The sequence below is a fragment of the Rickettsiales endosymbiont of Peranema trichophorum genome (genome assembly GCF_004210275.1).
Classification (GTDB): Bacteria; Pseudomonadota; Alphaproteobacteria; order Rickettsiales; family Midichloriaceae; genus RICK02.
This window is the reverse complement of record NZ_SCFA01000002.1, coordinates 1-42,157: the sequence shown is the minus strand read 5'-3', so window position 1 is coordinate 42,157 and position 42,157 is coordinate 1. Positions and strand designations below refer to the sequence as shown.

The 42,157-nt window shown below is 40.6% G+C and carries 41 protein-coding genes and 2 tRNA genes; 30 read left to right on the top strand and 13 right to left on the bottom strand.

Annotated elements, in window-relative coordinates:
- Positions 1-263: 263 nt before the first annotated feature.
- Positions 264-1,013, bottom strand: a complete 750-nt coding sequence (locus EDM53_RS00225; RefSeq protein ID WP_207215376.1) for a response regulator — start codon at positions 1,011-1,013, stop codon at positions 264-266.
- Between the two features lie 223 nt (positions 1,014-1,236).
- Here EDM53_RS00225 and EDM53_RS00220 point away from each other — a divergent pair, with 223 nt between their 5' ends.
- The 7 genes from EDM53_RS00220 (at position 1,237) to lspA (ending at position 7,607) form a co-directional block, all read left to right on the top strand.
- Positions 1,237-2,748 (top strand): YifB family Mg chelatase-like AAA ATPase, encoded by a 1,512-nt coding sequence (locus EDM53_RS00220; protein ID WP_130121273.1) that lies wholly within the window; start codon positions 1,237-1,239, stop codon positions 2,746-2,748.
- Between the two features lie 44 nt (positions 2,749-2,792).
- Positions 2,793-3,287: a DUF721 domain-containing protein gene (locus EDM53_RS00215; protein WP_130121271.1), complete on the top strand. Its 495-nt coding sequence runs from the start codon at positions 2,793-2,795 to the stop codon at positions 3,285-3,287.
- A 127-nt stretch (positions 3,288-3,414) separates the two neighbouring features.
- Positions 3,415-4,092: an ABC transporter ATP-binding protein gene (locus EDM53_RS00210; protein ID WP_130121269.1), complete on the top strand. Its 678-nt coding sequence runs from the start codon at positions 3,415-3,417 to the stop codon at positions 4,090-4,092.
- A gap of 23 nt (positions 4,093-4,115) precedes the next feature.
- A complete protein-coding gene (gene ruvB / locus EDM53_RS00205) occupies positions 4,116-5,123 on the top strand; it encodes a Holliday junction branch migration DNA helicase RuvB (RefSeq protein WP_130121267.1) in 1,008 nt (335 codons plus the stop codon).
- Positions 5,124-5,264: 141 nt separating this feature from the next.
- The gene (gene dapA, locus EDM53_RS00200) at positions 5,265-6,179 is read left to right on the top strand and encodes a 4-hydroxy-tetrahydrodipicolinate synthase (protein WP_130121265.1); all 915 of its coding nucleotides are present in this window, start codon (positions 5,265-5,267) and stop codon (positions 6,177-6,179) included.
- Positions 6,176-7,141 (top strand): AAA family ATPase, encoded by a 966-nt coding sequence (locus EDM53_RS00195; RefSeq protein WP_130121263.1) that lies wholly within the window; start codon positions 6,176-6,178, stop codon positions 7,139-7,141. The genes dapA and EDM53_RS00195 overlap by 4 nt, the downstream gene beginning before the upstream one ends.
- Positions 7,119-7,607, top strand: a complete 489-nt coding sequence (gene lspA, locus EDM53_RS00190; RefSeq protein WP_130121261.1) for a signal peptidase II — start codon at positions 7,119-7,121, stop codon at positions 7,605-7,607. Before EDM53_RS00195 ends, lspA begins: the two co-directional genes overlap by 23 nt.
- Here lspA and clpB read toward each other — a convergent pair.
- Positions 7,593-10,175, bottom strand: a complete 2,583-nt coding sequence (clpB, locus tag EDM53_RS00185) for an ATP-dependent chaperone ClpB (protein WP_130121259.1) — start codon at positions 10,173-10,175, stop codon at positions 7,593-7,595. The two genes, lspA and clpB, sit on opposite strands and share 15 nt — an antisense overlap.
- 106 nt (positions 10,176-10,281) lie before the next feature.
- A complete protein-coding gene (rsmD, locus tag EDM53_RS00180) occupies positions 10,282-10,854 on the bottom strand; it encodes a 16S rRNA (guanine(966)-N(2))-methyltransferase RsmD (protein ID WP_130121257.1) in 573 nt (190 codons plus the stop codon).
- A 125-nt stretch (positions 10,855-10,979) separates the two neighbouring features.
- Here rsmD and EDM53_RS00175 point away from each other — a divergent pair, with 125 nt between their 5' ends.
- From EDM53_RS00175 to EDM53_RS00165, 3 genes are read left to right on the top strand one after another with little or no spacing between them, the layout of a single operon-like run.
- A complete protein-coding gene (locus EDM53_RS00175; RefSeq protein WP_130121255.1) occupies positions 10,980-11,624 on the top strand; it encodes an alpha/beta hydrolase in 645 nt (214 codons plus the stop codon).
- Positions 11,625-11,629: 5 nt separating this feature from the next.
- Complete coding sequence (locus EDM53_RS00170) at positions 11,630-12,808, top strand: FtsW/RodA/SpoVE family cell cycle protein (protein WP_165379489.1); 1,179 nt, start codon at positions 11,630-11,632, stop codon at positions 12,806-12,808.
- Positions 12,809-12,852: 44 nt separating this feature from the next.
- Positions 12,853-13,800, top strand: a complete 948-nt coding sequence (locus tag EDM53_RS00165) for a tyrosine recombinase XerC (protein WP_130121251.1) — start codon at positions 12,853-12,855, stop codon at positions 13,798-13,800.
- Between the two features lie 19 nt (positions 13,801-13,819).
- Here EDM53_RS00165 and EDM53_RS00160 read toward each other — a convergent pair whose 3' ends face one another.
- Positions 13,820-15,151, bottom strand: coding sequence for a TolC family protein (locus EDM53_RS00160; protein ID WP_165379487.1), 1,332 nt, complete (start codon positions 15,149-15,151; stop codon positions 13,820-13,822).
- 2 nt (positions 15,152-15,153) lie between these two features.
- Positions 15,154-16,635, bottom strand: coding sequence for a UDP-N-acetylmuramate--L-alanine ligase (gene murC, locus EDM53_RS00155; protein ID WP_130121247.1), 1,482 nt, complete (start codon positions 16,633-16,635; stop codon positions 15,154-15,156).
- Positions 16,636-17,086: 451 nt separating this feature from the next.
- Here murC and EDM53_RS00150 point away from each other — a divergent pair, with 451 nt between their 5' ends.
- From EDM53_RS00150 to EDM53_RS00130, 5 genes are all read left to right on the top strand, one after another.
- A complete protein-coding gene (locus EDM53_RS00150) occupies positions 17,087-18,301 on the top strand; it encodes a pyridoxal phosphate-dependent aminotransferase (RefSeq protein WP_130121245.1) in 1,215 nt (404 codons plus the stop codon).
- Positions 18,302-18,487: 186 nt separating this feature from the next.
- Positions 18,488-18,847, top strand: a complete 360-nt coding sequence (locus EDM53_RS00145; RefSeq protein ID WP_130121243.1) for an HU family DNA-binding protein — start codon at positions 18,488-18,490, stop codon at positions 18,845-18,847.
- Complete coding sequence (locus EDM53_RS00140; protein ID WP_130121241.1) at positions 18,831-19,613, top strand: TatD family hydrolase; 783 nt, start codon at positions 18,831-18,833, stop codon at positions 19,611-19,613. Before EDM53_RS00145 ends, EDM53_RS00140 begins: the two co-directional genes overlap by 17 nt.
- 43 nt (positions 19,614-19,656) lie before the next feature.
- A complete protein-coding gene (locus EDM53_RS00135) occupies positions 19,657-21,147 on the top strand; it encodes a replicative DNA helicase (RefSeq protein ID WP_130121239.1) in 1,491 nt (496 codons plus the stop codon).
- A 32-nt stretch (positions 21,148-21,179) separates the two neighbouring features.
- Complete coding sequence (locus EDM53_RS00130) at positions 21,180-21,947, top strand: nucleotide exchange factor GrpE (protein ID WP_130121237.1); 768 nt, start codon at positions 21,180-21,182, stop codon at positions 21,945-21,947.
- Positions 21,948-21,958: 11 nt separating this feature from the next.
- Here EDM53_RS00130 and rlmB read toward each other — a convergent pair whose 3' ends face one another.
- The 3 genes from rlmB to EDM53_RS00115 form a co-directional block, all read right to left on the bottom strand.
- The gene (gene rlmB, locus EDM53_RS00125; RefSeq protein WP_130121235.1) at positions 21,959-22,756 is read right to left on the bottom strand and encodes a 23S rRNA (guanosine(2251)-2'-O)-methyltransferase RlmB; all 798 of its coding nucleotides are present in this window, start codon (positions 22,754-22,756) and stop codon (positions 21,959-21,961) included.
- 20 nt (positions 22,757-22,776) lie between these two features.
- On the bottom strand, positions 22,777-23,370 hold the full coding sequence (gene lptC / locus EDM53_RS00120) for an LPS export ABC transporter periplasmic protein LptC (protein ID WP_130121233.1): 594 nt from the start codon (positions 23,368-23,370) through the stop codon (positions 22,777-22,779).
- 106 nt (positions 23,371-23,476) lie between these two features.
- The gene (locus EDM53_RS00115) at positions 23,477-23,746 is read right to left on the bottom strand and encodes a hypothetical protein (protein WP_130121231.1); all 270 of its coding nucleotides are present in this window, start codon (positions 23,744-23,746) and stop codon (positions 23,477-23,479) included.
- A 127-nt stretch (positions 23,747-23,873) separates the two neighbouring features.
- On the opposite strand from EDM53_RS00115, the gene tpiA reads away from it, so the two are divergent.
- The 5 genes from tpiA to EDM53_RS00090 all read left to right on the top strand — a co-directional run bounded on the left by tpiA (position 23,874) and on the right by EDM53_RS00090 (position 28,933).
- Positions 23,874-24,596 carry a triose-phosphate isomerase gene (gene tpiA, locus EDM53_RS00110; RefSeq protein WP_130121229.1) on the top strand — a complete coding sequence of 241 codons (723 nt, stop codon included), beginning with the start codon at positions 23,874-23,876 and terminating at the stop codon, positions 24,594-24,596.
- Positions 24,597-24,718: 122 nt separating this feature from the next.
- Positions 24,719-25,183, top strand: coding sequence for a thioredoxin-dependent thiol peroxidase (gene bcp / locus EDM53_RS00105; RefSeq protein WP_130121227.1), 465 nt, complete (start codon positions 24,719-24,721; stop codon positions 25,181-25,183).
- 16 nt (positions 25,184-25,199) lie between these two features.
- Positions 25,200-25,559: a DUF2628 domain-containing protein gene (locus EDM53_RS00100; RefSeq protein ID WP_130121225.1), complete on the top strand. Its 360-nt coding sequence runs from the start codon at positions 25,200-25,202 to the stop codon at positions 25,557-25,559.
- 171 nt (positions 25,560-25,730) lie between these two features.
- On the top strand, positions 25,731-27,431 hold the full coding sequence (locus tag EDM53_RS00095; protein ID WP_130121223.1) for a type I secretion system permease/ATPase: 1,701 nt from the start codon (positions 25,731-25,733) through the stop codon (positions 27,429-27,431).
- A 2-nt stretch (positions 27,432-27,433) separates the two neighbouring features.
- Complete coding sequence (locus EDM53_RS00090; protein ID WP_130121221.1) at positions 27,434-28,933, top strand: HlyD family type I secretion periplasmic adaptor subunit; 1,500 nt, start codon at positions 27,434-27,436, stop codon at positions 28,931-28,933.
- 247 nt (positions 28,934-29,180) lie between these two features.
- Here EDM53_RS00090 and fdxA read toward each other — a convergent pair whose 3' ends face one another.
- The 4 genes from fdxA to EDM53_RS00070 all read right to left on the bottom strand — a co-directional run bounded on the left by fdxA (position 29,181) and on the right by EDM53_RS00070 (position 32,456).
- Positions 29,181-29,504, bottom strand: coding sequence for a ferredoxin FdxA (gene fdxA, locus EDM53_RS00085; RefSeq protein WP_130121219.1), 324 nt, complete (start codon positions 29,502-29,504; stop codon positions 29,181-29,183).
- A gap of 67 nt (positions 29,505-29,571) precedes the next feature.
- Positions 29,572-30,816, bottom strand: a complete 1,245-nt coding sequence (locus tag EDM53_RS00080) for a glutamate-5-semialdehyde dehydrogenase (RefSeq protein WP_130121217.1) — start codon at positions 30,814-30,816, stop codon at positions 29,572-29,574.
- Positions 30,817-30,832: 16 nt separating this feature from the next.
- Complete coding sequence (proB, locus tag EDM53_RS00075) at positions 30,833-31,666, bottom strand: glutamate 5-kinase (protein WP_165379484.1); 834 nt, start codon at positions 31,664-31,666, stop codon at positions 30,833-30,835.
- Entirely contained in the window at positions 31,650-32,456 is an 807-nt protein-coding gene (locus EDM53_RS00070; RefSeq protein ID WP_130121213.1) for a pyrroline-5-carboxylate reductase family protein, read from the bottom strand. The genes proB and EDM53_RS00070 overlap by 17 nt, the downstream gene beginning before the upstream one ends.
- A gap of 408 nt (positions 32,457-32,864) precedes the next feature.
- Between EDM53_RS00070 and EDM53_RS00065 the strand changes: the two genes are divergently transcribed.
- From EDM53_RS00065 to nusB, 3 genes are all read left to right on the top strand, one after another.
- Positions 32,865-32,955 (top strand) — tRNA-Leu (locus tag EDM53_RS00065).
- Between the two features lie 18 nt (positions 32,956-32,973).
- Entirely contained in the window at positions 32,974-33,450 is a 477-nt protein-coding gene (locus tag EDM53_RS00060) for a 6,7-dimethyl-8-ribityllumazine synthase (protein WP_130121211.1), read from the top strand.
- A 31-nt stretch (positions 33,451-33,481) separates the two neighbouring features.
- Complete coding sequence (gene nusB / locus EDM53_RS00055) at positions 33,482-33,907, top strand: transcription antitermination factor NusB (protein ID WP_130121209.1); 426 nt, start codon at positions 33,482-33,484, stop codon at positions 33,905-33,907.
- Between the two features lie 5 nt (positions 33,908-33,912).
- Here nusB and EDM53_RS00050 read toward each other — a convergent pair whose 3' ends face one another.
- Positions 33,913-34,905 carry a magnesium transporter CorA family protein gene (locus tag EDM53_RS00050; protein ID WP_130121207.1) on the bottom strand — a complete coding sequence of 331 codons (993 nt, stop codon included), beginning with the start codon at positions 34,903-34,905 and terminating at the stop codon, positions 33,913-33,915.
- Between the two features lie 191 nt (positions 34,906-35,096).
- Here EDM53_RS00050 and EDM53_RS00045 point away from each other — a divergent pair, with 191 nt between their 5' ends.
- The 7 genes from EDM53_RS00045 to EDM53_RS00015 all read left to right on the top strand — a co-directional run bounded on the left by EDM53_RS00045 (position 35,097) and on the right by EDM53_RS00015 (position 41,748).
- The gene (locus EDM53_RS00045; RefSeq protein WP_165379483.1) at positions 35,097-37,508 is read left to right on the top strand and encodes an ankyrin repeat domain-containing protein; all 2,412 of its coding nucleotides are present in this window, start codon (positions 35,097-35,099) and stop codon (positions 37,506-37,508) included.
- A gap of 155 nt (positions 37,509-37,663) precedes the next feature.
- A tRNA-Thr gene (locus EDM53_RS00040) sits at positions 37,664-37,738 on the top strand.
- A 198-nt stretch (positions 37,739-37,936) separates the two neighbouring features.
- The gene (gene rpsB / locus EDM53_RS00035) at positions 37,937-38,755 is read left to right on the top strand and encodes a 30S ribosomal protein S2 (protein ID WP_207215374.1); all 819 of its coding nucleotides are present in this window, start codon (positions 37,937-37,939) and stop codon (positions 38,753-38,755) included.
- Between the two features lie 46 nt (positions 38,756-38,801).
- A complete protein-coding gene (tsf, locus tag EDM53_RS00030; RefSeq protein WP_130121203.1) occupies positions 38,802-39,692 on the top strand; it encodes a translation elongation factor Ts in 891 nt (296 codons plus the stop codon).
- A gap of 4 nt (positions 39,693-39,696) precedes the next feature.
- Positions 39,697-40,407 (top strand): UMP kinase, encoded by a 711-nt coding sequence (gene pyrH / locus EDM53_RS00025; RefSeq protein ID WP_130121201.1) that lies wholly within the window; start codon positions 39,697-39,699, stop codon positions 40,405-40,407.
- Positions 40,408-40,414: 7 nt separating this feature from the next.
- Positions 40,415-40,978, top strand: a complete 564-nt coding sequence (gene frr, locus EDM53_RS00020) for a ribosome recycling factor (protein WP_130121199.1) — start codon at positions 40,415-40,417, stop codon at positions 40,976-40,978.
- A gap of 53 nt (positions 40,979-41,031) precedes the next feature.
- The gene (locus EDM53_RS00015; RefSeq protein ID WP_130121198.1) at positions 41,032-41,748 is read left to right on the top strand and encodes an HdaA/DnaA family protein; all 717 of its coding nucleotides are present in this window, start codon (positions 41,032-41,034) and stop codon (positions 41,746-41,748) included.
- The last annotated feature ends 409 nt before the right edge of the window (positions 41,749-42,157 follow it).

Here is a 42,157-nt window from a genome sequence, read left to right as displayed (position 1 = left end):
CAGTATACTCTCTTGTGTTCATGCTTAGTACAACCCATTGTATACTATTCCGAATACTTCCTCCAGATGTTTTATGCAGCTTCTTACCAGTCAATCAAAGAAGCATAATGCAGTAATAATGTATATGAATTATGATCTTCATCAGATACAACATCTATCGCTTGTTGCAATAGGTGTGGGAGACGCAATAAACAGATGGGGGAGAGAGGAAACCTTGGTATTTTAAAAGTTATACTACTATCCACACTTTCTGTATGTTGTGGTCATCGTTGTGCGTTGCCATCACCATTGGTTTGCGGGTCATCAACCTTCATGGTATATCCATACAATCTGACTGTTTGAATGACGTCTATACCGTCTGGGCTCTGACTCAGCAGTGTCTTACGTAATCTGGTCATGTGTACATCTACAGTCCGAGGACCAACGTAAAAGTCTGTTCCCCAAATCATATCCATGATGATTTCTCTTGATAAGACTCTGCCAGGGTGCTCCATCAGGATCTGCAAAAGCTTAAATTCTATTGGTGATAGTTTAACGACTTTGCCGCCTTCCCTTGTGACCGTACGGGATGATATGTTCATGACAATATCTTGGAACTGCATTTGTTTGCCTGAAAATGCTGGTCTGAGTCTTCTTAAGACGGCCTTGATTCTTGCAATTAATTCTGATTGAGTAAATGGCTTAGTCAGATAGTCATCTGCCCCAACATTAAGTCCAACGATTCTATCGTGATCCTCAGATTTCCCAGATACCATTATGATTGGAATATTTTGAGTATCCGCAGCTTCCCTAATGTGCATACAGACGTCAATACCAGACATTTTATCCATTAACATCCAGTCTAATATGATGAGATCTGGCTTGAAGTTTGTTGCCATGTATATAGCATCTGTTGGACTCGCGGTAACCTGTATATGATAACCTGCTTTTTGCAGGTTGTATTTGATGAGGTCTGATACCGTCTTTTCGTCCTCAACCAGTAATATGGAAGGGGTCAGCTCTTTTATTGTCATATGTGGTTACAAATCTATAGTTGTCACATTTCAATATACACTAAGTTTTCAATTTGATTAAGATAATTCTGAATTCAAAACCACGGGCAGCATCTTAAAGGTTGTTGATTGTTTGTATAACAGCCCTTATATCACACAAAACGGAAAAATCTAAGAAATTTGCTTGACATACCTCATCTAAATTGTTTCTTTGAACTTTGCTTATTTACCATTAAATAAAAAAGTGATCAGTAACGTAAAAACAGTATGCTTCTTGGGAGTGGAATGCAAGGAAGTAGATGTGCAGGTCCATATAGCCTCTGGTTTGCCCAGATTTAATATCGTTGGCCTTCCCGATAAATCTGTGGCTGAGTCCAAGGAAAGGGTAAGAGCTGTCTTTCATAGCATAGGCGTACAGTTTCCTATGAAGAGAATCACTATCAATCTATCTCCTGCAGACATTTTGAAAGAAGGAAGCCACTTTGATCTACCAATTGCAGTTGGTATGCTAATAGCGTTAGGGACGATTAAGAAAGAATTTGTAGAGCGATATTTGATTATGGGGGAACTATCGCTGGATGGTAGACTGAAGGGAGTCAGTGGAGTCTTACCAGCTGCAATATTTGCAAGGCACTCTAATCTAGGGCTGGTTTGTCCAGAATCTAACCGAGAGGAAGCTGCATGGTCTTCTAATGCCAATGTTCTTGCTATTTCCTCGTTAATGGCATTGTTAGATCACTACGGTGGTAAAAACAGATTACCACATCTATGTCCAAAGGTTTATAACACAACAAGGCTCAAATATCCTGATTTAAAAGATGTCAAGGGACAGAAAGTGGCAAAGAGGGCACTTGAAATTAGTGCAGCTGGAGGTCATAGTCTTCTGATGGTTGGTCCTCCAGGTTCTGGCAAATCGATGTTAGCTAAAAGATTGCCTGGAATACTACCGGAATTAACTTTAGATGATGTACTAGAGATTAGTACAATTGCTAGCATTGCGGGTTTACTGAACGATGAGAAAGGCGTCGTCTTGGAAAGGCCTTGTCGATCGCCACATTCCTCTGCTTCTGTTGCTGCTATGGTTGGTGGTGGACGGAACGCATTGCCTGGGGAGGTGACTTTGGCTCATAAAGGTGTGTTGTTTTTAGATGAGCTGCCTGAATTTTCCAGGGGTGTTTTGGAGTCACTAAGGCAACCTATAGAAGCTGGAAATATCAGTATAGCTAGAGTCAATTCTCATGTTACTTATCCCTCTAATTTCCAATTGATTGCGGCGATGAACCCATGTAGATGTGGTTATTTTGGCACTAGCAATCAAAATTGTGCTAAAGCACCTAGATGTGCACAAGACTATCAAAACAAAATTTCAGGTCCCATACTTGATAGGTTCGATTTAAGGGTAGACGTACCGAGTACCAATATCTTTGATATGGGAGATGAGCAATCTGAGTCAAGTGCAGAGGTTGCTCAAAGAGTATCTAGAGCAAGAGAAATTCAAAGAGAAAGGTATAAAGGTACTAACATTTCCGTTAATGCTCTTGTGGATGTTCAGTTGTTAAATGAAGTTGTAATCATGGACAGTGAGTCGGCGAGTTTACTAAAAACAGCTGTGGATAAGTTTCAATTGTCTATGCGAGGGTTTTACAGAGTGTTAAAAGTTGCAAGAACAATTGCGGATTTAGAAGAAAAAGAAGACGTGAGAAAAAGTCACTTTGTGGAAGCGCTATATTATAGAATGTGTGGTACACTGCAGTAGTATTGCGGCTTACCAGTGCAATTGAAATTAAAGGAGTATTAAAGATGCAAAAAACCTATACTGTGGCAGGTTTCAAAAGGTTGGATGTAATTGTTGGAAATGTGACAAGGCCTATATGTGAAAAGAATGGACTGGCGGTTTTATATAAAATAATAGGCAACTGGTCTGATATCGTGGGCACAAGGCTCGGTAGTATTTGTTATCCTGTGAACATGGTGTTTGGTAAAAATGGACGAGGTAACACTTTAAAAATAGCAGTTGAGAACCCCGGCTATGCAATAGAATTACACACAAATGAGCGTAATATTTTGGAGAGAATTGCGATGTACATGGGTTTTCGTGCTGTTAATAAAGTCAAAGTTGAGATAGTACTTAGGTCTTCCTCATCCAACTCTACAATCAGTGATTATAATGGTGGCACAGCAAATCCTTCGATACCTCATCAAAAAGATATCACCCAAGAATTAGCTGTAGCACTAGAATCTGTTGGGGACAATGAGTTGAGGAAAACTTTGGAAGATATCGCTATGATGCTATAAGTGTTGCGTTGATATGAAAAGATGCGAAAAGGTCCAAGAACATGTATTGTAAGGTTTTAGAGAAGTAATGAGTAAATAAAGTGTGTGAATCAGTTTGTGACAATATTATGATTAAGGAATTTTCTATATGACGCTGTTAAACTTAAACTCTATTAGTAAAAATTTCAAGCAAGGTAAAGAGTTCTTGACCATTCTCAGCGATGTATCTCTTAGCCTCTCTAGTGGTCAAATAATATCGATTGTAGGAGCTTCTGGTTCCGGTAAAAGCACGCTGTTGATGATCATAGGGTTGCTGGAATCCCCAGATTCTGGGTCTATATTATTTGATGGTGTTGATTGCACAACTCTTGACGATCAAGGTCAGACAAAAATGCGTAGGGAAGCTATAGGCTTTGTATATCAATATCATCACTTGCTACCTGAGTTTTCTGCGCTTGAAAATGTCATGCTTCCAAGAATGCTGATCAGTTCAAATGCTAGATCGATAAGAAAAGAAGCTATGCAATTGTTAGATCAACTTGGCCTATCACAGCGCTGGAACCACATACCATCAGAATTATCTGGTGGTGAGCAGCAACGTGTAGCAATCGCAAGAAGCCTAATTAATAAGCCCAAAATAATACTTGCAGATGAACCAACTGGTAACTTGGATCAGGACCAAGCTGTGAACACATTAAATCTTCTGATTCAAGAGGTGAAAAGCAGAGGTGTTGGTGCTATAATTGTAACTCATAATCTTGAATTTGCCAGAAAAACTGATAAAATACTGACGTTGTCACATGGTAGGCTACAAGAGTATAAATAAGGATAAGGCGGAGTATGTAAGTCATGAGTAAGCAGTGTGATACCACTTCTTTGGATAGGATTTCTGGGAACTTAGAGCGTAGGGATACTGTGAGTCCATCGCTCAGGCCTACGAAATTGACTGAATTTATAGGGCAGTCACATCTCAAAAACAATCTCTCTGTATTTATAGAGGCTGCAAAATCGAGGGGTGAAGCATTGGATCACGTTTTATTTTATGGTCCACCAGGTTTAGGTAAAACCACACTTTCTCAAATTATTGCAAATGAGCTGGGAATTAGTATTCGTACAACTGCTGGTCCTTTACTATCCAAATCTGGGGATTTAGCGGCGATATTAACGAACCTCCAGGAGCATGATGTACTTTTCATCGATGAGATACACAGGTTGCCAAATGCTGTTGAGGAAGTGCTATATCCTGCTATGGAAGATTACTCACTTGATCTGGTAATAGGTGAGGGGCCTGGCGCAAGAATGATGAAGCTGAAGCTCCCCAAGTTCACTCTTATAGGAGCTACAACCCGTCTCGGACTTTTGACCAATCCATTGCGTGATAGATTTGGTATACATTTCAAATTGGATTTTTATTCCGTAGACGAACTGATACAAGTTGTGAAGCGTTGTGGTGCCATTTATGACATCCATTTTAGTGATGTTGCTGCATTAGAGTTGGCTAAGTGTGCTAGAGGTACTCCAAGGATTGCAGCAAGGCTAGTCAAAAGGGTCAGAGATTTCGTATCAGGAATAGGACTCAAAGTGATTGAAAAGGAGCATGTGAAAGAAACGCTGCAATGTCTAAATATAGACCACTTTGGTTTAGATGCTTTTGACAGAAAGTACATTGCTTATATTTATAACAATTATAAAGACCAGCCTGTCGGTATTGAAACTATTGCTGCTGGATTATCAGAGGACAAAGGTACGTTGGAAGATACAGTGGAGCCTTACTTACTACAGATAGGTTTCATTACAAGAACTCCAAAAGGACGTGTAATAACATCTACATGTGTTGAGTATATTCAGCAAATGTAATGGTTGCTGATGACATAGTGCACGTCACGTAAGTTGACTTTATAAGTTTGACTATACGTGTCTGTGTGATATCATCGACAGCGTTTGTTTGATACGATCTAACGTTCAAGCTTGTACTAATGCTTATTTGTGAGACAACATATGTTCAGAGGATTTAGAGGACTATACACAGCTCTTGCTACACCGTTTGTGGATGGAAAACTCGATTTAAAAAGTTTTAAAAGACTCATTGAATTTCAAATGAGCGGAAATGTAAGTGGAGTAGTAGTGTTAGGAAGTACAGGCGAAGCTGCAACTCTTACTGTTGACGAGAGGGCAACTTTGATATCCACCTGTATGAATGTTGTGAAAACACACAACCCAGACGTGAAAGTAATCGTTGGTACAGGTTCAAATTCCACGGCAACTACCCTTGAATATACGAATCATGCTAAGATGCTTGGTGCGGATGCAGCTCTTGTGGTCTGTCCTTACTATAACAAGCCATCAGATGATGGAATATATCATCACTATAAACACATTAATGACAATGTGGATTTGCCAATATTGGTATATAACGTTCCCGGGAGAACCGTCACAGACATTTCAAACGAAGTGATATTGCGCCTCTCAGAATTGAAAAACGTGGTAGGTGTAAAAGACGCCACTGGCAATTTAAGTAGGCCTTTGCTGCTAAAGGAGCAGTTGGAGAAAAGACTGACCAAAATTCAAAAGGAGTTTGTACAGCTTTCTGGTGAAGATGATACTGCTGTGATTTTTAATTTAAGCGGAGGGGTAGGGTGCATTTCAGTGACTGGGAATGTAGTACCTAAAGAGCTTGCAACTATGCAGGAGCTAAGCTTAGAAGGCAAATATGATGAGGCAATATCGATGCAGATGCGATTTAATGAGCTAAATAAGGCGATGTTCATTAGAAGTAATCCGATGCCTGTCAAATACGCATTATACAAGCTTGGTATCATCTCAAGTCCTGAGCTGCGGCTACCACTCCTCGCTCTTGCCGATCCTTACTGTGCCGTTGTTGATAAAGCTTTAAAAAGTTTAGAGCTGATATGATACCGCCATTGCGCAATAACGTTCTGATAGGTCATCAACGGGAATTTGCTAGGTTAGTGGATGTTTACAAAAATGGAGGCATAGAACGTCCGTGGCTCCTCTTTGGTCCTACTGGAGTTGGAAAAGCGACTCTGACTTATAGGTTTGCAAAGTTTTTGTTACACATGCCATATCATGTTGATGGGGAGTGGCAAGACGACATTATTACGCGGAAGGTAGAATCCCTCAGCCATCCTGATCTGATGGTGGTGGATTCAGAATACATTGCAGGTGAAAAAAGAAAGCGGCCACATATTGGTGTTGATGAGATCAGAAACATCATCAAGTTTTTAAGGCTGACTCCTATAGAATCAACGTATAAAATTGTTGTGATAGACGGAGCAGATAAAATGAATGCAAGTGCCTCTAACGCTTTACTGAAGCTATTGGAGGAGCCTGTAGGAAATGTGGTAGTCTTTCTTATTTCAGACTTGCTATCTGGAATGTCCGCAACTATCAGGTCCAGGTGTATGAGATTAAGGCTTGATAAGTTGAGTTTTGAAGATTTTCTTCAAGCTTTGAAGTTAAATACTGGTGATGTATCAGACATAGATGGAAAGAAACTATATGACATTACATTTGGCAATTTGAAACTATCTGTAATGATGCTTGAACAAAATGGATTAGGGTTACTGGAAGAACTTGAACACGTCTTATCTTCGCGTTCTGTTAATAGGCTTTTGAAGTTTGTGGAGTCATTCAATATAGAAAACGAAAATTGGCAAATATTTAAGTACCTGCTGTTACACGCTGTGTCGAAGAACTTAAGGAGCGCACCGAGGTGGGGACAAGGCACAATAGATGGTGTGGTAAGTGTAGACAATGTAAACAGGATGCTATATGAGATAGACACGATGTATTTGGATAAACAACAAGCTTTAATTGCAAATTTGGTGGCAAATGACAGGATCCCTTGCTGGTAAAAAATTGGTACGAGTGATACACATGATCATGTTCACTGTGTTTTTTGATCAACTGTCGAAACATTGTATATTGGGGCTGCGCAACCTAAATATGGACATGCTGCCAATTCTAAACATGAAAATTGTATGGAACTATGGAGTAAGCTTTGGATTTTTCAATAATCCTGGTCAAGATCAAATGCTTTTGTGTGGAATCTCGATTTTTGCGATTATTCTCTTGTTACTGTGGATGTGGAACGAGGAGGATGAGGAATACGTGGTGGTAGGTGCGATGATAGTAGGTGGGGCCTGTGGTAACCTGATTGATAGAATAATCCACGGTGCTGTTCTGGACTTCATCGACTTTCACATACTTGACTATCACTATCCAACATTCAATTGGGCAGACGTATTTATTGTAATTGGTGCTATTCGTATCATATATCGATCCTACTGTATGAGTGCAAAAGATCTAACTGATGTATGATTCAAATTGCAGTACATCATTTTTGGCTGTGATACAAATTTTACATCCTTCCTTGTAATGGCCAGATAACATTTGTTCTGCTACAGGATTTTGTATGTATTCCTGTATTACACGTTTAAGTGGTCTTGCTCCATAAACGGTGTCGTAGCCTTTTTGCGCAAGCCACTCTTTTGCTGACTTATCCACTATCAGCTCCATTTTCCTTTCTGCCAGCAATTCTACCAAACTTTGCAACTGTATGTCTACGATCCCTCCCATATTATCCCTGTTTAGGCGGTCAAATATTATAATTTCGTCTAGTCTGTTTAAAAATTCAGGTTTAAACGAGTGCTTTACTATATTCATTACTTTATCTCGTACCTGTTCCACCGTGTTACCTTCAGGGAGGGCAGCAATATGTTCTGCTCCAAGGTTAGATGTGAGAATAATGACGGTGTTTTTAAAATCTACAGTTCTACCGTGACTGTCAGTAAGCCTACCTTCGTCTAGAACTTGTAAGAGAACATTGAAAACGTCTGAATGGGCTTTCTCAATTTCATCAAATAGTATCACTTGATATGGTCTCCTTCTAACAGACTCCGTGAGTATACCGCCTTGATCATATCCTACATACCCGGGAGGTGCTCCAATGAGTCTAGCTACACTGTGTTTTTCCATGTACTCAGACATATCTATTCTTACCATTGCTTTTTTATCGTCAAAAAGAAACTGGCATACAGCTTTACATAGTTCTGTTTTACCTACACCTGTCGGCCCTAAGAATAAGAAAGAACCGATAGGCTTGTTTTGATCAGCCAATCCTGCTCTTGCTCTTCGTACCGCGCTACACACGGACTGTACTGCAGCGTCTTGACCTACCACATGCTCTTTAATATGCTGTTCCATTGATAGCAGTTTTTCTTTTTCTCCTTCCAGCATCTTGTCGACTGGTATGCCTGTCCACTTTGATACTACTAGAGCTATATCATCTTCAGAAATGACTTCTTGTAGTAGTTGATTTTCTCTAATCGTGTCTGTTTCCTGAATTTTCTTTTGAAGCTCTGGAATTACGCCGTACATCAATTCTCCAGCTCTTCCAAGATTGCCACTTCTTTGTGCGATATCAAGGTCATTTTTAGCCTGCTCTAGTTTTTCTTTGTTAAGCTTTAATTCATGAATTTTAAGCTTCTCCGCATGCCATCTACCGCTTAAATCCAAGGACTCCCCTTCTAGTGTTGCCAATTCAGATTTTAATTGTTGTAGTCTTTCCTTGGATTTGCTGTCGTCTTCTTTTTCCAATGCCATTACTTCAATTTTAAGCTGCATGATCTTTCTATCAAGTTCGTCCAATGCTTCTGGCTTACTATCTACCTGCATTCTGAGTCTGCTAGCTGCTTCATCTATCAGATCTATCGCCTTATCTGGTAGGAATCTTTGAGTAATGTATCGATTGGACAGATTGGCAGCCGCGATAATTGCATGATCGCTTATTCTAATGCCGTGGTGTACTTCATATTTCTCCTTTAATCCACGTAGCATTGAAATAGTATCAGTGACGCTGGGTTCGGCTATGAATACTGGCTGAAATCGCCTAGCTAAGGCAGCATCTTTTTCTATGTGTTGTCTGTACTCGTCTAGTGTAGTAGCGCCTATACAATGCAGCTCACCACGAGCTAATGCAGGTTTGAGGAGGTTAGAGGCATCCATCGCTCCATCTGCAGCTCCTGCACCGACAAGGGTGTGCAGCTCATCTATAAATAATATGACCATACCATTTGTGGAGGATATCTCGTTTAACACTGCTTTTAAGCGTTCCTCAAACTCCCCTCTGTATTTTGCACCTGCTATTAATGCTCCTAAGTCTAGCGTAAAGAGCTGTAAGTTTTTGAGGCTGTCTGGTACATCGCCAGATATCATCCTCAGTGCCAACCCTTCAACTATTGCAGTCTTACCAACCCCTGGTTCACCTATTAACACAGGGTTGTTTTTAGTTCTTCTAGATAGGACTTGTATTGTACGTCTTATCTCTTCATCTCTTCCTATTACAGGATCAAGTTTGCCGGTAGCTGCGAGTGCTGTAATGTCCTTTGCATACCTTTTTAATGACTCAAATGTATCTTCTGCATTTTGAGATGTTGCTGCTCTTCCTTTTCTCATTTTTTCGATTGCTGTGACGATTTGATTCTCGTTGATTTTAGAATTTTTAAACGCACTGGCAATGACAGTACCCTGCACTTTGACAAGTGCTTGCAAAATTCTTTCAACCGTTACGAATGTATCTCCCAGCTTTTTAGCTATTGCTTCAGATTCGGTCAATACCTGTGCTGTTTCTGGTGTCATGAAGAGCTGCCCGGCTCCTGATCCGCTAATCTTTGGTAATTTGTCTAACGCTGTTTTTACCTCATCTTGAATTTTAGAGGGCTCAGCACCACAAGACGTCAACAACCTGTATATCAAGCTGTCATCTTCTTGCAATAAAGCGTATGCAATGTGTTCAGGGGTAAATGTCTGATGGTTGGATGCCAACGCTGATGTCTGCGCTTGCTGTATCACAGTTTTTGCTCTTTCGGTAAATGATCCAAGGTTCATGTTGCCCTCTTGTATGTGTATCTATCAATATATACCAATATATAATTCTGATGACGTACGATACAAGTCCGGAATCAAAAAAAAGAGCGTTTTGAATTTTTGAATATTACAATGACAGAATGTTTGCTTTTATCATTGTAATATTTGAAACTCCGTATCTTCTATGCATTAACACGGCAAAATTATTTGGTATTATGAACTGAGCCTTTGAATGCTCTATAATAATGACATGCTCATTTGCAATCCAGTTGCCTAAGCTTAGTGCTTGTAATGTTTTTTCAATCAACTCTGGATGAGTGTATGGAGGATCCAAAAAAATAAGCTCATACCGTTTGTTGGATCCCTGTAGTTTGCAAACGTCAAACAAAACACACTCGGCATTTGTGATATGAAGCTTCAGTAGGTTTTGTCGACACGTATTCAATGACTGATGATTATTATCGATAAAAGTGGCATAACGTGCTCCTCGGGATAGCGCCTCTATTCCAAAAGCTCCTGAACCTGCAAACAAGTCTAAAACATTAGCATTCATAAGGAAGTCGGCGTCAAGCTCTTTATGGCTTCCTATAATGTTAAATATTGCTTCTCGTACTCTTTCTGTTGTCGGTTTTAAAATTTGATACGAGTTTTTACCTCCACTAATTTGTTGATTTTTATATTTACCAGCTATAATGCGCATTGAATTGTGAAGTGTAATAATAAGTTAAGAATGCCGCAAAACTTGAGCGACCAGTAATTTTATGATATAAATCAAAACTATAGCAATAAATTAACCGCAATGTACACAAAAAAGTCAGGAGCTATATGAAATTAGAGTATTTAGAGCACCAATCGATAAGACAACCTCAGCAACTGGTGATACTGTTGCATGGATATGGTGCCAATGGTCATAACTTAATCTCATTAGCTTCATCATTTTCAAAAGCATTGCCAAATGCTCTTTTCATTGCACCACATGCTCCATTTCAACTAAGTGGATATCATCACGAAGCATTTCAATGGTTTGCTTTTGATCAGAATGATAAGCAGAGTATGGTCCATGGGTTGGAGGAGGCTGCTAGGATTCTATGCGACTTTATCGAGGATCGCATATCAGTCATGTCGTTAAAGCCACAGGATGTAGTTTTGATAGGTTTTTCTCAAGGCACTATGGTTGCTCTGCATGTGTTGTTATACAAAATGCCTGTACGTTGTGTGGTGGGATATTCAGGTATGTTGTTGTCACACTCCAGGCCTATTGTTGAGCACGCTAATGCCTCAAACGTTTTACTTATACATGGAGCGAAAGATTCGATAATACCTTCACATGCAATGTATGAAGCACAAGAAGCATTAGTAAAACTTGGCATAACTTGTGAGGCTGTGATCAGGCCCAATCTTGCTCACAGTATAGACAATGAAGGTCTAGCGAAAGCTGGATCATTTCTAGCTAACGTTTTTAAGGAATGAGCTCCATGAGGACTTTTGAAAGTGCTATAAAAGCTGTTCATAGATGGTGGGCCTCAATAGACTCTTTTGTGCTCATTGCTGTGTTGGTGATCATATCGATAGGGGCGATGCTGATAATTACATCCAGTCCACCGGTGGCAGAGAGATTGCGTCTACATTCATTTTATTTTGTGCACAGACAGTTGGTCTTTTTAGTGCTGGCTATGGTTATTATAGTCTCGCTGTCTTATTGTTCAGATAAAACGATTAAAAAATTAGCGCTGTCTGGATATGTATTGTTCCTCGTGTTGCTAGTAGTTGTGATGTGCTACGGCGATGAAACAAAAGGGGCAAAGCGTTGGATCAGCATTTTTGGTTTTTCGATACAGCCATCGGAATTTTTGAAGCCATTTTTTGCGGTCATTAGTGGATTGATACTATCAGAACGATATACTAGGTCAAGTATACCCGGTTTTACAACTTGTTCGCTGCTTTATCTGATGATTGTGTCGCTGTTGATCTTACAGCCAGATATAGGTATGACAATATCGTTTACTGTGACAATGATGAGCCAATTTTTTATTGCAGGTCTTCCAATGACCTGGATCTTGGTTGTAGTGCTCCTGAGTATAGTTGGAGGTGTTGGGGCGTATGTTTTGTTGCCACATGTTACAAAGCGCATAGATAGCTTTTTGAATCCACAAGAATACTCAAATTACCAAGTAACCAAATCGCTTGAGGCTTATATCAACGGTGGCCTATTTGGTCAAGGGCCTGGGGAAGGCGTTGTGAAGGCAACTTTACCGGATTCGCACACTGATTTTATATTTGCTGTTGCTAGTGAGGAGTTTGGTGCGGTATTTGCGGCCACCGTAGTGTTACTGTTTTTCTTTGTAGTGTGTAGGGGTTTTCTGAGGATTTCAAAGGAGACTGACCTATTTCACATATATTCTGTGACTGGTTTATTATCATGTTTTGCATTTCAAGCTTTATTTAACATTGGTGTCACGCTACACATTTTTCCAACTAAAGGGATGACGCTGCCTTTCATTAGTTACGGTGGCTCATCTGTGTTGTCATTTGCAATTACTATAGGCTTTTACCTCAGTTTGACCAGAAAACGATTTAATGGTGTTAGCTCGCTTGAGTTATATCAAAAACGTGATAAGCTTTTAGGTGCTATGGTTTACTCGCCAAATCACTAGCCGCATCACTAGATTTTGAACTGTATTGGTACTTTATAGTTATCATGGAAGTGAACATTTCTCCAAACTTGAAAGACGCAATAACGAGCTGGGCCTCATACATATTAAACGTGAAATGTTATTCGCAACACACCTACATTGCCTATACGAGGGACTTGATGTACTTTTTATCATTTATGTTAAAGCATCATGGTGTAGATGAGGTTGATGTTCAATTATTAGAAAAGCTGGACATTCAAGATTTTAGGGCATGGCTAGCGTATAGAAAGCAGCAAGGTGTCAAAAACATTTCTAACGTAAGAGCGCTCTCTACGATGCGGAATTTTTATAGGTATTTGAAAAAGCATGAAGTGCTTGATAACCAGAGCATATCGGGCGTTAGAATTCACCATGTTCGGAAGGCTCTGCCAAAAGCTCTAACGCCAGAATCAGCGATCGCGGCTCTTAGTACAATTGAGTCAATGCAGGTTAAGGATTGGGTTGGTGCGAGGGACAAGGCCATACTACATCTGTTGTATGGGGCAGGTCTTAGAATAGGAGAAGCTTTGTCGTTGAAGCTTTCGGATATTCCGGAATTTCCCAACATGAACCTATCTGTTGTAGGGAAGGGCAAGAAGAACAGAGTAGTTCCGCTGTTGCCGCAAGTATTAAATTCGATACTTGCCTACATGAAGATTGCTCCTCATAGTTCAAAGCAGGAGTTATTGTTTATAGGCTCAAGGGGGAAGGGTTTGCATCCTGATGTGTTTCGCAATACCATTAGAAAATTGCGTCAGTATTTAGGTCTACCACCATACACATCGCCACACGCTTTTCGTCATAGTTTTGCGACTCATTTACTTGGAAACGGTGGAGAGTTGAGAATAATACAAGAGCTTTTAGGACATGAAAGTTTGTCTTCAACTCAACGTTATACCAAAGTTGATATTGCAAGTTTGACCAGTGTATACCAATCCTGTCATCCCAGAGCCACCACAACAGAAGAGCAATAAGCGGATGTTGGTTTGCCCACTAAGATTTATTGAACGCAGTCTGTACTATTGGTCTCGTATTGGTGAACATACTCAAATTTGTTCCCATGATCTGATGCATTTGAAAGACTGCTAAAAGCTGTTCTTGTATGGCTTGAGTGTGTTTAATTTTGGTATCAAGATGCTTGGTCTCAGCTTCTAAGACATCTGTAATGGTCTTTGTACCAACTTTTGATTCCTCTATGGTGCCTTTTAATGCTATTTCACTAGCCTTCACAGCTTCAGCCATTGATGCGATAGTTGAATGGGATGAAGAATACTTAGTCCAGATTCCAACTGCGGCAGAGATAATGGCACTCTTTTGTGATTCTAAAGCAGCTTTTTGTTTACGTTCTCTGTGTTTGGCCTCCTTAATCTTGACATACTCAATACCACCTTGGTTAAACAGAGGCATGTTGACCTTGATCATATACGTGGTGCCATCCTGTTTGTACGGACTGTTTCTTTTGATATTGGTCGCGTTTACGTTAATGGCCCCTATTACCTTAGGTGCAAGTCCGCTATATGCCACTCTGGTGTTACCACGGGCAGATTCTATGGAGCTGGATAATGCTACAATACTTGCATTGTCTTTTAAACAAATCTGCATCAACTCATCAAGAGATGAAGGGATATAGACGCCACTAATATCGACTGGATCCATATTTTGAGGTGCCTTCTCACCTGTAATGCTTTCGTATGAAGCTTCTAAAGCTGTGATTTCACCGGATGAGACGTTTTTATTCGCTTTAGCAATTTCAAAAGAAGCCCTGGCTTGCGCTACTTCTGTGACCGTTGCTTCACCAACTTTAAATCTTGCTTCTACACCGTTCAGATGCTGTTGCATTGCTTCTTCGTTTTTCACGTGAAAATCATACACTGTTTTGATGACCACAAGCCTTTCATAGGCTTCCATGGCTTTAAACACTATCTCTTGAACTTGACTTTGATGATCTGACTGTACTGCTTTCAGGTGGTGTTTTGCTGCGTCTATTCTAAAAAGAGAAGCTCCACCCTCAAATAAGGCCTGGTATACTTCTAAGGATGTAGAGCGACGATCGCCACTGCTAGAATTTGGTAACACTTGAGGGACGTCGTAAGTTGTTCTGGTGTTGGCATTACTCAGGTTGATACTTGGTAGTAGTGTAGTATAGGCTTGCGCACGCTCCGTTTTCGCTATATTGACATTTTCCTTAGATGCTTTAATTCCATTATTATTAAGTTGTACGGCTTTGATAGCATCTTCAATATTGTAAGCGTTAACTTTGTATGGCGCACAGATCAAAACCATAACGATGGGCAACGCAGCTTTGTACAATACAGTTCTGTTCATATTCATCCTCTTTCTAAGTGATTTCGTAGCTTCATAAGTAAATCAGGCAAAGCGTGAGCAAACGTCGTAATATTACCTGCTCCTAAAAATATCACAATGTCGCCAGGCTCTGCAACACTATTTATTGTAGTAGCAAGATTTTCTTCTGGTGTGTCTATGAGGTGTGCTCCCTGTTTAGCATTGGTTTGAATAAACTCCACTAATGTTCTTGAATCAACACCATGTATAGGCTCTTCTCCTGCAGCATATACGTTCAGTATGTATATGTGGTCGGCGTCCTTAAAACAGTGGCTAAAATCGTACATTAATTGTTGAAGTCGAGAGTACCTATGGGGCTGCATCACAGCTATCACCTTACCTTGGCTTATTCGTGCTAAGTGTTTGGCGGCCTGAAGAGTTGCGATGATCTCAGCAGGGTGATGTGCGTAATCGTCAATAATAATGATGTCATCTACCATGCCAACTCTGGTAAACCTCCTTTTGACACCTTGAAAATTCTCAAACGCCTTTTGTATAAGGTTTGGGCTTAACGACAACTTTAATCCAACAGCAATTGCTGCCATTGCGTTCTGGACGTTATGCAAACCATATATGTTCGTCGTTATGTTTTGAATTATGTCGAAGTCAAGTTTCAGGCGTTCCTGTAGTGTTCTTGAAATAGACACATCAAAAATGACACCAGATTCTGTTTCTCTGATGTTGAAGCCTTTGATGTCTACGTCACCATTATGTATGCCATATGATATAATGCTTCTATCTACAACTTTTGTCCCAAGTCTGTAAACTTGCTCATGGTCATAGCACAATATAGCGCTTCCATAGAACGGTAATGTTTCTATAAATTGAAGATATGCTGTTATCACGTTTTCAAAGCTACCATAATAATCCAAATGTTCTGGATCGATATTAGTGATAACTTTCACAAACCCAGGCAATCTCAGAAAAGTACCGTCTGATTCGTCACCTTCTGCTACCAAGTACTCTCCAGTGCCGAGTCTGGCATTTGTCCCGATGCTGTTAATGATGCCGCCGTTAATCAGGGTAGGGCAAAGATTCGCAGTGTTCAGCAGCATTCCTATAAGTGAAGTAGTTGTGGTTTTGCCATGCGTACCAGAAACGACTATGCAATGTTTCAACCTCATGATCTCCGCAAGCATCTCTCCACGTTTCACAATTGTGATGTTGAGTTGTTTGGCTGCTATGAGTTCTGGATTGCTATCTTTAATAGCTGTGGATTTGACAAGGAGATTGACATTCTCAATATTTTTAGAGTCGTGACCTATGTATACTTTTATGCCTAAATCTTGAAGCTGTTGTGTGACGAATGAGGGCGATGAATCCGAGCCTTGAATGTTGTATCCAAGCTTAAACAAGATTTGGGCCATACCACCCATGCCAATTCCTCCGATACCTACGAAATGGATCGTGCCGATTTGAATTGGAGATATCTTGTATGAGGTAGCGCTAGTGGTATCGTTATTCATAGTACTAGTATTAAAGCTGTAAAGCGCCCAGTATAGCTTTAATTAGTTTGAAAAGCTATACATATCATAATATAAGATCTGGTTTACATAACAATCAATAACTCTTTAGGTTCAACAGGTTGTTGAACTTTTTATATCATACCAATTTCACAAAATAAATGTGTTGAAAGACGTTATGGGCAATTCTGTAGAGCTGCTGTTTCCACTTTGTTATTGCTGTGAAAGCGCTGATACGCTCATACATGTTAACACTTCAGCTTTTTCACGTAATTCTTTCGGAAGTGTCATGTTATTGACTAGTTGATGTGACTAATTGGCTTTCTGGGGTTGATTTTGAATGTAATAATGTGCTATTCAATACATGTATGCACTTCTTAATAACTCCAGTTATTGATTTGTACACATTGAATGTAATCTCCATCACATCAAAAGTAGGGCACTAAATAGCGATATGAATACACATAGTTTGCAACTCGCACAAAGAGTCAGTTTAATTAAGCCATCAGCAACACTAGCGATCACATCAAAAGCGATGAAACTGAAAGCAGAAGGGAAAGACATAATATCGTTAAGCATAGGGGAGCCGGATTTTGACACTCCTGACTTTATAAAACAGAAGGGAAAAGAAGCTATAGATGGTGGAAAAACAAAGTATACACCTGTTGACGGTATCATGGAATTGAAAGCAGCGATATGTCAGAAATTTAAAGCGGAGAACGATCTGGAATATGCTGTAGAGCAAATCACCGTAGGGTGTGGAGCTAAGCAAGTGATCTTTAACGCACTATTTGCGCTTGTTGATCCAGGGGATGAGGTCATAATCATAGCTCCTTACTGGGTATCATACAAAGAAATGGTCACTATAGCGGAGGGTAAGTCTATTTTTGTAGAATGCAAGATGGAGGATAACTTTAAGCTACGCCCAGAGGTATTGGAAGCGGCAATTACGGATCGAACGAAGTGTGTGATTTTAAATTCTCCAAACAATCCGACCGGGGCTGTCTATACCAAGGAAGAGTTGTGTGGCTTAGCGCAAGTTTTATTAAAGTATCCACACGTTTATATCATAGTCGACGATATCTACGAGCATTTGGTATACGATCAAATGGATTTTTATACTATTGCTCAAGTGGAGCCGTCGCTTAAAGATAGAGTATTCATGGTGAACGGTATGTCAAAAGGGTATGGTATGACGGGATGGAGGGTAGGTTATGGTGCTGGGGATCTAGAGATCATAAAGGCTATTAATACTATACAGTCGCAGATGACCTCTAATACTTGTTCTGTATCCCAATACGCCGCTTTAGAAGCATTGAAAGGTACAAAGCAACATATCAACCAAAATAAATCAATCTTTCAAAGCCGTAGAGATTTGGCTTTTGAAGCTTTAAAAGATATTCCTGGGATGAAGTGCACCAAGCCACAGGGGGCATTCTATATTTTTGCAGATTGTTCTGGCTTTTTTAAAAGAAAAGCTCAAAGCGGCAATATTATAGAAAATTCTACGGATTTCGCCATGTACCTGCTAGAATATGCGTCTGTTGCGGTTGTACAAGGAATAGAATTTGGCATGGAGGGATTCTTTCGAATTTCATATGCACTTTCTGAAGAAGACTTAAGAGAGGCCTGTAGGAGAATAAGAAATGCCTGTTCTCTTCTTACGTAACTTGTGGGATTTTTTGTACAACTCTAGAGATGTCTGATACCTCATCTATTGTTCCGATAAATCAGGTAAATCAATTGATTCCATTTAAAGTTGTCAAAACCAAAAAATGTCATTGATCATGTGTTAAGTTTTCTATAGTATACACTCTGTTTCAACTAAATCATTCTTAGTAGTAAGGGTAGTGTCATGTACTTTGAACGTCAGGAGCAATATGGGTCCGAGGGCCTGGTAATTACAAGGGAAAGTTTAGCCAAAACGATTAGTAGTCAAATTGACAGTAACGTCAATCGTTCTTATGAGATTGTTAATCAGATCATATCGTTTATGAGAGAATCGCTATACAGTGGCAAGCCAGTCAAGATATCTTTGTTTGGTGTTTTTACGGTACAAACCAAAAAAGAAATGTGTAGTGTGAATCCCAAGACGAGAGAAATGGTGAAGGTTCCTACCCGTAGAGTGCTGCGCTTTAAACCTTCTATGCATCTCAAGAGACAAATCAATAGAAAAGTTGTGTTATTCTCCCGTCCAGATGCCCCTCGTAGATAGCCACTGTCATCTAGACTTTAGTGAATTTCAGGGTGATATTCAGGTTGTGCTTCAGAATGCCAAGAATGATGGTTTAGTGGCCCTCCAAACCATCTGCACCAATCTTCAAAACTTTGCTCAGGTATATGAGATTACAAAGTTAGCACCATTTGTATACTGTTCTGTAGGTCAACATCCTGCCCAGCAGCTGAGCGCACTACCTGTGACAGCAAATACTATTATGGGGATGTGTGAAGCAGAGAAAGTGATAGGTATAGGTGAGGTAGGTTTGGATTATTATAATAGTCAGGTTGATACAGAGCTCCAGAAGACAAGGTTTGTTGAACACATTATTGCAGCTCAGGAGCTAAACATGCCTTTGATTATACACTCAAGAAATGCGGATGCTGATTTGATAGATATCTTAATAAAGCACAAAAAAAGAAAGGATTTTAGTGCGGTATTGCATTGTTTTGCTTCAACGGAAGAATTGGCATTAAAGGCGATAGAAATGGGGCTATACGTCTCTGCTTCTGGTATAGTGACATTTAAAAATGCTCAACAGTTGCAGAAAATATTTGCAAACATACCTTTGGAAAGGCTTTTGTTAGAAACAGATGCGCCATATCTATCACCTGTACCAATGAGGGGCAAACGAAACGAGCCTAGTTTTGTGAAGCATATCGCATCTTTTCTTGCAAATTTAAGGAATGAACCATACGATACAATCTGTAATGTAACTACAGATAACTTCTTTACTCTTTTTAACAAAGCTAGTGTTGCATAAGTTATGGTTATAACCAACAGATACGGTGTACAGAGAAAATAAGATGATCGAAGGTATACTGAATAGCATCAATAACGTTGCTGATCCTGTTGCAGCAAAGCAATCTAGAGAGATGCCACACAACATTAATGCGGAGCAAGGGTTGCTTGGTGCATTGTTAAATAACAACGAGTACTTCAATAAAATAGGGGACTTCCTATTACAGGAGCATTTCTACCTTCCGTTGCATGCAAAGATATATCAAAATATCATTCATTTGATTGATAGAAACTTGATAGCCAACCCTATTACTTTAAAAAGTCTTTTAGACCAGGACGAAACATTGAAGGAGCTTGGTGTGGGAGGCTTTGATTATCTGGTGAAGCTCTCTGCAGCGGCTACTTCAATCATCAACGTAGAGTCCTTTGCGAGGGTGATATACGAAACCGCAATCAGACGCATGTTGATACAGATTGGTGAAGACATAGTAAATGACTCATTTGAGGAAAATCTAAAAAAAGGAGCGGAAGCTCAAATTGAAGCGGCGGAGCAGAAACTATTTGAGCTCGCCATAAGGGGCACTTATAATAGCAGACTGTCACACATCAGAAACGTTCTGCACAATACTCTTCAGCAGTTGTCAACGGCAATGAAAAAGGGGCACAAAGTAAATGGTGTACCTACTGGTTTTGTTGAGCTTGATAACTACATTGGAGGTATGCATCCATCGGACTTGATTATAATAGCTGCAAGACCATCGATGGGTAAAACGTCACTTGCTGTAAACATTGGATTAAACGCAGCTGATAGATTGTTGGGTGAGTCCAAAGCAAGCAAAGAGAAGCCTAAGTCTGTTGGAATTTTCTCTTTGGAAATGTCTGCTGAGCAAATTGTGACTAGAATGCTGTCGATGAGAAGTAAGGTAAGAGGCACAAAAATCAGATTGTGTAGCATAGGGAAGGAGGACTTCGTTGCACTTTCAAGGGAAAGTAGCTATTTAAATGAGCTTCCCATATTTATAGACGACACTGCTGCACTTTCTATATCTGCTTTAAGGACCAAAGCCCGTAGGCTAAGAAGGCAACACAACTTAGGCTTGATAATTGTTGATTACCTACAGCTTATGACAAGTAAAGGCACTGCTGAGAATAGAGTAAACGAAATAGGGGAGATATCACAGGGTCTGAAGGCTATAGCGAAGGAGTTGGAAGTGCCTGTGATAGCTCTATCCCAATTATCTAGGGCGGTGGAGTCTAGGGAGGATAAAAAGCCGCAGTTGTCTGATCTAAGAGAGAGTGGTAACATTGAACAGGATGCCGATGTAGTCATGTTCATCTATAGGGAAGAGTACTATATGGAAAGAAAGAAGCCAAGTGAGGAAGAAAAGAGAAGAGAGTGGCAAACAAAACTAGAGCCAATAAAGAATATAGCTGAAATAATGATATCAAAGCAAAGAAACGGTCCTGTTGGTAGTGTCTTTCTAAGATTTGATTCTGATTTCACTTCATTTGCGAACTTGGATGTCAAACGTGTTGGAAATGAAGCATCTATATGATGAAATGGTTCATATATTAATTGAGGGATACAATGGTAGACAATTACAAGCATTACGAGAACGAGCAAACTGTTGAAGATAAAGATAATCTTGACATTTTAGAGCTCGTTGCAAATGAGACCGCTCGTGTTCAAGGAGAGGTAGCGAATGTCTTAATTCAGAACGCAAACAAGATAGGTGCACACTTGAAAGAGATGCATGGTCTTTTTACGCATGGCAATGGTGCAAACGAGAATTTACAACAGAAGGTTGTGCAGATAGAAAAGGACGTGAAGGAGATGCATGAACTGCTCATTCGTGAGCAAGCTGACAAGGATGGTATACGCAGTAGGGCTCTCCAGCTAGAACAGGATTTAAAGGATGTGCGTGAGTCTCTTCTTCGTGAAAAAGCTGAGAACGAGAACGTACGAAAAAGAGCGGCAAGGGAGCTGGATGAGGCGAAAAAATATGCTGTGACTAACTTTGCGAGGGACCTAATTGATGTACTGGAAAATATGTATCGTGCGCTGGAGAGTGTTAGGGTTGAGGGTACTGAAGCTGTACCAATGCTCAGGGCAGTTGTTGACGGTATTGAATTAACAAAAAATACGCTTACAAACATATTTCAAAAGTATGATATCAGTCGGATATATCCTATGCATCAACTGTTTGATCACAATGTGCATCAAGCGGTACTACAGGTCGACACATCTGAGCATCCTGAAGGAACTGTAGTCCAGGTGATACGGGCTGGGTACACAATCAAAGATAGGCTGCTGTCTCCTGCGCTTGTGGCGATCGCAAAGCGTTCGTCAAGCTGATGTGCGTACGGTTATTGCTTGCTGTAGCGTTCGTACAGGGCGATAGCCACGGATGTTGATAAATTTAGGCTTTCCATTTTGGACGAGATTTTGATTTTGCTCAAAATGTCACAATTGTCTCTTGTGAGCCTTCTCATTCCTTCCCCTTCATTACCAAAGACCAATCCTACCTTTTCAAATTGATGCAGTGTTGTAATGTCAGCATTACAATGTGCATCTAGCCCTATGATCCAAAAACCATGTTCTTTTAATTGGATGATAGCGTTGCTTAAGTTGCTGACTGTAACGAGTGGTACCAATTCCAAGGCACCAGATGCTACCTTTGCAACAGTACCGCTATCATTTGCAGAGTTATCTTTTGGGACTATTATAGCATCGGATTCAAAAGCTAGAGCGGTTCTAAGGACTGCACCAAGGTTCTGAGGATCATTGACTTGATCGAGAAGTATGATAGTTGAACGCTTATTTTGCAAAGTATCTAGGAGATCGCTAAGTTTAGGCTGTGCAAGGCTTGTAACTCTTAGTGCTATGCACCTACTTCCCTCAGAGTTTGGGAATATTTGAGCAAATTCCCGAGTAGATACCAGGTTCGTCCTGAGATTAGGACGTATTCTTGATAATTGGATGGTATTTTGAAGGTCACTCATTACGTTCTGTGTGATCCACAGCTCTTTGCATCCTCTCTTTGTATTGAGTAAAGCTGCGGTTACAGCATGCTTACCGTATATTACGTACTCTGCTGATGGATTCTGACTCTGAGTCTTATTCTTACAACTGAGTCTCACCATTGTTTTTTTTGAGTCGCTCATGTTCGTTCCTCAATTTGGTATCACCTGCTTTGAGATTTACCGTTTGTTAACTGTACTTGAATTGGGCCTTTAAAGATCAACGTGCGAGAGCCAGCTGGAATATCTAGCTTACCTGCCTTTAATGTGCCGCCATTCCATTTTAAAGTGACGCCTGACTGAGTGTATAGAGCTGATCTGACGCAATCAATGGTGACCTTTTCGGTTGTAACAACGTAACCATCATCTCCGGAAAGTCTGACATTACCGGACAAATCAACTACATTTGAATTGATTTTGGTTTCTCCAACGTCGCTTGATATTGAATATACCCTGTGGGGGTTTTCAAATCCTATATACCCCATGATTTTATACAATTTCATTTGGTTTTGATCTAGGTGTACAGCGTACTCTGCGGTGACCTCGTATGGACGTCCTCTTATGTCTCTACCGTAGAGTCTTGGGGATGTCACTTTGTTTTCAATGGATTGTACGACTTCACCTTGCTCTATACCAACTCTATCAGGAGTACTGTAAAACAACGGTATTACAAAAACGTGTGACAATGTGAGTAACAACAGGCCAATTAACAAAAGTTTGCTACATTGAACGACTATGCTGTATTTTTTGCTGGCCATTTATTTGCTGACAGTATAGGTGGATTTATGATACTTGTTTAACACTTAAGTATTCAAATCAAAAATATAGCATATTTCATTTTTTATGAAAATGCTTTCTATTGTATCAGACCAAATCTTGATTTGTACACATCGCGTGATAATCCAGAGCTTTCCCTTTGTCATCACCGCTTCTCCTTTGTCGCTCAGCCCCCCTCTTTTGCCACTTCTGTACTACTCCTTTGCTACTCCCGCACCTCTCTCTTTTGGCATTCTGGGACATTCCTTTATCACTCCCACTCCCTCCTCTGTCATCGCCGCCCCTTTTTTGTAATGCCCGCTCTCCCTTTTCCAGCAACTTAACAGACAACTTCTGTGCGAATTCTGTTCGTTCCAATTAACTTGCTGATAGTCTCTGAAGTACCAAGGCTTTGAAATAAAAAAGTGGTGTTGACATTTTAGATGTCTTAGTGTGCAATGTGAGTGTTCGGAAGTAGTAAACTTAACACTGTAATGTTAGCGCTATGAGGAAGTTGTTAGTTGCAAACTGGAAAATGAGTTCTGGGTTGTCCGTTTTGGAAAAGTTGGCGGATGAAATCGTCGGTATTTCGTTGCGTAAAAACGTTAGAAGTGTGATTTGTCCATCATTTCCTTACCTACATGCTATCAATCAAGTGATAGAGGGGAGCTCTGTATTTCTAGGAGCTCAGGACTGTTCAATGCATAATGCACCAAGTCACACAGGAGATGTAAGTGCTGCAATGTTGAGGGAAAGTGGCTGTAAATACGTTATTTTAGGGCACTCGGAAAGAAAGCGAAGCTATAACGAAACAAGTGGTCATATCGCTTCTAAATTGAGAATGGTACTGGACGAGGGGTTGCATCCCATTGTATGTGTAGGTGAGAGTATGGAAGACAGGAAAGAAGGCAAAACTCTCAGTGTAATTATGGAACAAATTAGTGAGGCTGCAATACAGGGTGTAAGGAAGATGACAGTAGCATACGAGCCGGTGTGGTCCATAGGAACAGGTGTGATTCCTACGGTTGATGACGTAGAAGAGGTTGTCAAGCATATAGAGCATCTAGTCGGTGGAGATGTGTCGGTCTTGTACGGAGGGTCTGTAAATGCACACAACTGCCACGAGCTGATGAAATGCAACAGAATAGGGGGCTTTCTAGTTGGTAAGGCATCACTGAACTTTGAAAGCTTTAAGGAAATATACGCATCATTAGCGCTTGCTATGTGATCGTCTGGATCTTGACGTAAATCTGAATACACATACACTGGCTGTCGTATATTGTATACCCTACTTGCAATATTCTGAGAATAGTGTAACATAGCTAGTAGTGTAGAAACCAAAGTTTATATATGTACATTAAAGAAGGTGAGCTAGCTCCAGATTTTACCTTACCAGTTGCCGATGGTGCTACTGTATCTCTGTCGGGCTTCAGAGGCAGGAATGTCGTCCTATATTTTTATCCAAAGGACAATACTCCGGGTTGCACTCTTGAAGCGAAGGATTTTAGAGATCTAATGGATGAATTTGCTAGGTATGATACGGAAGTCATTGGTATCTCTAAAGACTCTGTCAAAAGTCATATACAGTTTGCAAACAAGTGTACGCTACCTTTTTTGTTGGCATCTGATTCTGAGTCGGATGTATGTGAGCGCTACGGAGTATACCAGGAGAAAAGCTTTATGGGCAAAAAGTACAATGGTATAGTTAGAACGACTTTCTTAATAGATAGGACTGGTTTGGTTCAGAAAGTATGGCCGAACGTTTCAATTACGGGACATGCCCAGGATGTACTGAACGCAGCACGCAATTTATAGATGTAAGCATAAAATTATGAAAGTTGTAACGTTTTTCAGTAAAGGGCAGGGCGACTCTTTTGAAAAGATGCTTGAGGTTCCTGAAGACTTTTCCTTGGTTGCTATGTTTTTTGGGCCGCTGTGGATGTTATACCACAGAATGTGGAAGCAGTTATTGTGTTTCCTAGTCCTGTTGTTGGTAATTAATTCCTTGGGGCTATGTAATCGTTCTGCATCGATATTTGCTGTGATGTTATCGCTGTACATAGGATTATCTGCACATACTTGGCTGCAGCAAAAATACCTCAGGATGGGCTACAAGCTTAAAGATGTGGTGGTCGCTAAAACATTGGACGAAGCTCGTTTAAAATTTTTAACGAATAATAATTTAGTATAGCAAAATGTTGTAATGAGTATCAAAATTTTTGAAATACCATTTACTTACACAGAAAATTGACTTCTACTACTTGAAAATGTATTATGAAGTAACTATCTGCATCACTTATACATAGTACAACATTCAAGTCGGTTATTGTGCTAGAAACAAATTTTATGAAGAAGACATAGTATGGTTACCAGTAATATTACAGAACACAATCCCTTGAAGCTGACCCTAGCAAAGTGCAAATTAATGTTTAAATACGTTTTAGTATTTGGATGTATTTTAAACATGCTGATGTTGGCGACGCCAATATACTCAATGCAGGTGCTGGATAGAGTTATATCTAGCGGTAACCTTGATACTTTATTTATGTTGACGCTAGTTATAGGCCTTGCGCTTGGCTTGATGTCACTTTTGCAGGCTGCACGTTCTTTTGCCATGTTACAGATGGGAGCGTGGATAGAAAAGCAGCTATCAGAGGGTGTATTTAGCTGCTCTGTGAGAATGTCGCTTGAGTCAAAGGTGAACATTGGAAGCCAGCAGCTTAGGGATTTGCAGACCATTAAGACATACATGACTAGCCTACCCTTGTTGACCATTCTTGATACTCCATGGGCTATAATATTTATCATCGCTCTCTTTATCATACACATATACATGGGTGCACTTGCTGTTATTGGAGGTGTCATATTGGTTGGCTTTGCTATACTGTCTGACAGGCTTACAAAGCCTCTACATGATGCCAACAATGAGGGCTTTATTAAGAGCATGAAGCATGTGGACCAGGCCACCAGGAATGCGGAAGTGATAGAGGTGATGGGATTCCTCAATAACATTATCAAAAGCTGGCAGAAGGTGAACACGCATGTACAAGGTGTACAAGCTTTAGTTGGAAAGCGCCAGAGTGTTTTGACGGAGATTACAAAGTTCATTAGAATGTTTTTGCAGGTGCTGGTTACAGGTATAGGTGCGTACCTTGTTATCAACAATGAGATGTCAACTGGTGCTATCATAGCTAGCTCCTCATTGATAGGTAGGGCGCTTGCTCCATTTGAGCAGGCAATAGCTTCATGGAAAGGTTTTGTAAACTGCAGGAAGGCCTATGAGCGCTTAAGCAAGTCATATGAGGTTACGGAGAAGGTTGAGAACAGAATGGAATTACCTGCTCCTGAGGGTAAGATAGACGTAGAGAACCTGTATTTTGCACCACAAGGTGTTCAAAAGCACATTGTTAAGGGTGTCAACTTTTCATTAGGAGCTGGCGAGATGTTGGCGATTATAGGTCCAAGTGGTTCTGGAAAGACGACGTTAGCAAAGCTGGTGGTAGGAGGGCTACAGCCGTCGTTGGGTGTGGTGAGAGTAGATGATGCTAGCTTAAAGGATTGGAAGAGAAATCAACTAGGGCAGTACATTGGGTACCTACCACAGGATATTGAATTGTTTGGTGGAACGGTGAAGGACAACATTGCCAGGATGGATGCGGATGCGTCATCTGAAGATGTTGTGATAGCGGCTCAGATAGCGGGTATACATGAGATGATACTGCAACTACCAAAAGGGTACGACACAGAGATAGGGTATGATGGTTCTGTGTTGTCTGGAGGACAGAAGCAAAGGTTGGCGTTGGCAAGGGCCTTTTACGGAGATCCAAAGATTTTAGTACTGGATGAACCAAACTCCAATCTTGACAGCTCTGGTGAGGTTGCACTTAGTACGGCGCTATCAGTAGCGAAGGAAAGGAAGATGACGTGTATTTTGATATCACATAGGAGTAGCATATTGAGCATAGTTGATAAGATTATGGTGCTGAGAGATGGAGGTATGGTGACGATGGGTAAGAGGGACGAAGTATTATCGCAACTAAATAAAACACAGCAGGTGATATAACAATGACAGGAATAGAATTAAAAGACGTTACGCCGAAGAGTTCTGAAGAAGGAAGTGTATCTAGGTGTGGGAAAGAGTGGTGTGCTACAACATGTAGCGTTGCGAAAGGTTACATAGGTTGGTTGCGGACTCTTTACAATGATGTGAGAAGTTTCATGTCATCATGCGACGTGGATGGAATAGTTGCTCAGATGAAGGGTTTTGAAGAGCTAAGTGAAATGATTAAAAAGCCGATAAGGTTTGCGCTTGTGACGATACTGATAGCGTTTATGGTGTTTGTGGTGTGGGGAGGACTGGCACCATTGGATAGTGCGGTTATAGCGCACGGTTCGGTAGTACTGAGTGAGAACAGAAAGACGATACAACACAAGGAAGGAGGTGTGATAGAGAAGATACTAGTGAGGGACGGAGAGAGTGTAAGAGCTGGTCAGGAATTGATGGTGCTAAGCGATAAGGCTGCGAAGGCGAAGGTGGAGCAGTCGTTGAGTCAGCTAAGGATTTGGAAGGCAGTGGAGGTAAGGTTGCTGGGAGAACAATTGGGAGCAAAGGAGCTTGAGTTTAAGGGTGAGCTATTTGACATGAGTGTTCCAGAAGTATTGCAAATGATACAGAACCAGAGGTTATTGTTTGAAGCGAAGATGAGATTTTTAAATGGGAAGATAGAAGCTGAGAAGAAGGAGATAGAAAGGTTCAAGGCGCTTGCGGGTTCCCATAGGGAGACGTTGAAGGCGCTGGAATCACAGTATAGGCTACTAAAGGAGCAGGTTGAGGATGCGGAGGAATTGTACAAGGAAGGGCATGTAAGGAAGAGTGACTTGTTTCAGTATCGAAGAGCGTTAGAGGATATGGAAGGTAGAATATCGGACATTAAAGGAAGGATAGAAGAGTACGAAGCATTGAAGCTAACGAAAGAGATAGAGAGGTTCAACTGGGAGCACAGGCACAATGAGGAATTGAACAGAGAGCTGAGAGAGGCGCACGAGAAGGTGCTGTACTTTGAAGAGGAATACGAAGCATCAAAGGATATCTTGGAGAGGACGGTGATAAAGTCACCAAGTGATGGTATAGTAGCACACATGAAATACCATACGGTAGGAGGTGTGATACATCCAGCGACACCATTGATGGAGATAATACCGCAGGATGATGAGCTATTAGCGGAGGTACAAGTATTACCGAAAGACATAGAGAGCGTACATCCTGGATTATTGGTGAGGATACAGTTAAGTGCATATAAGACGAGATTGGTGCCAAGAGTAGAGGGGAGGGTTGTGTATGTGTCAGCGGATAAGCATTATGACGAGAGATTGCATCCATCGCAGCAGCCGTACATAGTGAGGGTTAGCTTTGATCAAAGTGAGCTGGAAAGGATCAACTATGATATGAAGTTAAGTCCAGGGATGCCGGTAGATGTGTTTATAGTGAAGGGAGAAAGAACCTTCCTACAATACATGCTTAGTCCTATCATAGACAGCTTCCACAAAGCCTTCAAAGAAGCTTAACAACTGCGCTTGTAATTGCAGTTGATATTGGAAGAGCAGAGCGCTTAAAAGGACGGGACACTGCAGTGACACGGAGAGCAATACGTTCGTTGCGAGAGGCACTACAACAGGTGATAATTATACCAAATTTCAGATTAAATCAGGCAAATGGATTTGAGGATGAGGCTGCGTAAGGGTATTGTAAATACGTGGGCAGAGCCGAGTTTCACAAAATCCGTTTTGAATCATTTAAAAATGAGAATTGGTATCAGAGATTTTCCGTGAAGTACTTGTTAAATTTCCCAGGTTCACCATTGTGTGCTTCTGCATCCTTTTTAGGCAGCTTCTTGTCTGATATTCTTGGCCATATCTTGGCATGTTTAGCGTTAAGCTCCATCCAATCAATCAGTGCTGGAGACTCAGCTGAGATAGCTTCAGCAGGACATTCAGCAACACATACTCCGCAATCTATACACTCATCTGGATTGATTACAAGCATGTTTTCACCTTCGTGAAAGCAGTTTACAGGACACACTTCTACGCAGTCTGTGAATTTGCACTTGATACAGTTTTCAGTCACAACGTGTGTCATAGTATTAATCGGTATGTTTATAACGTCCTCAAACCTATCACCCTTTGATAACTTGTCAAGCAGGGGATCACCTAATTTGTCCGTTACCGTATACAATCCACTTATAACTTGTTAATGCTTCAAGCCCCATAGGTCCACGGGCATGGAGTTTTTGTGTGCTGATTCCTATTTCTGCTCCCATACCAAATTCTCCTCCGTCTGTGAAAGCTGTAGAAGCATTGACGTAAATTACAGCGCTATCGATATCTGTCGTGAAACACTCTGCAATTGCTTCGTTTTCGGTGATAATACACTCGCTGTGTCCAGATGTGTACTTTGAGATATGTGCAACTGCTGATGACACAGAATCGACTGTCCTGATTGCCATTTTGTGGGATAAAAATTCTCTACCATAGTCTTGACCACTGGCATGGAAGATGAGGTGTGAAGGGTATTGTCCTTGAAGTACATCAAAAGCTTCATGATCTACGAATAGTTCAACATGTGATCTTTGAAGTGGTTCAACTATATCATATAGATCTTTAAGACGCTCTCTATGTACTAAGAGACAATCTAACGCATTACATACGCTGACCCTTCTAGTCTTGGCATTATCAATGATATTGCGTCCCTTTAGCACTTCCCCATATAAATCAAAGTAGATATGGACTACACCACTTCCTGTTTCAATTACGGGTATGGTGGAATTCTTTCTGACAAAGTCTATTAAAGAGTTGCTACCTCTTGGAATACATGCGTCGACAAGATCTTCGGCCTGTAATAAGGTATGTACATCATCCCTGTTAGATGACAACAACATTACAGCATTCTTGTCTACACCTTGTCGTTCCAAAGTGCTTTGAATCAAGCTAACTAATACGTTATTCGTGTGATACGCCTCTTTTCCTCCTTTTAAAATGCAGCTATTTCCGCTTTTGAAACACAATGAAAACACGTCGACAGTGACATTGGGCCTTGATTCGTAGACGACAGCGACAACACCTATAGGTACTGATACCTTGGTGATCACAAGACCATTAGGCGCCATTTTCTTCTCCAGCACTTTCCCTATTGGTGAGGCAAATTTGGTGACCTCTTCAACATCGCGAGCAATGCCAAGTATCCTGTTTTCATCCAGCAACAAACGATCATAGACTGCATCTTTTTCCTTCATGTTGTCCAAATCTATCTTATTTGCGGTAATAATCGCTGTAATGTTATCACGTAATGAAGATGCTAACGACTCTAAAACGTTATTTCTCGCAGCGTCTGTAAGATTACTAATCTTATGGCTTACTTGTTTGACGTTTTTGATTTTATCGAGCAGCTCCATAAGTAAGTGTCAGGGATTAGTGATTACAGAATATTGGGTTGGCAAATACAGCATCAAGATGCGATTCTTTATTTTGTTGATTGGGTAGTGCCAGAATAGTTGTTCCGACTTGCTCTCCTTTAACTATCTTGTTAAGAACATCCTCATGATTGACAGATGCGATGTGTGTCACTACCCCAATTTGGGACATTTTTTTAGCTGTGCTAAGCTTACTGACCATTCCACCTCTTCCATGAGTGCTTTTGGTCGTTGATATGTCCGGCCATTCCCCACTTGGATCTATGACCCGTATCACTTTTGCCTCAGGATTATCTGGATATTGGTTGTATACACCATCGGTGTTTGTCAAAATGACAAGCTTGTCAGCTTTGATCTGCTCGGCGATTAATCCTGATAGTTCGTCATTATCAAGAAACATACATTGTGCAATTGCTATGGCGTCATTCTCATTAATTATTGGTATAATGTGCTTGTCACGTAATAGCTCCTCAACCAATTCTAGGATGTTCAGAGAATGTTGTCGTGTTTCAAAATCGTGTCTGGTGACCAATATTTGGGACGTCAAGTAATTGTGCTTTAAAAAAAGTTTGCAGTAAATGTTAATAAGGGAATGTTGGCCTAACGATGCTAAAACCTGTTTTTCTCTCAGTGATGTGCCATATGCCTTACCAAAGTACCGCTGTGCTACACCTCTTCCAAGACATACAGCGCCAGAACTAACTAGGAGCACCTCATGTCCTTGTCGCTTAAGAAACGCTATCTGTGTAGTAAGTGAGCGAATCGTTTTTAGGACAGGAGCTCCTGAGCTTGTCAATATACTTTGAGTACCAACCTTAATGACTACTCTCATCCGACATCTCACCAAGTCTAACAAGTGCTGAATCAAGTGATCTTTGAAGCACATCGGTCATATTCGTGCGCATCACATTTAAAGCGGCTTCAGTAACGCCACCCTTACTTGCCACTGATTTGATCATGTCCTCATATTGAACGTCTTGTTGAATCATGCTTGCTGCACCGACGAATAGCCTGTCGATCATTTTTTTTGCCTCAATATCATTAAGTGATATCTTCCTAGCTTCGGAGTATAGTAAGTCGGCTAATAAAAAGAAATAGGCTGGGCCGGAGCCGGCAACAGGTGTCAACATATCGATGCTGAGTTCATGCTTCAGAAATATGATATCTCCCGTTGCACCAAAAAGTCTCTCAAAAAGCTCAATAAATGCATCTTGTATACCAGTATCAGCAAACGTGAGGTTTATACTGTTACCAGTTTTGATTGCAATATTGGGCATGACGCGAATAATATTCTTATGCATTGGAAGGAGGTTATGCAGTCTTTGTAGTTTAGTAGCTGCAAGCACCGAAACGACAAGCGCATTATTTGCCCTATCTTTTAAGCTAGTGACTACTGCATCGAGGTTCTGGGGTTTGACTGCGATTACAACAATATCTTCAACAAAGTCATGCGGTATTTGCTCAAAGGTGATGACAAACTTTACATGAGTGTGGCTAGAAAACTCTTCAGCGTCTACTAGCTGTGGGTTCACCACAACAACAGAAGTACAAGTACCTTGATCAACCCATAGCTTAAGCAAAGCAGAGCCGATATTGCCACATCCAATCAATAAAACTTTCATTTGGCAGCTTTTACATTACACGAACGGACTATATGCTCTACACCTAACATATTCTGTAGATCAATGCAAACTGTATGTAAAAATCACAACGGTGAATTGTCATAGTGCACAGTGATACTAATATCTGAATTCAAGCAACAGTGGGTACCTGATAATTGTGATAATACACCAGCTTTTGCACATAATTGATTGCCGACATTTCATATTATGCCTTGGATCTTGTCATTCACTTATTGACTGAAATCGCTATGAACTATTAATATTACTTGAAGATATTGATTGTATTAATGGACTGAAGATACTATACATATCTATCAGTGCTCTAACATATAATAATCAGCTTTGTAAATTAATAGTGAAATGAGATAGTGAGGCTGTTATAATAACCTGTGTTAAGTTCTCTTAATTGCGGATGTGGCGAAATTGGTAGACGCGCCAGACTTAGGATCTGGTGTCTAATACATATGATGTGTGGGTTCAAGTCCCTCCATCCGCACCACTCAATCAAATCGGTGTCATGAACGATAAAGTGTTGATAATTGTTGCAAACTCAAGTTTGGAAGTTGAAAGTATGTTCACTTCAGGGGCTGTATCTACTTTGGATAAGTATGGTATAGACTACGATAGTGTGACAGCTCCACAAATCGTTGGGGTGCCATCGGTTTTAGGTATAGTACTGGATTCCTTTGAGTATGATGGTGTAATAATACTGGGGGCTATCATGAGGCAATCAGACGACGGAACTGGTCCAGTGAACGATATGTACAACCTGGAATACTTGGAGTGTGTGAGGGGAGTTAATGACTTGGCGATGCATTTTACTCTTCCGGTTGGTTTTGGTATCGTCAACATCACCCCTTGTTCTGATGGGTTATTACGGAAGATCATGGAGGTTGCTGCAAAGGCTACAGAAAGCTGCATAGAGCTCATAAAAATTAAACAACTGCATCAAGCTTATAACGCTACGGATAGTGGACAGTATAAACACAACTAAGATATATTCTCGGAAGATTCATGCAAACAGAATGGCGCGTGTTTTTGCCGTACAAGGTCTATACACATTTGATGTGCATGACAGGTCTCTAGATCTATCCACTGTGATATTTGACACTATAGAGGTGTTTAATGTTTATGTTCAGGAAGTAAAAAACATGAACATGCAGCTCTTGAAAATCCTGATTGAAGGAACGATTGATAATCTTGAGTCAATTGACGAGCGTCTTGAATCCCATTTAAGTGCAGAGTGGCAGCTCAGCAGGTTGCCACTATTAGTCAAAGAGATAATGCGTGTTGGTGTCTTTGAATTGATAAGTGGCCCTCAGCCTTCCCACGCAATGACAAATGCTATGATTATCAACGAATACTTAGAACTCGCAAAGGTGTTCGCATGCGAGGAGGATACCCCCTTTATCAATGGTGTGCTTGATGCTATTCAAAAGGAAGTGAAGTAGTGGTACTATATCCACCCTTTTCTTTTGAAAAGGAAGTAGGGGAACAGGGCAGAAATCACAATCATACAGATTGCAAATGGATAACCCATCTCCCAATTAACTTCAGGCATGTGTTTAAAGTTCATACCATATATGCTGGCTATTAGTGTAGGGGGCATAAAACCAGCTGCAGCTATTGTAAATACCTTGATAATGCTGTTTTGCTCTACACTTACCATACCAAGTGCTGCATCTAACATGAAGCTCACCCGTTGCGATAGAAAGTGCGCATACTCAGTTAGCGATAGCAGCTCTCTTGATATAGTCCTAAACCATGGTTTATACTCACGTTTGCCAGAAGACTTTGATGCTTCCATTTGACCATAAAAGATAAGCATTCTGTTGATACTTTGCAAACTCTCTCTGTTTTTGGAAATTACGTTACCAGTTCGACCAACTTCCTTGATGATATCATGATAATTGGTGGAATAAGACCCGTATCCATCTCCATTGTCACTGCTTTTTTCAAATAGCTTTTTGAGGATCATATCCAAGTCGTTACCAGACTTTTCAAGTGTGCCAGCTACTTTATTGACTATAGACTCTATGGTACCCTCAAAAGCCAATTCCGGTGTGGCGCACAACTCTGGATTTTTGATCGCTTTAGAGGCAAAGTTATTGAAGGCGCGTGGCCTACTGTATCTGAGCGTTACAAGGCAAGTTGGAGTTAAAATAAATGTAATGGCGGTACTATCAGGGTACTCTAGATCTGATCTGTGTAGGACGGTGATAGTCATATAGTATGCGTCACCTTCTTTATAAAATGGGGAGCTCACCTCAATCTTGTCCATCTCCTCCTTTGTAAGAGTTTCAATATTCAGGACTTTCTCTATATATTTTTCCTCTGACGCAGTTGGCTCAAAGAGGTCTACCCACACTAGTCCGTTTGGAATTTTATCTCCAGGTTTTAATTCTTCCTTTGTTAATGCATTTTGAGAGTTTATAAAGGCAACGATCATCTTTTACCAGTTGATTTTATGAAACGGTTAGCATAGCTGTTTACAACTTACTTGTACTTTGTGTTTAGTATACCCACTATACATACGTTTTAAACGAAAAGCAGTGTCTAAGCAACGAACATTTCAATAATTCAAGCTAAATGTTATCCTGCGGCAGTCACTTGACTTTCTTAGTTTACACAGTATGCTGAGTGATAATTGAATGTAAATTTAATAAAAACGTGGCCACAAAACAACAAAAGTATAAAAAGAAACTATTAGACAGCTTTGCAAAACGACAATCACAAGAAAATGCATACGGTACTTTGTACAAGTTGGTGATGCAAGGAAATGCAGATGAAGTTAAAAAGATTGTTAGTGAGTATGGCCTTGACCTAAATAAACCAATTGGAGATCTAGGGCTTTCAGCGCTTATAATAGCATGTAGAAAAGGTGACGAGGGTATGGTTGAGACCCTCCTTAAATTAGGCGCCGATCCAAATTATCAGGTGTCTGCTCATGCTTCCCCTGATCAATATAGCCAAATCTCAGGCCTTCCAATGCAAGTGATCAAAGGCATTATTGACAATAAGCTAATTCCATTGGACCTCAAACAACAGATATCTCCAATGTCTGCAGCTATTGCAGCTAACCACTATTCTATAGTTCTCCATCTAATAGATGCGGGTGTCACATTGCCTGTGAAGGCTAAACTGCAAGATGATGGTCGTGAAGAGTACGTAATAGATTCTTCCTCGTATGAGTTTGGTTTTCGTAAAACTCAGTTTCTTAGTGTCCCTACTGTAGGGCTATCAGACACACTGAGAGAAGGTGAAACAGTTCCACAAGCTATAGTCAGGCAACTAGCCGCTCCAGCCTTGTCCCTGGGCCAAGACGAACTTGAGACAGCTATTCAAGATCCTCGCATATCCACTGAAATGTCTCTCAATTATGTGTTGCAAAATGCCGGTAGGCATGAAGCAACAAAATTTGTTAAAATTCAAAACCTCATCATTACCACTCATATTTTGAATTTGCATTTCTTTAGGGAGCTAGAAAAAGCATGTGGTTTGTTGTGTACAACAGAGGCTGCAAACCTCAATAGCGGTAAGATAAAGAAACACTCTGCTCGTCATACCAAAGTTAAATCAGGTGTAAAATTATCTACTAAAGATCACGATGATTCGTCTCGCGATACAGATAATGTTGTAGGCTCTTTAGACGTAGACGTTGAACATGACACCTCAATACCAGAAACTGATGAATCTGCCATAAGACAAAACCCTACTGATATTTCACTCCCTGCATTTGTAGATCAGCAGTTAGTATACGAAAGTGAGGAAGAGGAAGGTGGAGTCAGTCCAACTTTTGGTGAAGATGAGTACGTTGCTCCCGTTTCAGTAGATCGCTCAATATTGTCTCAAGCATTAGTGCACTTTAGAAATCAGGTTGCAGAGCCAACAGTAGAAGTGGAGTTAGTGCTTACTAACGCTTTGCTGACATACCTATCAGGACAGCATGATGAGGCGATAGCATTGCTAGAAACGATACAAGATGTTGAAGGAATGGACTACGTGATCATGCATATTAGTGCAATTCTGGAATGCCATGAAATAAAAGGTGCTAAGGAACTAGTGCTGCAGTTGGTGACAAATCCACAGTTGTTACACAAATACTTTCAGCATGAGTACGAACACACATTTGCAAAGTCCCGAGAAGTTGCAGCAAGCGATGGCAGTAGAACACCGCAATGGGCTTTGCCTGAGCATGGAGTGGTAACAGCGAAGCAATCTGGAGTGTATAAAGTAGCGTCAGGAATGCGGGACTCATTTTATGTATACATACCAGAATATGATTTGGATAAAGAATTAAACATAGGTAGAGAAGAACTGAAGGTGATACCTCGCTATAGCAAAGGTCAAAATGGTTTAAAGTTTAACAAAGGTGTATGTTATTACAAAGCGGTACATGCTGGTGATTTGAGGCCTAGCGGTGAAGCTATTTATAAAAACTCCCATGGAGAAAACCTGATAGTACTGGAGAGAAATACACACAATGGTGTCATTGATATCATGAATCGTGAAGATACTTTAAAAATTATTTCTGTCAAAGAGACCATTGAGTACACAGTAATGTATGTCAGTGCTAGTTATGACCCTACGGTACTAGGTGAGGCAGAACAGCAGTTGAATCAACTAGACCGAGAGATTGCAGAGGAACGAAAGGTGCTACATCTAGTAGACGATCAGAAGCAATGTGCTGTCAACACTTTGGAGAGTATGCGTACAGCAATAATAAACTTGGCGAACGCTAAACATACAGAAACGCAAAGTACCCCCACAGAACTCACAGAGACGTCAGTAAATGTAGCTACTGCTAGATCGATAGAGGTGACGGCAGAGGAGAAAGAATACGTCTTAAATACCCTATTGTTACAGTATCATCGTTTGTTGTCTGCTGTTTCGGGAAGTGCTGCTGCCCCTGCTCCACCACCTTACCCTTACCCTGATGGTTCCGATGATGAGCCGTTGTACTCTGTAGGATCGGAGGATCAAGGCGAGGACCAAACAGGTGAATTTTTTGGTGGTCCATCAAGCTTTGGTGGATCAAATAGCACAATATAGTCCATTTTATTAAAGAATGTACACACATTAAAGCTGCAATTAAGCTTTGAGAAATACTTAGCGCTTACAACTCTCTAAGTAGAAACGGTGAAAAATACTCTTTAATAATCACTAGTCAAATTCTGTATTGTGTGATATTTGTCGTAGGATATACCGCCGAATTAGCTCAGAGGTAGAGCAACCGCCTTGTAAGCGGTAGGTCATCTGTTCAAGTCAGATATTCGGCACCACTACACTGTTGTATAAAAAGTCTAATTATTCTCGCGTAGTTGAAGTGCTGGTGTGTTAATTTTTCAGTTAGCCTAATGTACGTCTTGAATAATATTTACAACTGTAATATATAAATACCTAGTTCACATATAGGCTGTTTTTTTTGGTGTCTAACAAGATGTTTAGCCTATAGAGGTTTAACCAAAATGGAGATTACGATGTCTAATAAATACGGATTTACTATGCGCCAGCTTTTGGAAGCTGGGGTGCACTTTGGTCACAAGTCAAAATTGTGGAATCCAAAGATGAAGGAATACATATATGGTGTGAGGAACGGTTTACACATAATAGATCTGCAAAAAACTGTGCCATTACTCTCAGAAGCTTTGAAGGCTTTAGAAGATGTTGCTGCTCAAAACGGAAAGATTTTGTTTGTAGCGACAAAAGAACAAGCCACGTCGATCGTATCTGAATATGCACAAAAGTGTGGTCAGTATTATGTTAACCATAGGTGGCTCGGTGGTATACTTACAAACTGGTCGACCGTTTCTGCTTCCATTAAGACTCTTAAAGAGTACGAAGCAATGCTAGCGAATGATCAAATAGTGCTCACCAAAAAGGAAAGATTAGACTTGTATAGAAAGTGTCAGAAGCTTGAAAGGGCACTGGGTGGTATAAGAAATATGGGCTCTACTCCGGATATTTTGTTCGTAATAGATACAAACAAGGAGGAGCTAGCAATTAAAGAGGCTCAAAAGCTTCATATTCCAGTTGTTGCGATTGTTGACACAAACTCTTCGCCTGATGAAATTGACCATTTGATTCCAGGCAATGACGATGCAATCAAGGCGATTACACTGTATTGTCATCTTGCTTCTGAGGCTGTCCTCAACGGTATGCAGCGATATGTTGAATCTGTTGGAGTCGACGTAGGTAGTGCCTCAGAGGCTGCTCCTTCAACTCCTGACCTTGCTACTGTCTTTGTGGATACAAGTTCTGAGGAGATTAAGATGGAGGAGGAGAAAGAAGAAAAATAACACTATAGAAATCATAAGAAAAGTTCAATTTGATTGAGAAGATAAAATGACAAATGATAATGCAAGTTTTAGTGCTTCGGACGTGAAGCGTCTGAGGGAGATTACAAGTGCTGGTATGCTGGAGTGTAAAAATGCCTTGGTAGCTTCGGCTGGAGACATTGAAGCTGCCGTGGAGTGGCTTAGAAAGAAAGGTCTTGCAGCTGCTGACAAGAAAGCTTCTAGAGCTGCAGGAGAGGGTTTGGCTGCAGTGAATGTGCAAGGGAAAGCCGGCGTAGTGTTAGAGTTAAACTCAGAAACAGATTTTGTTGCTCGTAACGAGAAATTTCAACAGTTAGCTAAGTTTCTTGGTGAGAAGTTAATGGGCTTTGAAGGTGGCGTGGAAGACTTTCTTGCATCTGAGGTTGATGGCGGTACCATCAAGGGCTTGATAAGCAATCACATTGCTGTAATAGGTGAAAACATTAACTTGAGCAGATTTGAAGTATTAAGAGTTGAGAATGGTGTGATAGGTAGTTACATTCACAATAAAGTGACGGATGGAGCGGGGAAGATAGCGGTATTGGTAGCGATTAGTTCTTCTGGGGATGAAGAGTCTCTCTCACAACTTGCTAAACAGCTTGCGATGCACATAGCTGCTGCGAGGCCTGAGGTGTTGTCCATAGAAAATGTCGACCCTACAAAAGTAGAGCGTGAGCGTGCGATATACACCGAGCAGGCCCTAGGCAACGGTACGCCTTCAAATGTTGTACAAAAAATTGTTGATGGAAAGATTAAGAAGTACTATGAGGACGTTGTATTACTTGAACAGCCATTTGTGATGGACAACAAAAAAAGCGTTAAAACAGTGATAGAAGAATACGCCAAGCAGATCGGCCACGACATCAAAGTGCAGAAGTACTTAAGATATAGTGTGGGCGAAACTCTCAATAGTAACTAGAGTTATGGGCCAAAGGTATCAGAGGGTACTTCTGAAGTTATCTGGGGAGGCTTTGATGGGCCCTCAAAAATTTGGTCACGATCATGATACGATCAGTGCTATTTGCAATGATATTAAGCAGGTCAGAGACGCGGGGTATCAGATATCGGTTGTAGTGGGAGGAGGTAACATTTGTAGAGGAGCTATAGCTACTAGCATAGGTATTGAAAGGGTTAGTGCTGATCACATGGGTATGTTAGCAACAGTTATAAACGCCCTAGCGATACAAAGCGTACTTGAGAGCTTTGGGGTCCATACGCGTATACAATCCGCTATTCCAATGACTACGATATGTGAGTCGTACATTAGAAGAAAAGCGATTAGACATATGGAAAAGGGTAGGGTAGTGATATTTGCTGCGGGTACCGGCAACCCTTACTTTACTACTGACAGTGGGGCTGCGTTACGAGCTGCAGAATTGAATTGTGATGCGATTCTCAAGGGTAGTCAAGTAGACGGTGTTTACTCTGACGACCCTAGGTTGCACCCGAATGCAGTGAAACATGAAAAACTTACTTACAAAGAGGTTCTATCTGGTGATTTAAAGGTGTTAGATGCTGCTGCAGTAACACTTGCACGGGAAAATAAAATCCCTATATTGATCTTTAATATTCATCATCAAGGTGAGCTCTTAAGGGTTTTAGAGGGTGTAGGAAGTTTTTCAACTATTCAATGAGAATGCAATGTCTGGAATCGTGGATCTTTTAAATGACGTAAAAAAGAGGATGGATGGTAGTTTAACCAACCTGAGGCACTCTTTAAACGGACTGAGAACTGGTAGGGCATCTACTGCTTTGTTAGATCCTATAAAAGTGGAGGCTTATGGTTTGCTAACTCCATTAAATCAGTTAGGTACTGTTTCTGCACCTGATCCTAAGTTGTTGTTAGTTCAGGTGTGGGATAAGGAGGTAGTGAAGGCTGTAGAGAAGGCGATTGGCAATGCGAACCTTGGTCTACACCCAATCACGGAAGGTAATGTCATTAAGATTCCTATACCTGGTTTAAGTGAGGAGAGAAGGAAAGAACTAAGCAAGAAGGCAAGCGAATATGCCGAGAGCACAAAGATAGCAATTAGAAATATTCGCCGTGATGCTTTAGAAACCATCAAAAAGCTTGAAAAGGAAAAACAGATGTCTGAGGATGACCTAAAGCACAACTCTGATGAAGTGCAGAAAGTCACGAACGAACACGTCAAAAAGGCTGACGACATGACAACCGAAAAGATCAAAGAGATCATGAAAGTGTAGTACAAGTTGACTTTTTGAGGCTGTGATGTGGATCTGATAAGTGAGTGGAGAAGGTGGTCCTGACGCAGCGCACTTTTGACTTTGTGAATGAACAAAACACGACTAGGGACAGCTTCATAGTAACATGTTGTAATTTGGAGGCCTATAGGCACGTTACAAATTATGGTACATGGCCTAATAATAGGACTTTAATAATAGGTCCTGAGAAATCTGGAAAGAGTCATTTGGCAAAGATTTTTGCTGACAATACTGCAGCAGAATATATCGATCTTAGCGCTCTAGACATGACAGCTTTAAGTGATGCTCCGGCTTGGATCTTGGAGGATATAGATAAGACTAAGGAGCAGGAGAAGCTTTTTTATGCCATTAATATAGCTGTAGAGCAATCGATAGTATTGTTGTTGACTGCGACATGTATTCCAAGCTTTTCTTTGAAGGATCTGCAATCCAGAATTAATGCCTCTAACAAGGTTCTGATTAAATCACCAGATGATGACATGTTGAAGGCTTTATTGCTAAAGCACTTTAGGGATCAGCAGCTTCTGATTTCTGATGATGTGTTAGACTACATCTTTACAAGGACAGAGAGAAGCTTTGGTTATATATCATCACTTGTTCAGGCATTGGATAAGTATTCATTATCCGAAAAGCGGAACATCACTGTACCGCTGGTAAGGGATGTAGTGAATACATATCTAGTGAAAGAAAACGTTACAGAGAACAATCACACCAATGCCTCCATCCCTTCTCTCCCTATACTCTTGCCTTGAAATTGCCTTATAACTTTGTAGAAAGTTATAAATTCTATGAAATCATAACTGAACCTCAGTTTGATATAAGGATGAGTTGGAAATGGTGTAAAGAGAGAGTTGCGGATGGAAAGGAATGAGAGTAAGCTTATCTTTTTAACCCAAATTAAACAGGTAGTCTATATTCCCATTCCTCACTGACATCTTCTGTCATATTGATGATTTTTGCAACACCTTTGGAGAAAAAAATAAGAGATTTGGTTTGCCTAACCCAAATAAAAAACGCAATAAGCCTTGTAGAATGGCTCTTTCAGAGGTTATGACAATACTAGTCTTATTTCACATGAGCAACCACAGAACCTTTAAATACTTCTATATACACTATGTTCTTAAAGACCTTCGCTCTTGTTTTCCACAGGCTGTAAGTTAC

Coding starts and splice junctions, on each gene's coding strand:
- dapA (WP_130121265.1), top strand. CDS start 5,265: ATGTTCAGAGGATTTAGAGGACTATACACAGCTCTTGCTACACCGTTT.
- clpB (WP_130121259.1), bottom strand. CDS start 10,175: ATGAACCTTGGATCATTTACCGAAAGAGCAAAAACTGTGATACAGCAA.
- EDM53_RS00225 (WP_207215376.1), bottom strand. CDS start 1,013: ATGACAATAAAAGAGCTGACCCCTTCCATATTACTGGTTGAGGACGAA.
- bcp (WP_130121227.1), top strand. CDS start 24,719: ATGTACATTAAAGAAGGTGAGCTAGCTCCAGATTTTACCTTACCAGTT.
- proB (WP_165379484.1), bottom strand. CDS start 31,666: ATGAGAGTAGTCATTAAGGTTGGTACTCAAAGTATATTGACAAGCTCA.
- tsf (WP_130121203.1), top strand. CDS start 38,802: ATGACAAATGATAATGCAAGTTTTAGTGCTTCGGACGTGAAGCGTCTG.
- EDM53_RS00195 (WP_130121263.1), top strand. CDS start 6,176: ATGATACCGCCATTGCGCAATAACGTTCTGATAGGTCATCAACGGGAA.
- EDM53_RS00210 (WP_130121269.1), top strand. CDS start 3,415: ATGACGCTGTTAAACTTAAACTCTATTAGTAAAAATTTCAAGCAAGGT.
- rlmB (WP_130121235.1), bottom strand. CDS start 22,756: ATGAGCGACTCAAAAAAAACAATGGTGAGACTCAGTTGTAAGAATAAG.
- EDM53_RS00175 (WP_130121255.1), top strand. CDS start 10,980: ATGAAATTAGAGTATTTAGAGCACCAATCGATAAGACAACCTCAGCAA.
- EDM53_RS00165 (WP_130121251.1), top strand. CDS start 12,853: ATGGAAGTGAACATTTCTCCAAACTTGAAAGACGCAATAACGAGCTGG.
- pyrH (WP_130121201.1), top strand. CDS start 39,697: ATGGGCCAAAGGTATCAGAGGGTACTTCTGAAGTTATCTGGGGAGGCT.
- EDM53_RS00215 (WP_130121271.1), top strand. CDS start 2,793: ATGCAAAAAACCTATACTGTGGCAGGTTTCAAAAGGTTGGATGTAATT.
- EDM53_RS00070 (WP_130121213.1), bottom strand. CDS start 32,456: ATGAAAGTTTTATTGATTGGATGTGGCAATATCGGCTCTGCTTTGCTT.
- rpsB (WP_207215374.1), top strand. CDS start 37,937: ATGTCTAATAAATACGGATTTACTATGCGCCAGCTTTTGGAAGCTGGG.
- fdxA (WP_130121219.1), bottom strand. CDS start 29,504: ATGACACACGTTGTGACTGAAAACTGTATCAAGTGCAAATTCACAGAC.
- EDM53_RS00090 (WP_130121221.1), top strand. CDS start 27,434: ATGACAGGAATAGAATTAAAAGACGTTACGCCGAAGAGTTCTGAAGAA.
- lspA (WP_130121261.1), top strand. CDS start 7,119: ATGACAGGATCCCTTGCTGGTAAAAAATTGGTACGAGTGATACACATG.
- rsmD (WP_130121257.1), bottom strand. CDS start 10,854: ATGCGCATTATAGCTGGTAAATATAAAAATCAACAAATTAGTGGAGGT.
- EDM53_RS00145 (WP_130121243.1), top strand. CDS start 18,488: ATGTACTTTGAACGTCAGGAGCAATATGGGTCCGAGGGCCTGGTAATT.
- frr (WP_130121199.1), top strand. CDS start 40,415: ATGTCTGGAATCGTGGATCTTTTAAATGACGTAAAAAAGAGGATGGAT.
- EDM53_RS00160 (WP_165379487.1), bottom strand. CDS start 15,151: ATGAACAGAACTGTATTGTACAAAGCTGCGTTGCCCATCGTTATGGTT.
- EDM53_RS00060 (WP_130121211.1), top strand. CDS start 32,974: ATGAACGATAAAGTGTTGATAATTGTTGCAAACTCAAGTTTGGAAGTT.
- EDM53_RS00100 (WP_130121225.1), top strand. CDS start 25,200: ATGAAAGTTGTAACGTTTTTCAGTAAAGGGCAGGGCGACTCTTTTGAA.
- lptC (WP_130121233.1), bottom strand. CDS start 23,370: ATGGCCAGCAAAAAATACAGCATAGTCGTTCAATGTAGCAAACTTTTG.
- nusB (WP_130121209.1), top strand. CDS start 33,482: ATGGCGCGTGTTTTTGCCGTACAAGGTCTATACACATTTGATGTGCAT.
- EDM53_RS00140 (WP_130121241.1), top strand. CDS start 18,831: ATGCCCCTCGTAGATAGCCACTGTCATCTAGACTTTAGTGAATTTCAG.
- ruvB (WP_130121267.1), top strand. CDS start 4,116: ATGAGTAAGCAGTGTGATACCACTTCTTTGGATAGGATTTCTGGGAAC.
- EDM53_RS00050 (WP_130121207.1), bottom strand. CDS start 34,905: ATGATCGTTGCCTTTATAAACTCTCAAAATGCATTAACAAAGGAAGAA.
- tpiA (WP_130121229.1), top strand. CDS start 23,874: ATGAGGAAGTTGTTAGTTGCAAACTGGAAAATGAGTTCTGGGTTGTCC.
- murC (WP_130121247.1), bottom strand. CDS start 16,635: ATGAATAACGATACCACTAGCGCTACCTCATACAAGATATCTCCAATT.
- EDM53_RS00080 (WP_130121217.1), bottom strand. CDS start 30,816: ATGGAGCTGCTCGATAAAATCAAAAACGTCAAACAAGTAAGCCATAAG.
- EDM53_RS00130 (WP_130121237.1), top strand. CDS start 21,180: ATGGTAGACAATTACAAGCATTACGAGAACGAGCAAACTGTTGAAGAT.
- EDM53_RS00170 (WP_165379489.1), top strand. CDS start 11,630: ATGAGGACTTTTGAAAGTGCTATAAAAGCTGTTCATAGATGGTGGGCC.
- EDM53_RS00135 (WP_130121239.1), top strand. CDS start 19,657: ATGATCGAAGGTATACTGAATAGCATCAATAACGTTGCTGATCCTGTT.
- EDM53_RS00150 (WP_130121245.1), top strand. CDS start 17,087: ATGAATACACATAGTTTGCAACTCGCACAAAGAGTCAGTTTAATTAAG.
- EDM53_RS00095 (WP_130121223.1), top strand. CDS start 25,731: ATGGTTACCAGTAATATTACAGAACACAATCCCTTGAAGCTGACCCTA.